This window comes from Novosphingobium fluoreni, assembly GCF_014196615.1.
GTDB classification, from domain to species: Bacteria; Pseudomonadota; Alphaproteobacteria; order Sphingomonadales; family Sphingomonadaceae; genus Novosphingobium; species Novosphingobium fluoreni.
Window position 1 is genome coordinate 1 of record NZ_JACIDY010000001.1, and the last position, 57,671, is coordinate 57,671.

47 protein-coding genes and 1 pseudogene (1 of these 48 running past the window's edge) are annotated in these 57,671 nt (G+C 64.5%); 20 read left to right on the forward strand and 28 right to left on the reverse strand.

Annotation, left to right across the window (positions count from 1 at the left end):
- Window positions 1-127 precede the first annotated feature (127 nt).
- The 4 genes and pseudogenes from GGR39_RS00005 to GGR39_RS00020 all read right to left on the reverse strand — a co-directional run.
- A pseudogene (locus GGR39_RS00005) lies at window positions 128-466 on the reverse strand (SOS response-associated peptidase family protein); the annotation flags it as partial.
- 292 nt (window positions 467-758) lie between these two features.
- Complete coding sequence (locus GGR39_RS00010) at window positions 759-911, reverse strand: hypothetical protein (RefSeq protein WP_183615357.1); 153 nt, start codon at window positions 909-911, stop codon at window positions 759-761.
- 2 nt (window positions 912-913) lie between these two features.
- Window positions 914-1,684, reverse strand: a complete 771-nt coding sequence (locus GGR39_RS00015) for a hypothetical protein (protein ID WP_183615358.1) — start codon at window positions 1,682-1,684, stop codon at window positions 914-916.
- A gap of 216 nt (window positions 1,685-1,900) precedes the next feature.
- The gene (locus GGR39_RS00020; protein ID WP_183615359.1) at window positions 1,901-2,266 is read right to left on the reverse strand and encodes a hypothetical protein; all 366 of its coding nucleotides are present in this window, start codon (window positions 2,264-2,266) and stop codon (window positions 1,901-1,903) included.
- A gap of 246 nt (window positions 2,267-2,512) precedes the next feature.
- Between GGR39_RS00020 and GGR39_RS00025 the strand changes: the two genes are divergently transcribed.
- The 10 genes from GGR39_RS00025 (at window position 2,513) to GGR39_RS00070 (ending at window position 14,811) form a co-directional block, all read left to right on the forward strand.
- Window positions 2,513-3,094 carry an ANTAR domain-containing response regulator gene (locus GGR39_RS00025; protein ID WP_058735086.1) on the forward strand — a complete coding sequence of 194 codons (582 nt, stop codon included), beginning with the start codon at window positions 2,513-2,515 and terminating at the stop codon, window positions 3,092-3,094.
- Window positions 3,091-4,305 carry an ABC transporter substrate-binding protein gene (locus GGR39_RS00030; protein WP_183615360.1) on the forward strand — a complete coding sequence of 405 codons (1,215 nt, stop codon included), beginning with the start codon at window positions 3,091-3,093 and terminating at the stop codon, window positions 4,303-4,305. The genes GGR39_RS00025 and GGR39_RS00030 overlap by 4 nt, the downstream gene beginning before the upstream one ends.
- Window positions 4,306-4,518: 213 nt before the next feature.
- Window positions 4,519-5,763: a nitrate/nitrite transporter gene (locus GGR39_RS00035; RefSeq protein WP_183615361.1), complete on the forward strand. Its 1,245-nt coding sequence runs from the start codon at window positions 4,519-4,521 to the stop codon at window positions 5,761-5,763.
- Between the two features lie 86 nt (window positions 5,764-5,849).
- On the forward strand, window positions 5,850-7,058 hold the full coding sequence (locus tag GGR39_RS00040; protein ID WP_183615362.1) for an alginate export family protein: 1,209 nt from the start codon (window positions 5,850-5,852) through the stop codon (window positions 7,056-7,058).
- Window positions 7,059-7,255: 197 nt separating this feature from the next.
- Window positions 7,256-9,763 carry a nitrite reductase large subunit NirB gene (nirB, locus tag GGR39_RS00045; RefSeq protein ID WP_183615363.1) on the forward strand — a complete coding sequence of 836 codons (2,508 nt, stop codon included), beginning with the start codon at window positions 7,256-7,258 and terminating at the stop codon, window positions 9,761-9,763.
- 5 nt (window positions 9,764-9,768) lie between these two features.
- A complete protein-coding gene (gene nirD / locus GGR39_RS00050) occupies window positions 9,769-10,104 on the forward strand; it encodes a nitrite reductase small subunit NirD (protein ID WP_058735084.1) in 336 nt (111 codons plus the stop codon).
- Window positions 10,104-12,716 carry a nitrate reductase gene (locus tag GGR39_RS00055; protein WP_183615364.1) on the forward strand — a complete coding sequence of 871 codons (2,613 nt, stop codon included), beginning with the start codon at window positions 10,104-10,106 and terminating at the stop codon, window positions 12,714-12,716. Before nirD ends, GGR39_RS00055 begins: the two co-directional genes overlap by 1 nt.
- Entirely contained in the window at window positions 12,703-13,530 is an 828-nt protein-coding gene (gene cobA / locus GGR39_RS00060) for a uroporphyrinogen-III C-methyltransferase (RefSeq protein ID WP_183615365.1), read from the forward strand. The genes GGR39_RS00055 and cobA overlap by 14 nt, the downstream gene beginning before the upstream one ends.
- A 22-nt stretch (window positions 13,531-13,552) precedes the next feature.
- Window positions 13,553-13,894 carry a DUF2322 family protein gene (locus GGR39_RS00065; protein ID WP_183615366.1) on the forward strand — a complete coding sequence of 114 codons (342 nt, stop codon included), beginning with the start codon at window positions 13,553-13,555 and terminating at the stop codon, window positions 13,892-13,894.
- 125 nt (window positions 13,895-14,019) lie between these two features.
- Window positions 14,020-14,811, forward strand: coding sequence for an SDR family NAD(P)-dependent oxidoreductase (locus GGR39_RS00070; RefSeq protein ID WP_183615367.1), 792 nt, complete (start codon window positions 14,020-14,022; stop codon window positions 14,809-14,811).
- A gap of 50 nt (window positions 14,812-14,861) precedes the next feature.
- Here GGR39_RS00070 and GGR39_RS00075 read toward each other — a convergent pair whose 3' ends face one another.
- From GGR39_RS00075 to GGR39_RS00085, 3 genes are all read right to left on the reverse strand, one after another.
- A complete protein-coding gene (locus GGR39_RS00075; RefSeq protein WP_058735057.1) occupies window positions 14,862-15,734 on the reverse strand; it encodes an OmpA family protein in 873 nt (290 codons plus the stop codon).
- Window positions 15,735-16,087: 353 nt separating this feature from the next.
- A complete protein-coding gene (locus GGR39_RS00080) occupies window positions 16,088-18,583 on the reverse strand; it encodes a GAF domain-containing hybrid sensor histidine kinase/response regulator (RefSeq protein ID WP_246388172.1) in 2,496 nt (831 codons plus the stop codon).
- Between the two features lie 153 nt (window positions 18,584-18,736).
- Window positions 18,737-19,090, reverse strand: a complete 354-nt coding sequence (locus GGR39_RS00085) for a PRC-barrel domain-containing protein (RefSeq protein ID WP_183615368.1) — start codon at window positions 19,088-19,090, stop codon at window positions 18,737-18,739.
- Window positions 19,091-19,260: 170 nt separating this feature from the next.
- Between GGR39_RS00085 and GGR39_RS00090 the strand changes: the two genes are divergently transcribed.
- From GGR39_RS00090 to GGR39_RS00115, 6 genes are read left to right on the forward strand one after another with little or no spacing between them, the layout of a single operon-like run.
- On the forward strand, window positions 19,261-20,862 hold the full coding sequence (locus tag GGR39_RS00090) for a carboxyl transferase domain-containing protein (RefSeq protein WP_183615369.1): 1,602 nt from the start codon (window positions 19,261-19,263) through the stop codon (window positions 20,860-20,862).
- Window positions 20,859-21,347: an endonuclease domain-containing protein gene (locus GGR39_RS00095; protein WP_343055734.1), complete on the forward strand. Its 489-nt coding sequence runs from the start codon at window positions 20,859-20,861 to the stop codon at window positions 21,345-21,347. The genes GGR39_RS00090 and GGR39_RS00095 overlap by 4 nt, the downstream gene beginning before the upstream one ends.
- A complete protein-coding gene (locus tag GGR39_RS00100) occupies window positions 21,344-23,200 on the forward strand; it encodes an acetyl/propionyl/methylcrotonyl-CoA carboxylase subunit alpha (RefSeq protein ID WP_183615370.1) in 1,857 nt (618 codons plus the stop codon). Before GGR39_RS00095 ends, GGR39_RS00100 begins: the two co-directional genes overlap by 4 nt.
- Window positions 23,197-23,577, forward strand: a complete 381-nt coding sequence (locus GGR39_RS00105) for a TfoX/Sxy family protein (RefSeq protein WP_183615371.1) — start codon at window positions 23,197-23,199, stop codon at window positions 23,575-23,577. The genes GGR39_RS00100 and GGR39_RS00105 overlap by 4 nt, the downstream gene beginning before the upstream one ends.
- Window positions 23,577-24,029 (forward strand): MaoC family dehydratase, encoded by a 453-nt coding sequence (locus GGR39_RS00110; RefSeq protein WP_058735051.1) that lies wholly within the window; start codon window positions 23,577-23,579, stop codon window positions 24,027-24,029. Before GGR39_RS00105 ends, GGR39_RS00110 begins: the two co-directional genes overlap by 1 nt.
- A 31-nt stretch (window positions 24,030-24,060) precedes the next feature.
- Entirely contained in the window at window positions 24,061-24,576 is a 516-nt protein-coding gene (locus GGR39_RS00115; RefSeq protein WP_183615372.1) for a GNAT family N-acetyltransferase, read from the forward strand.
- Here the strand turns inward: GGR39_RS00115 and GGR39_RS00120 are convergent.
- Window positions 24,571-25,590, reverse strand: coding sequence for a zinc transporter ZntB (locus tag GGR39_RS00120; protein ID WP_343055735.1), 1,020 nt, complete (start codon window positions 25,588-25,590; stop codon window positions 24,571-24,573). The genes GGR39_RS00115 and GGR39_RS00120 overlap by 6 nt on opposite strands.
- A gap of 98 nt (window positions 25,591-25,688) precedes the next feature.
- Here GGR39_RS00120 and ispG point away from each other — a divergent pair, with 98 nt between their 5' ends.
- A complete protein-coding gene (gene ispG / locus GGR39_RS00125) occupies window positions 25,689-26,825 on the forward strand; it encodes a flavodoxin-dependent (E)-4-hydroxy-3-methylbut-2-enyl-diphosphate synthase (protein WP_058735049.1) in 1,137 nt (378 codons plus the stop codon).
- Window positions 26,826-26,880: 55 nt separating this feature from the next.
- Here the strand turns inward: ispG and GGR39_RS00130 are convergent, their stop codons facing one another.
- Window positions 26,881-27,309 (reverse strand): hypothetical protein, encoded by a 429-nt coding sequence (locus GGR39_RS00130; RefSeq protein WP_183615373.1) that lies wholly within the window; start codon window positions 27,307-27,309, stop codon window positions 26,881-26,883.
- Window positions 27,310-27,427: 118 nt separating this feature from the next.
- Between GGR39_RS00130 and GGR39_RS00135 the strand changes: the two genes are divergently transcribed.
- Window positions 27,428-27,643: a hypothetical protein gene (locus GGR39_RS00135; RefSeq protein WP_183615374.1), complete on the forward strand. Its 216-nt coding sequence runs from the start codon at window positions 27,428-27,430 to the stop codon at window positions 27,641-27,643.
- Window positions 27,644-27,940: 297 nt separating this feature from the next.
- On the opposite strand, the gene rpoC is transcribed toward GGR39_RS00135, so the two are convergent.
- The 5 genes from rpoC to GGR39_RS00160 all read right to left on the reverse strand — a co-directional run bounded on the left by rpoC (window position 27,941) and on the right by GGR39_RS00160 (window position 40,565).
- Window positions 27,941-32,224: a DNA-directed RNA polymerase subunit beta' gene (gene rpoC / locus GGR39_RS00140; RefSeq protein WP_183615375.1), complete on the reverse strand. Its 4,284-nt coding sequence runs from the start codon at window positions 32,222-32,224 to the stop codon at window positions 27,941-27,943.
- 175 nt (window positions 32,225-32,399) lie between these two features.
- A complete protein-coding gene (gene rpoB / locus GGR39_RS00145; RefSeq protein ID WP_183615376.1) occupies window positions 32,400-36,596 on the reverse strand; it encodes a DNA-directed RNA polymerase subunit beta in 4,197 nt (1,398 codons plus the stop codon).
- Between the two features lie 441 nt (window positions 36,597-37,037).
- Window positions 37,038-38,684, reverse strand: a complete 1,647-nt coding sequence (gene groL / locus GGR39_RS00150; protein ID WP_183615377.1) for a chaperonin GroEL — start codon at window positions 38,682-38,684, stop codon at window positions 37,038-37,040.
- A gap of 47 nt (window positions 38,685-38,731) precedes the next feature.
- Window positions 38,732-39,019, reverse strand: coding sequence for a co-chaperone GroES (gene groES / locus GGR39_RS00155; RefSeq protein ID WP_058735044.1), 288 nt, complete (start codon window positions 39,017-39,019; stop codon window positions 38,732-38,734).
- Window positions 39,020-39,158: 139 nt separating this feature from the next.
- Window positions 39,159-40,565 carry an MATE family efflux transporter gene (locus GGR39_RS00160; protein WP_183615378.1) on the reverse strand — a complete coding sequence of 469 codons (1,407 nt, stop codon included), beginning with the start codon at window positions 40,563-40,565 and terminating at the stop codon, window positions 39,159-39,161.
- A gap of 181 nt (window positions 40,566-40,746) precedes the next feature.
- On the opposite strand from GGR39_RS00160, the gene GGR39_RS00165 reads away from it, so the two are divergent.
- Window positions 40,747-41,136: a c-type cytochrome gene (locus GGR39_RS00165; RefSeq protein ID WP_183615379.1), complete on the forward strand. Its 390-nt coding sequence runs from the start codon at window positions 40,747-40,749 to the stop codon at window positions 41,134-41,136.
- A gap of 78 nt (window positions 41,137-41,214) precedes the next feature.
- Here GGR39_RS00165 and GGR39_RS00170 read toward each other — a convergent pair whose 3' ends face one another.
- From GGR39_RS00170 to rplJ, 3 genes are all read right to left on the reverse strand, one after another.
- Complete coding sequence (locus tag GGR39_RS00170) at window positions 41,215-41,793, reverse strand: hypothetical protein (RefSeq protein ID WP_183615380.1); 579 nt, start codon at window positions 41,791-41,793, stop codon at window positions 41,215-41,217.
- Between the two features lie 323 nt (window positions 41,794-42,116).
- The gene (gene rplL, locus GGR39_RS00175; protein WP_058735041.1) at window positions 42,117-42,494 is read right to left on the reverse strand and encodes a 50S ribosomal protein L7/L12; all 378 of its coding nucleotides are present in this window, start codon (window positions 42,492-42,494) and stop codon (window positions 42,117-42,119) included.
- 81 nt (window positions 42,495-42,575) lie between these two features.
- Window positions 42,576-43,091: a 50S ribosomal protein L10 gene (gene rplJ, locus GGR39_RS00180; protein WP_058735040.1), complete on the reverse strand. Its 516-nt coding sequence runs from the start codon at window positions 43,089-43,091 to the stop codon at window positions 42,576-42,578.
- A gap of 416 nt (window positions 43,092-43,507) precedes the next feature.
- On the opposite strand from rplJ, the gene GGR39_RS17440 reads away from it, so the two are divergent.
- Window positions 43,508-44,581: a diguanylate cyclase gene (locus GGR39_RS17440; RefSeq protein WP_183615381.1), complete on the forward strand. Its 1,074-nt coding sequence runs from the start codon at window positions 43,508-43,510 to the stop codon at window positions 44,579-44,581.
- 35 nt (window positions 44,582-44,616) lie between these two features.
- Here the strand turns inward: GGR39_RS17440 and GGR39_RS00190 are convergent, their stop codons facing one another.
- The 11 genes from GGR39_RS00190 to GGR39_RS00235 all read right to left on the reverse strand — a co-directional run.
- Window positions 44,617-45,249 carry an Ntn hydrolase family protein gene (locus GGR39_RS00190; RefSeq protein ID WP_183615382.1) on the reverse strand — a complete coding sequence of 211 codons (633 nt, stop codon included), beginning with the start codon at window positions 45,247-45,249 and terminating at the stop codon, window positions 44,617-44,619.
- Window positions 45,250-45,388: 139 nt separating this feature from the next.
- Window positions 45,389-45,652, reverse strand: a complete 264-nt coding sequence (locus GGR39_RS00195) for a helix-turn-helix domain-containing protein (protein WP_058735038.1) — start codon at window positions 45,650-45,652, stop codon at window positions 45,389-45,391.
- Window positions 45,652-46,203: a DUF2975 domain-containing protein gene (locus GGR39_RS00200; protein WP_183615383.1), complete on the reverse strand. Its 552-nt coding sequence runs from the start codon at window positions 46,201-46,203 to the stop codon at window positions 45,652-45,654. The genes GGR39_RS00195 and GGR39_RS00200 overlap by 1 nt, the downstream gene beginning before the upstream one ends.
- Before the next feature lie 24 nt (window positions 46,204-46,227).
- The gene (locus GGR39_RS17360; protein ID WP_281374408.1) at window positions 46,228-46,359 is read right to left on the reverse strand and encodes a hypothetical protein; all 132 of its coding nucleotides are present in this window, start codon (window positions 46,357-46,359) and stop codon (window positions 46,228-46,230) included.
- 193 nt (window positions 46,360-46,552) lie between these two features.
- A complete protein-coding gene (locus GGR39_RS00205; protein ID WP_183615384.1) occupies window positions 46,553-47,623 on the reverse strand; it encodes a hypothetical protein in 1,071 nt (356 codons plus the stop codon).
- A gap of 226 nt (window positions 47,624-47,849) precedes the next feature.
- On the reverse strand, window positions 47,850-49,643 hold the full coding sequence (gene glgX, locus GGR39_RS00210) for a glycogen debranching protein GlgX (protein WP_343055738.1): 1,794 nt from the start codon (window positions 49,641-49,643) through the stop codon (window positions 47,850-47,852).
- Window positions 49,640-51,115 (reverse strand): glycogen synthase GlgA, encoded by a 1,476-nt coding sequence (gene glgA / locus GGR39_RS00215; protein WP_183615386.1) that lies wholly within the window; start codon window positions 51,113-51,115, stop codon window positions 49,640-49,642. Before glgA ends, glgX begins: the two co-directional genes overlap by 4 nt.
- Window positions 51,116-51,141: 26 nt before the next feature.
- On the reverse strand, window positions 51,142-52,419 hold the full coding sequence (glgC, locus tag GGR39_RS00220) for a glucose-1-phosphate adenylyltransferase (RefSeq protein ID WP_183615387.1): 1,278 nt from the start codon (window positions 52,417-52,419) through the stop codon (window positions 51,142-51,144).
- A 191-nt stretch (window positions 52,420-52,610) separates the two neighbouring features.
- Window positions 52,611-54,791 (reverse strand): 1,4-alpha-glucan branching protein GlgB, encoded by a 2,181-nt coding sequence (glgB, locus tag GGR39_RS00225; protein ID WP_183615388.1) that lies wholly within the window; start codon window positions 54,789-54,791, stop codon window positions 52,611-52,613.
- A complete protein-coding gene (locus GGR39_RS00230; RefSeq protein ID WP_183615389.1) occupies window positions 54,788-57,199 on the reverse strand; it encodes a glycogen/starch/alpha-glucan family phosphorylase in 2,412 nt (803 codons plus the stop codon). Before GGR39_RS00230 ends, glgB begins: the two co-directional genes overlap by 4 nt.
- Before the next feature lie 196 nt (window positions 57,200-57,395).
- Window positions 57,396-57,671, reverse strand: the end of a protein-coding gene (locus GGR39_RS00235) for a TetR/AcrR family transcriptional regulator (RefSeq protein WP_183615390.1). It continues 378 nt past the right edge of the window; the window shows 276 of its 654 coding nt (coding positions 379-654); its start codon lies beyond the right edge, outside the window; it ends in the stop codon at window positions 57,396-57,398.

Below are 57,671 nucleotides of genomic sequence, written 5' to 3' on the forward strand. Positions count from 1 at the left end.
CCACTCTCCTTCGGCAGTGCCAAAGGACACTCCTTACGAGAGCCTCATCGCGGCAGGGCATCGCCCGCGCAACACGTCGGAGCCCGGACGCTTACAGGTGACCGGCGCAAAACCGTTACAAGTCCAGCTTGCCATCGCCAAGATTGTGCTTCTCGGCTGTGAACTCGCAGAACTCGGTCAGCGGCACCAGGCAGCGGTTCTCCGGCCGCTCGGCGAGCTTGCGCCATTGCGGCAGCCCGAGCTGGCGCACGTTGGTCATCTTTCACTTGCCCTGGCCGCCCAGCACATCCCAACTCATGACGTCCAAGGCTCGCGTGCTGTCCTGCTCGCGCACCACGTAGTTGCGACTGCCGGGCCTGAGTTCGCGTGGATCGAAGCGGTTATCGCGTGGGCGCTCGGTGAAGAGCTCGCCGGCCGAGTTCCAGAGGGTCTCTGGCTCGCCAGCCATGCGGGCGCGGTTACACATCGCGGAATACTATTCGGAACTTATGCTAGCTCCAACCAATCTCGAAGCGACCGAGCGGAGGTCACCCGGCCTGATCGGCTCTAGCAGCTGAAAGGACGACCGTGCTAGTTCGCCAGCGATCACCGGAGAACATACATCAAAAACTTAGGCCAACTTTAGGCTTCCGCGCAATCGAAACGACAATATCTCTAAATATCAACTATTATTGCATCCCGGCGTCTCCGCCAGCGGCGCTTCCAATCAGTTGATTTGCAACGATAAAAAGGGAGCGCCGCGCGAGTTACCGCAACGCTTACCGCAATGGGTTTTGACCGCTCTGACGGTGTTCGTTGCCCTTTGCCCAGGATTTCGGCGCGGCGTCGGCGTCGATGTTATTGACAGAGGCTTTCGCGCTCATCAAGCTTTCTCGCTCGCAACCGCTGCCGACGGTATCTGCCGGCGTCATTCCTACTCTTCGGCGTCACTGCCGCCAACCTGTTCCTTCGGAGATGACCGCGTTATGCCGATCGTTCGAAAGCAATGTTTTATCGTATGATCGATGCAAGCTTGTTCGATATCAGTAAGCCCATCATAGCCTTTTTCGTCTCGAAATTCGGGTGGAAGCTCTTCTTTTATCAGCTTAGATCGCGCCAAAGTGGAGCCGACTACGTACATCGATGCGCAGTATAAACGCATCCTGTATCTCGTTTCCTGAGATGCAGCAGATAAAGCGTGCACATAGTTTGACATTTGACTTTGGTTCCAAGCTTCCTCTCTCGCTGGTATGGCCGATATCCAACTTCGAACTGGCTCCTGATCCAAGGAATGTATTCGGTGATTATGAGCGAACTCGTTTCTAATCTTACGCAGCAGCGCAGTTTCTGCGGCGCTCTCCTTAGATATCCAACCACAACCGGCAGCAACTAAAGACCTTTGTGAAAAGGTATTAAGCGGACCGTTGCTCCCAAAAAATTCATCTCTTTTTTCTTTAACTTGTATATTCCAATAATGCTCGAAAGTTTTTCTTAGACTATCTTCAACAAATGATACGGAGATTATGCAGAATGTTCGCGTGTCTCGATCGATCAGAAAATCTCTTACATCTTCCGCATCTCGCATGATTTCCTCTTCAAATTCAGCTTTCTTCCGAGCACGCTGGAACCGATCTTGGAATATTTCTATTACTAGTTCGCGAGCAGTTTTTATATCTTGCTCGTTATGTTCGACCTTTTCGGACATGCTCGATCCCAACTTGTAGAAGTCACCGCTTCTACGCTGTAACGACGCCTAGACGCAAAAAGCCCCCGATCCCCATGGCAAGGGATCAGGGGCTAGGTGACGCGTCGAAGGAAGGTACGACGCGCTAGCGCTTCCGGCACGCTAGGTGTAAGGGATCGCAGGAGGGCCGCAGGTATGCCCACAGTGGGCAGGGATGCCCTGGCGTCCCCATGAGCATCACGCTTCGATCCTGCTGCCCCATTTGGCCGCGATACCCTTGTTGAAGCTGGCTGCGCCCAGGCCTCGCACAAAGCCGGAATAGCGCGCGGCAATTTTCTTCAGGTCGATCGCCTTGTTCAGCTTGGCGTCCGCTTCCGGCTTCCACTTTTTGACGCAGCTTTCGACCATGCTTTCGCGAACGTCACCGGCCAAGCCGAGCAAGAATGGTTGCGAGTGGCAGATGACGGCGGCGATTTCGCGATCTTGCAGCATCCATTTGCGAATTTTAGCAACGCCGCCTTTCCCGGCAAGCTCGCAAACCCAGGCACGAAGTTCGGTATGGATCGCCGCGCGCCGTTCGTCGGTTTCGAAGCCCTCGTTCATTTCGGCTATGGCCGCCCCGCTCCCCACGGCATCTTCAAGCGCGCAGCGCTGATCGAGTAGGAAAGCTGATCTTACGCGAGTATTCGGCAAAGCCCGCATTTTCGACGATCTTCGCGGTGACATTCATAAGGATCGCCGGGCCAAAGATCCCGCCTTATCCTGGCCACTTGGGCCTAACCCTGCCCAGGCATCCCGTATTGACGCAGTGCAGCATTCTTCTGCTATGGCGTGGGTGAAGGGGCACCGATGCGGATTGTCATTATCGATGATAGCGGTCTGCGGGCGACGGTCCTGGATGAGGGCCTGCGCGAGGCGGGGTACGATGACATTCATATTGTCCCCCCGCACGGCGCCTTCGTCGCGCGGCTGGAGCGGATGGCGCCCGATGTCGTGCTGATGGACCTGGGCAGTCCCAGTCGCGATACGCTGGAGGAAATGCTGAGCGTCAGCCGTGCCCTTGCGCGGCCGATCGCGATGTTCGTGGACCAGTCCGACGAGGCGATGATCGGCGCGGCGATCGATGCGGGGGTTTCCGCCTACGTCGTGGATGGCTTGCGCAAGGAGCGGGTAAAGCCGGTGCTGGAACTGGCGGTGCGGCGCTTCAACGCCTTTGCCCGCATCCAGGCCGAATTGGACGAGGCGCGCACCGCCCTGTCGGATCGCAAGGTGATTGATCGCGCCAAGTCCATCCTGATGAACCAGCGCAGCTTGTCCGAGCAGGAGGCCTACGCCCTGCTTCGCAGCAGCGCGATGAACCAGGGCAAGAAAATCGTCGACGTGGCGCAGGCGCTGATCACCGCCAGTGACCTGCTGGGAGGGGGACTATGACGACGCACCTCAAGATCGCCTTCCTGGCGCTTAACGATGCCGCGGTGCTGGTGGCCGCGCACGAGTGCGGGTTCGCCGAAGCGGAAGGCCTGTCGCTGGAGTTGATCCGCACCACCAGTTGGGCGACATTGCGCGACCGGCTGGTGTTCGGCCAGGTCCACGCGGCGCAGATGCTGGCCCCGCTGGCTCTGGCGGTGACGTTGGGATTGAGCCAGCAGCCCGCTGCTCTGGCCGCGCCTTACAAGCTTGGCGTGAACGGCAACATGCTGGTCATGGCAACGGACTTCGCCAAGGCGCTGGATCAGGATCTGCCGGCCCGCCTGGCCGATCCGCTGGGCACCGCGCACGATTTTGCCGCCGCGATCGGGCTGTGGCGGCGCAAGCCGGTGATCGGCGTGGTCCACCGCTTTTCCAGCCATGCGCTGATGCTGCGCTATTGGCTGGCGAGCGCTGGCATCGATCCCGATCGGGACGTGGTGCTGCGCGTATTGCCGCCCTCGCTGACGGTGGAGGCGCTGGGCGCGGGGGAGATCGACGGGTTCATCGCCGGCGAACCCTGGGGCAGCGCGGCGGTGGAGGCAGGGCTTGCCGAAGCGGTCGCCATCGGTGAGCGCATCTGGCGGCGCGGCGTGGAAAAGGTCCTGGCCTTTCGCGAGGCCTGGCTGGAGGAGAACCCCGACACTACGGATCGCCTTTTGCGCGCCCTGGCGCAGGCTGCGGCCTGGTGTGACGATCCGGAAAACCATACCGCGCTGGCCGATCTGCTGTCCGATCCGCGCTATGTCGATCAACCGGCCGACCTGATCCGCCGCGCGCTGAGCGGACAAATCGTGGCGCGGCCTGGGGAACCTGCGATCGCGAATCCGGACTTCGTGCTGTTCAGCCGCGAGGCCACGCCGTTCCCATGGCGCAGCCAGGCGTTGTGGATCTATTCGCAGCTGGTGCGCTGGGGCATGGTCGAGCGCGATGGCGCCTCGGCTGCCAAGGCGGGATCAGTCTTCAGGCCGGACATCTACCGCCGCGCGCTGGCGGATAGCGACGTGCCGATGCCCGGCGCGAGCATGAAGGTGGAAGGCGCGGTGACGACGCCGCTGTCCGTGGGTTCACGCCAGCGCGAATTGACGCTGGGCCCGGATCGTTTCTTCGACGGGCGAGTCTTCGATCCCGAGCGGATCGACGACTACCTGGCCGATTTTGCACCGCAGCGTTGAGTCGGCGCGAAATTTTGTGCCTTGCAGCATGACACGAATCGCGAGATAACGATGGCAGCCGCGCGATGAAGCGCGCTGAACTGGATGTGCCGTCCCAATGGCGGGGCCGTTCATCCTCCACTGATCGCAGCAAAGCCGCTGACCGGACACGCTATAGGGCGCCGTCCGGGCTGCGGCTTTTTTCGTGTCCATCGTCTTTTTGGGGGACGTTTCATGGCAACTGCTTATTGGGATCGGGACGCGCAGGCCGAGAAGGCCGCGCCGACCAACAGCTTCTGGAAGGCCGGCCACACGCCGACCCTGATCGCGGCGTTTCTTTACTTCGACCTGGCCTTCATGGTCTGGGTCCTGCTGGGGCCGCTGGCGCCCGCGATCTCAACCGCATTGGCACTGACCCCGGCACAGAAGGGCCTGATGGTGGCGACACCGACGCTGGCCGGCGCGTTCCTGCGTGTCGTCAACGGGCTGTTGGTGGATCGGATCGGCCCCAAGCTATCCGGCGCGATCAGCCAGGTCATCGTGATCGTAGGCCTGTTCGTGGCCTGGAGCATGGGCGTCAGCAGCTTTGCCGGTACGCTGGCGCTGGGCGTGATCCTGGGCTTTGCGGGTGCGAGCTTTGCCATTGCCCTGCCGCTGGCCAGCCGGTGGTATCCGCCCGAGCATCAAGGCAAGGCGATGGGCCTGGCCGGGATGGGCAATTCGGGCACCGTGCTCGCCTCGCTGTTCGCGCCGGTTCTGGCCAAGCTGTTCGGCTGGAACGCGGTGCTGGGCCTGGCCTGCATCCCGCTCAGCATCGTCTTCGTCGCCTACATGATCATGGCCAAGGACGCGCCTAACGCCCCGGCCCCCAAGCGCATGGTCGATTACTTTCAGCCGCTGAGGCAGGCGGATGCCTGGTGGCTGATGGCGTTCTACGCCGTGACGTTCGGTGGCTTCGTGGGGCTGGCGGCCAGCTTGCCGATCTATTTCACCGACCAGTTCGGCCTGACGCCGATCACGGCAGGATACTGCACCGCCGCCTGCGTCTTCGCCGGATCGCTGGTGCGGCCGATGGGCGGTGCGCTGGCGGACAAGATCGGCGGGTCCAGCGCATTGATGGTGGTCTATGCCGTGGCGGCAGCGGCCCTGGCTGGGGTGGGTTTTGCCACCACCCTGCCCGCAGCGCTGGGTCTGTTCGTGCTGGCGATGCTGGCGCTGGGCGTCGGCAACGGCTCCGTCTTTCAGCTGGTGCCGCAGCGCTTCCAGGCGGAGATCGGGGTGATGACCGGCCTGGTCGGCATGGCGGGCGGTATCGGCGGGTTCTACCTTGCCAGCTCGCTCGGCTTTGCCAAGCAGCTGACCGGCAGCTTCGCCCCCGGCTTCCTCATCTTCGCCGCGCTGGCCGTCGCCGCCCTGCTGGGGCTTGGCATGGTGCGCGGCAAGTGGCGCACCCGCTGGAGCACCGACGCACGCATCTGAGCTGACGTAACGAAAGCGGCGGGATACAGGGACCGCCGCTTTCGAGTCTTGAACGCCTGTTCGTCCTGAGGGGGGGCGTTTCCATCATGAAGATACTGATCGTTCCGGCGGCCGCGCTGGCTGTTGCCGGGCCCGCTTGTGCCCAGCAGATCGCGTTGAAGCCCATTGCCGAAGCGCGCCTGCGCTATGAACATGCCGAGCAGGACGGGCTGCCGATCGACACCAGCGACGCCGTGACCGCCCGCATCCGCGCCGGGGTGAGCGCCAGCAGCGGCGCGATCTCCGCCACCGTGGTGGGACAAGGCAATCTGGCGATCGTGGGCAAATACTATGACGGCCTCAACGGCCCCACCAACCGCCCGCTGGTAGCCGATCCGCAGAATATCGCGCTTTATCTCGCGCAAGCGCAATACAAGTCCAAGGCGCTGACCCTCACCGGAGGCCGCCAAAAGATCGCGCTGGATGATGAGCGCTTTGTCGGCAATGTCGCCTTTCGCGATAACGCCCAGACGTTTGACGCGGTGCGCGCAGATCTGACTCCGGTGAAAGGATTGAAGCTGGATGTCGCCTACGCATGGAGCGTGCGGACCATCTGGGGTTTCGAAGGGCGCGGCGTTCGCCAGCAGGCGGTCAGCGGCGACAACGTGTTCGCCAACGTGTCCTACGTTACGCCGGTGGGCACGCTGACCGGCTTTGCCTATCTGGTCGATCAGGACGAGGCGGCAGTGCAAGGCTATCGCTTGTCCAGCCAGACTTACGGCCTGCGCCTTGCGGGAACGCAGCCACTGTCAAAGGCGGTGAAGCTTTCCTACCAGCTGAGCCACGCCCGCCAGTCCGACTATCACCGCAACCCCAACGATTACCGCGCCGACTATTGGCTGGCAGACGCGCTGCTGGACATTCGCGGCTGGAAGCTGAACGCCGGCTACGAAGTGCTGGGCGCGGACAGAGGCCGGGCGCTCACCAGCTTTCAGACGCCGCTGGGGACCAATTTCAAGTTCCAGGGCTGGGCCGACAAGCTGCTGACCACGCCTGCCAACGGCGTGCGCGATCTGTATTTCGGCGGGGGCTACGGCATGGCCAAGTGGGGTGCGCTTTCGGCGGTGACGCTACAGGCCACTTGGCATCGCTTCGACAGCGACCGGCTGAACCAGCGTTACGGCACGGAGTGGAACCTGCTGGCTTCGGCCAAAGTCCACAAGACCACGCTGTCCGTCCGCTACGCCGATTACAAGGCGAAGGCATTGGCCACGAACACCCGGAAAGTGTGGCTGCAGGCCGATTGGGCGCTTTGATATTTCATGCTTGAGCGATGGTGCGAATCACCATATGCTGCACTGCAAGAGGACAGAGTTGTCCTTCCAACCATAGCCGATGCGGCCCAATGACGGGCCGCTGACGCGCAAATGATGGCAAGGCCGCCATCCAGACTTTCGGGCTCCACGCCCGAGGGTCCGGATGGCGGCCTTTTTTTGTTCCGAAAGGGCCGGGAATGGATTTTCAGCTAAGGGATGAGAGGCAGGCAGAGGGTCTGGAAGAGACCCCCGCCACCTTCGCGGACAGCAGGGAACACCTTGTTGTGGTAGGCAACGGCATGGCCGGCTGCCGCGCGGTGGAGGAACTGCTGGCCCGCGACGGCGGGCGTTATCGCGTCACCATTTTCGGTGCCGAACCGCACGTGAACTACAATCGGATCATGCTCTCCCCGGTGCTGGCGGGCGAGAAGACCTTTGACGAAATCGTTATCAACCCGCGCGCCTGGTATGACGACAACGCCATCGACCTGATCGTCTCCGATCCGGTCACCGCCATCGATCGCGTCAGCCAGAGCGTCACCGCCCAGAGCGGGCGCAAGGTGCGCTACGACCGGCTGCTGATCGCCACCGGCTCCGATCCCTTCATCATCCCCGTCCCCGGCAAGGACCTGCCCGGCGTCATCACCTTTCGCGACATGAAGGATGTCGACACCATGCTGGCGGTAGCCGGCGCGGGCGGCGATGCCGTGGTGATCGGCGGTGGCCTGCTGGGCCTGGAGGCGGCGCACGGCCTGACCCTGCGCGGCATGAAGGTCACCGTGATCCACCTGATGGACACGCTGATGGAGCGCCAGCTGGACGAGGCGGCGGGCTGGCTGCTCAAGTCCGCATTGGAAGCGCGCGGCCAGACGATCCTGACCGGCGCCAACACCGCCGAAATCTATGGCGACGGCAAAGTCGAAGGCGTTCGCCTGAAGGACGGTCGCGAAATCCCGGCCAGCCTTGTGGTCATGGCCGTCGGCATCCGCCCCGCCACGGCCCTGGCGCTTGAGGCCGGGCTAACGGTCAACCGGGGCATCGTGGTGGACGATCACATGGTCACCAGCGACCCGCGCGTGCTGGCGGTGGGCGAATGCGTGGAGCATGACGGCAACGTCTATGGCCTGGTCGCGCCGCTGTGGGACATGTGCCGCAGCCTGGCCGATGGCCTGACTGAGCGGCACACGGGCTACAAGGGCTCGGTCACTTCCACCAAGCTGAAGGTCGCGGGGCTGGACGTCTTCTCCGCCGGGGACTTTTCGGGCGGCGATGGCTGCGAGGATATCGTGCTGCGGGATGCCTCGCGCGGGATCTACAAGCGCGTCGTGATCAAAGACGATCGCGTGATCGGCGCGGTGCTTTACGGCGATACGGCCGATGGCGGCTGGTACTTCGACCTGCTGAAGAAAGGCGAGAGCATCGCCGACATTCGCGACCTGCTGATCTTCGGCCAAGCCTTCGCCTCCGGAGGAGGCGCGCTGGACCCTAAGGCGGCCGTTGCGGCGCTCTCGGACGATGCCGAGATTTGCGGCTGCAACGGCGTTACCAAGGGCCAGGTGGTTGCCTCGATCAATGGCGGCGCCTGCAGCCTGGATACGGTGCGGGCCACCTGCAAGGCGTCCGCCAGCTGCGGCAGCTGCACCGGGCTGGTCGAAAGCTTGCTGGCCCTGACGCTGGGCGAGGAGGTGAAGTCCGGCCCCAAGACGATGTGCAAATGCACCAGCTTCACCCACGACGATGTGCGGCGCGAGATCGTGGCGCAAGGCATGCGTTCGATTCCTGATGTCATGCAGCGGCTGCACTGGTCCACCCCGGACGGCTGCTCGTCCTGCCGCCCGGCGCTGAATTACTATCTGCTGTGTGCGCTGCCAGGTGAGTACGTGGACGATCAGCAGAGCCGCTTCGTGAACGAACGCATGCACGCCAACATCCAGAAGGATGGCACCTATTCCGTGGTCCCGCGCATGTGGGGCGGCCTGACCAACCCGCGCGAATTGCGCGCCATCGCCGACGTGGTGGAGAAGTACAACGCGCCGATGGTGAAGGTGACGGGCGGCCAGCGCCTCGACATCTTCGGAATCAAGGGTGAAGACCTGCCCGCCGTGTGGGCAGACCTCAACGCCGCGGGAATGGTCTCGGGCCATGCTTACGGAAAGTCGCTGCGCACCGTGAAGACTTGCGTGGGATCGGACTGGTGCCGCTTCGGCACGCAGGATTCCACCGGCCTTGGCGTCAAAATCGAGCGGATGACCTGGGGCTCGTGGATGCCGCACAAGTTCAAGATCGCCGCTTCGGGCTGCCCACGCAATTGCGCCGAGGCGACGATCAAGGACTTCGGCGTCGTCTGCGTCGACAGCGGTTACGAACTGCACATCGGCGGCAACGGCGGCATCCATGTGCGCGTCACCGATCTGCTGTGCAAGGTGGCGACGGAACAGGAAGCGCTGGATTACTGCGCGGCCTTCACCCAGCTCTATCGCGAGGAAGCCCGCTATCTGGAACGCACCGCGCCCTGGGTGGAGCGGGTCGGCCTGGACTATGTGAAAAGCCGGATCGTAGAGGATGACGTCGGCCGCGAGGCGCTGCGCGGTCGCTTCCTCTATTCGCAAAGCTTTTCGCAGGACGATCCCTGGGCCGAACGGGCCGCCGGATCACACGCCCAGCTGCACCAGCCGCTCGCCCCCCTCGCTATCGCTGCGGAGTGATCATCATGATTGACTGGATCGACATCGGCACCCTGGCCGACATTCCCCAGCGGGGCGCGCGCACGGTGAAGCTGGAAGGGGAGAAGGAAATCGCCGTGTTCCGCACCGGCGACGATCAGATCTTCGCGCTGATCAACGAATGCCCGCACAAGAAGGGCCCGCTCAGCCAGGGCATCGTCCATGGCCACGCCGTCGCCTGTCCGCTGCACAACTGGAACATCGCGCTCAAGACCGGCGAGGCGCAGGGAGAGGACAAGGGCTGCACGCCGACGATCGCGGTGAAGCAGGAGCACGGCCGCATCCTGATCGCGCGGCCTGAAACGCTGCAGGCCGCTGCCTGATGCGCCAGCCGATCCGCACCACCTGCGCCTACTGCGGCGTCGGCTGCGGCATCTCCGCCACGCCGACCGGCCCGCGCACGGTGGAGATCAAAGGGGACGAGGCCCACCCCGCCAATCGCGGGCGCCTGTGCTCCAAGGGCACGCACCTGGGCGAAACCGTCGAGTTGACCGGCCGCCTGCTCCACCCGATGATCGGCACCAAGCGGGTCGGCTGGGACAAGGCCCTGGATCTTGTCGCCAAGCGCTTTGCCGACACCATCGCGCGCCACGGACCCGATAGCGTGGCCTTCTACGTCTCGGGCCAATTGCTGACCGAGGACTACTTTGTCGCCAACAAGCTGATGAAGGGCTTCATCGGCTCGGCCAACATCGACACCAATTCACGCCTCTGCATGTCGAGCGCGGTAGCCGGGCATAACCGCGCTTTCGGTGAAGACATCGTTCCCGCCAGCTACGACGATCTGGACGCTGCGGACCTGATCGTGCTGGTCGGCTCCAACACCGCGTGGTGCCACCCGATCGTCTATCAGCGCATCCAGGCCGCCCGCGCCGAGCGCGGCACGAAGCTGGTGGTGATCGATCCGCGTCGCACGGAAACCTGCGAAGGCGCAGACCTGCATCTGCCGTTGAAGCCCGGTACCGACGTCGCCTTGATGAACGGCCTGCTCGCCTGGATGGATGCGCAAGGCCTGACAGATCGCGGCTACCTGGATGCGCATGTACAAACGCCGGACGGGTTCTGGGAAAAGTTGGCGCAGGGCCACGATCTGTGGACCACGGCGAAGACTTGCGACGTATCGCCCGCCCAGTTCCAGCAGTTCTTCGAACTGTTCGCCGCCACCCCGCGCACCGTCACGCTGTTCAGCCAGGGCGTCAACCAGTCGATCCGCGGCACCGATCAGGTCAACGCGATCATCAACCTCCATCTCGCCACCGGCCGGATCGGCAAGCCCGGCGCCGCGCCCTTCTCCATCACCGGCCAGCCCAATGCTATGGGTGGACGCGAAGTGGGCGGCTTGGCCTCCACCCTTGCGGCGCACATGGATTTCGCGTCGGAGAACGTGGCGCGCGTCGGCCGGTTCTGGGCCGCCCCCACCATGGCGAGCAAGCCTGGGCTCAAGGCGGTCGACTTGTTTCGCGCCATCGGCGAAGGCCGGATCAAGGCGCTGTGGGTGATGGCGACCAACCCCGCCGTCTCGCTACCGGACGCCGCCCGCGTGCGCGAGGCGCTGGAGCGTTGCCCCTTCGTTGTGGTCTCCGACGTGATGGCCGCAACCGATACCGGCGCCTATGCTCATGTCCGCCTGCCCGCCGCCGCCTGGGGTGAGAAGGACGGCACCGTTACCAACTCAGACCGCACGATCAGCCGCCAGCGCCCCTTCATGGCTCTGCCGGAACAGGCGAAGCCGGACTGGTGGATCATCAAGGAAGTGGCGCAGCGCATGGGCTGGCGCAGCGCTTTTGCATATCAGCGCCCCGCCGATATCTGGCGCGAGCATGCCCGCCTTACCGCCTATCAGAACGGTGGGCAGCGCCTGCTCGATCTGGCCGATCACGCCACCATCGGCAACGATGCCTATGAAGCGATGGAGCCGTTCCGCTGGGGCGGGCAGCACCCCTTCGCCGATGGTCGCTTCAGCACGCCAGACCGCAGGGCCCGGCTGGTCCCCGTTACCCAGATGGAGGTTCAGGCCCCGCTCGGCGCGTGGCCGCTGACGCTCAACACCGGGCGCTATCGCGATCAGTGGCACACGATGACGCGCACCGGCTTGTCCGCCAAGCTGGCCCGCCACCGCGAAGAGCCACTGGTGGAAGTCCACCCCGCCGATGCCCTGACCCTGGGCTTGGCGGCAGGCGATCTGGCCCGCGTAACCACCGCGCAAGGCGACAGCGTGTTCCGCGTGGCGCTGAGTGACGGCCAGCGGCCCGGTGACATCTTCACTCCCATCCACTGGACGGACCAGACCTCCACCGGCGGGCGCACCGGCATGCTCCCTCGTCCGCTGGTCGATCCCCACTCTGGCCAGCCCGGTTTCAAGTCCACGCCTGCGCGGCTGAGCAAGGTCGCGACCGAGTGGCAGGGCTTCCTGATCCTGCGCGAACCGGTTCAGGCCAAGCCCGCGTGCCTGTGGGCCACACGGGTCACGGTGCCGGGCGGGGCGCTGTTCGAAGTAGCGGGCAACGGTGATCCGGCGCATCTCGAAGCGTGCCTGCCCAAGGGTGAGCGGGTGGAGGCGGTTGACCCCGCGCGCGGGACTCGCCGCGTGGCGATCATAGTCGAGGGGCGGCTCGCGGGCGTTCTCATCGTGACGCGCACGGGGTTGCTCCCGTCTCGCGACTGGCTGATCGGGCAATTGGCGGCCAGCGACGTCGGCCCCGCCGTTCTCGCCGCGCGCGGCCCCGGCAACCAGCCCGACAAGGGCGCGACGATATGCGCCTGCTTCGATATCGGCCTAAACCAGATCGTCGCCGCCATCCGCCAGCAGCACCTGATGGACGTGCCCGCGATCGGCCAGGCGCTGGGCGCGGGCACCAATTGCGGTTCGTGCCGCCCCGCGCTGGCCGCCATCCTCATGCAGACACCCCAGGAGGTTCTCGATGCAGCCGAATGAACCGGCGAATGAACTCATCGCACCGGGCGAAGTCTGGCTGGTCGGAGCTGGGCCAGGCGATCCCGACCTGCTGACCCGAAAGGCGGAAAAGCTGATCGCAGCGGCGGAGGTGGTGTTCACCGATGCATTGGTCGGCCCCGGCGTCCTCGCGCTGATCCCAGATCATGCCGAGCAGGTCAGCGTCGGCAAGCGCTCCGGCCGCCACTCCAAGGATCAGCGCACGATCGACCAGTTGCTGGTGGAAGCCGCGCTGGCAGGCCGCCGTGTCGTGCGGCTGAAAGGGGGCGATCCGGCGATGTTCGCCCGCGCCGCCGAAGAGATCGCAGCGCTCCAGGCCGTCGGCGTGCGGGTGCGGATCTGCCCCGGCATCACCGCCGCCAGCGCCGCTGCGGCCTCTGCCGGGATCTCGCTTTCGCTGCGAGGGGTCGCGGCACGCGTGCAGTTCATCACCGCGCATAGCCGCCGGGGGCAAGCGCTCGATCTGGACTGGACCGCCCTTGCCGACCCTGCCTGCACCCTCGCCGTCTACATGGGCCGGGACGCCGCGCCGGAACTAAGCCGCCAGTTGATGGCCGCCGGGCTGCCGGGTGCCACGCCGGTGCTAATCACGTGCGACGCCTCGCTTCCGCAGGAGCAGCGCCTGCGCACCCGGCTGGACCTGTTGCCGATCGTCGTGCGCGGTTTTGCAGGCGACCGGCCGACCCTGATCCTGATCGGAGAAGCCATCGCCGCAGCCGATCATGCCATAGCGGCGCAGGCCATGGAGCCAATGCGTGGCCAGACGGCGGCAGCGGTGCTAGGCGGCGGGGCCTAAACGTCCGCCCGGAGACACCAGGATGCCCCAGAAGATCGAACCTGCCGCCACGCTGAAGGAAAACGTCCAGCAACTGCCTTCCGTCGAAGGTGTGGAGCGGATCGAGCTTGCCGATGGCGCCGGGCAGATCATCGGCACGATCGCGCATGTTCCCGGCAAGACCGCGTCGCTGGCCGTCTATCAGTATCTTGCCCAGCTGTTCCCGGCGCTGGACCGCGACGCGGCGGAATATGGCCTGGCCCTATACGCCCAGTTCGTCGCCGAAGCGCGCGAGACGCCCGGGGCTCATCCCAATATCGACCACTTGCTGGCCGTCGTGGACGGCGCACCAACGCTGACGATACGTGTGGTTCGGTCCAGTTAAGGGCGCGCGCGCCTGAACTATCAGGCCTGTGATCGATACTTCCGGCGGGTTGCCGCAATTAGCTACTCCTTTCACCACTTCCGAAGAAACCGGGTGAAACCCGACCGTGGGAATAGGAGAGGTTTATGCGCGCACTTGAAGGCATGGTTGCCGTCGTCGTTGGGGCAGCGAACGGGATCGGCCGAGCCACCGCGCTCATGCTGGCCGAACGGGGCGCCGATCTAGTTCTGGGTGATCTGGCGGTTGACGGCAGCCTGGAGGAATGTGCCGCCGCCATTCAAGCCATTGGCGGGACTGCCATCACCGTCGCGGTCGACCATACCGATGAGGCGCAAGTCAAAAACCTGATGACCGAAGCCGTCGCCCGGTTCGGAAAGATCAATATCCTGGTCAATAACGCTGCGGGCACAAGCCCGGCGTTCCAGTCCCACGATCGCGATGTGGCCACCATGGATGTCGCCCACTGGGACAAGTCCATGGCGGTCAACCTGCGCGGCCCGATGTTGACGTGCAAGCATGCGATCCCGCACATGATCGCAGCGGGCTACGGTGCGATCGTCAACACCGGCTCTGGCGTGGTGTTTCGCGGAGATTCGGTCCGCGCGGCCTATTCGGCATCGAAGATCGGACTGCACAGCCTGACGATGGATGTGGCAACCGCCTACGGGAAGCAGAACGTGCGCTGCAATCTCGTGTCACCCGGGCTGATCCTGACGGAAGGGCTGAAGAAAGTGCTTACGCCCGACCAGATCGATGTTTTGGCAGGCCAGAATCTGACGCCGTTCGTCGGCGCTGCAGAGGATATCGCGGAAGTGACCTGCTTCCTGGTTTCGCCCGCGGCACGCTACCTTACCGGCCAGATCATCCCCGTGGACGGTGGCCTGCATGTCCACCAGTGCGTCATTGGCCAGGGCTAAGCCCCGCCTAAACTAACGAGGGGCGGGCCTTGGCCCACCCCTCGCTGGCATCAGATCCCGTCGAGGCCCTTGCTGACCAGGACGTTCACCGCGACGCGGCGGTTCTGCGCCTTGCCCTCAGGCGTATCGTTGCTGGCCGCAGGGTCCGCCTTGGCCATCCCGGTGGGGGTCAGCATGCGGTAGGGCTTCCAGTGGCAGGCCTGCTGGAGATAGTTGACCACGCGGGACGCGCGCTTCTCGCTCAGCTCCTGGTTGTAATCGTCATCGCCCGTGGAGTCGGTGTAGCCGACCACCAGCAGCAAAGCGTTGTCCATTGCCTCGGCCTGAGCGGCGATCTTGCACAGGTCCGCCTTGCCCTGCTCGGACAAGTTGGACTTGGCGACGTCGAAGTTGACGTTGGTGGTGCTCTTGATGTTGTACTTGTCGATATCGGCCATGCGCCCGCGCAGCGCCTCGGTGGCGGCGGCCTGTTCGCCAAAGCGCTGGTCGGTGCCGTTATAGATCATCTGCGCGGTCTTCAGGTCCTTGCTCTTCAGCTCGACCTGGCTGGCGATCAGATCGCCACCGCCCTGCATCGTCTTGACGCTGACTGGCAGGCCGTTGAGCAGAGAGGTGGCGGCCAGGCGATCGCGATTGAGGCTGAGGAAGCCGCCGCTGGAAGTGATCTTGGTGCCATCGTTGATGGTCACCACGGTCTTGGCGCCATCCTTGGTGGTCACCTGCATGCGATCCCCGCTGCGGCCCGAGATGATACCATCGATCTCCGGGCCCTTCGTCATCTGCACGGGCGCGCTGGTATCGCTGACGCTGCCGGTCAGCGAACCGTCAGACTGGTCCTGCTGAGCATAGACGCTGGCGGGCGCGCCGCCGAGCAGCATGGCGGCAAGCACTAGCGAAGTGGAACTCTTGGATATGACAGTCATGGCGTTACTCCCTTGAAACGCGAACGGTCGGGGTTCTGCAACGACGCAGCAGCTTCCAAGTGCCGCGCCATCATGACGTATTCGGCGATCAGAACCCTCTCCATTCGTCAATAGGCAGGCGGCAAGGCGCCGCCGTTTGAACACGTGGAAGGCAACGCGTGTTCAGAATCACATTTCGGGCGGATGAACGCCTGTTACAATTGCGACATTTGTGCCGCTCATCTGAGTTCGCTCTGCGACGAGCTGAGTATGCTCTACAGGGTATGGCTACACGGCAGACACGAAGAGAACCAGAGCCAAGCGCTCGGCTCCGCGTTTGCGGGCACCGAAATCCGGATTCTTCCGAAGAGCCTCTACCCCAGGATGTCGCGGATCTTGGTCGCCAGCGCATCGACGGCGAAGGGCTTGGTCATCATGTCCATGCCATCCGCCAGAAAGCCTGCGCGCACCGCTGCATTTTGCGCATAGCCGGTGATGAACAGGATCTTGAGGTCGGGGCGGGACTGGCGCGCGACCTCGGCCAGCTGCCGGCCGTTCATGCCGGGCAGGCCGACGTCGGACACAAGCAGGTCGATCCGCTGGTCCGATTGCAGGATGGGTATGGCGCTGTCGGCGTCGGTAGCTTCCAGCACGCCGTAGCCGACTTCGCTCAGCAGCTCGGTCACGATCATGCGGACGGAGGGGTCGTCCTCCACCACCATCACCGTCTCACCGCTGCCGCGCGGGGTTTCCGGGCTGGGCATGGCCGCCACCAGGGCTTCCCCACCCAGTGAGCGGGTGAGGAACAGCTTAACGGTAGTGCCCTGCCCCACTTCGCTGTAGATGCGCACGTGCCCGCCGGACTGGCGCGCGAAGCCATAGACCATGGACAGGCCAAGCCCGGTCCCCTGCCCCACTGGCTTGGTGGTGAAGAACGGCTCGAACACTTTATCCATCATGTTCGGCGCCATCCCGCTGCCGGTGTCGGTAACGCTCAGCACGACATAGTCGCCCGGCGTCACGTCCGGATGGTCACGCGTGTACCGCTCATCGAGACGGGTGTTGGTCGTCTCGATGATCAGCTTGCCGCCATTCGGCATCGCATCGCGCGCATTGATGCACAAGTTCAGCAGTGCGCTTTCCAGCTGGTTCTCGTCACTGGAAGCGGCCCAGAGTTCGGGGGCCAGATCCGTGCCCAATTCGATCTGTTCGCCCAGAGTGCGGAACAGCAGTTCTTCCATGCCGGCCACCAACGCGTTGACATCCATGGCCTTCATGTCGAGCGACTGCCTGCGCCCGAACGCCAGCAAGCGCGAGGTCAGCGCGGCGGCGCGCTGGGCCGAAACGGTGGCGGCATCGATGTACCGGTCCACCCGGTCCATCCGACCGGACGCGATATTGCGGCGCATCAGGTCCAAGCTGCCGATCACGCCGGTCAGCATATTGTTGAAATCGTGGGCGATGCCCCCGGTCAGCTGGCCGATCGCTTCCATCTTCTGGCTTTGGCGCAGCGCTTCCTGCGCCGACTCCAACTCAGCGCGCCGCGCGTTCGCTTCGGTGAGATCACGCCCCACCGCGATGAAGTTCAAGCCGTCTGCTTCGGGAGACAACGTCCATTCGATGTGTTTCCAATCCCCATCACGCGTGGCGATGCGGTTTTCGAAGCGAATGGGCTGCCGGGTCTGCGCCATCTCCTTGATGGCCGCCAATGTCTGGGAATTGTCCTCGGGGTGGTTCAGCGTCTCATACGTGCGCGTGAGCAATTCGCTCTCGGTCCAGCCCAAGATGCGCGTCCACGCCGGGCTGACCGCGGAGAGCATGCCTTCGTAGTCGCCCCGCGCCAGCATATCCTGAGACAGGTCCCACAACCGATCCCGCTCCGCCCGCGCGCGCTCGATCGCGACTTTCACCCGCTCGCCCACTTGCTGGACCAGCATGACCTCGTCGTCGGTCCAGGTGCGCGCAGTCGCGCTCTGCACCGCGAGCAGACTGATAAAATCTGCCTCCTGGAACAGGACGACATCGACATATCCGCCGACTTCGCGCTCCGACAGCCCCGCACGCGCCTCCTTGCCCAGTCGGGGATCGGTCATCACATCGTGCACCACGACCGGCGCTCCCGACGTGTAGGCCGCCAGGATCGCGGGCCCGAACGATTCCAGCGAATGTTGGCCCACGATCGGACCGACGCCGGAATGGTAGTCCCGCTCCACGCTCATCAGGCCGGCGTTGACCTCAGCGTAGAATACGCGGCTGGCGTTCATCTGCTCGCCCAGGCGAACCGCCGTCATGCTCATGATGTCCGCCGGGGTGGAGAGCGCGCGCAGATCGTCCGACAGGGATAGCAGGAATGCCGCCTTGCGCCCCGCCAACACGCGATCGGTCGTTTCCGCCAGGAAGCAGATCACGCCAGCAGGTACGCCGTCCTCTTCCAGCACCGGGGAGTAATCGAGGTTGAGCCACATCTGCTCTGTCGTGACGTCGCGAGTTATCGTGACCTCGTGATCGCGATACTGCAGCGCATCGCCCGCCAGGCCCACTTTCAGGACGTTATCGATGAAATCCTGATTGTCGCCCCATGCCTCACGCGCAGTGCAGCCCATCCGGGTCTGATTCTGCGGCCCGACGACGGCGGCGTAGGCATCGTTGTAGAACATGACGCCGTCAGTGCCCCACAACAGCACCATCGGCGTGCGCGCTTGCAGGATCAGGGAAACGGCACTGCGCAAGGCGTGGGGCCAGTTCGCGATCGACCCCAATGCCGTGGTCGACCAGTCGGCCGCCGCGATGCGTTGCCCCAGCATGCCACCCTTCGCCAGGAAGGGGGGCGTTTCCGGCACCTCAGACAAACGCACCGGAGCGGTGGACATGATTTGGAATTCTCTGCGTCGAATGTCCGAAGAAGCCTTCAGACCAGAAATGCTCTCTTAGCCCAACTCAGGCCGCGCTGGAACCGTTAGGTATAGAATGCAGATCATTAGGTGCAAATATCACCGCACCAAGAGCCCCACCGGGATAACGCATCACCAGATCTGCATCTCGGCATCCTCGGCGGACATGCGGCCCTGATCGCTCATCATGTCCTTGCTGATATGGCAGATGTAGCCGCCAAGATCGGCATCGAAGGTCAGGTCGCTCCAGGGCACCAGCAGGAACCGCGTCGCGCCCAGGCCGAACAGTCCGCTGTCCGAAACGATTACGTGCGCCACTTGTCCCGTCCGCTTGTTGACCATGAAATTGTGGACGTGGCCCACCTTCTTGTGATCGAGGCCATAGACGGCGGTGCCTTCCACGCGGTCTGACGCGATCAGATCGTGGTTGCCCACCGTCTCGATCGGCGCTTCAGGCCCGTTGGTATCGATTTCGCGCTCCGGCATGATGATCTCCTTCGATCCGCTGAAACGCACACCGGCATGGATGGTTCTTGGCTGGACCGATCCCGATCAATTCCACGAGCCATGAAAATATTGCGCAGTCCTGAAATTTTATAATTCCTCCGAAGGAGGACACTTGTTAGACTGAGGGCCAGATAGAAGAGGAGAGAGCCATGAGCGCGCCGGTGCTCGCCACGAAGCTGGATCTGGCCACCCCGGAAGCGCAAGCGCGCGCCGCGCATAACCGCATGCTGGCCCAAGAATTGCGGGATAAGGTGGTGCAAGCCGCGCAAGGCGGCGATGAACGCTCTCGCCAACGCCATGTCAGCCGGGGCAAGCTCTTGCCGCGTGACCGGGTGGAGCGGCTGCTCGATCCCGGCTCGCCATTCCTGGAGATCGGCCAACTCGCCGCGAACGGGCTTTATGACGATGAGGTGCCCGGCGCCGGGATCATCACCGGCATCGGCCGCGTATCGGGCCGCCAGTGCATGGTCTTCGCCAACGACGCCACGGTTAAGGGCGGCACCTATTTCCCGATGACGGTGAAGAAGCACATCCGCGCGCAGGAGATCGCGCAGGCCAACCACCTGCCGTGCGTCTATCTGGTGGACAGCGGCGGCGCGAACCTGCCGAACCAGGCGGAAGTCTTCCCCGATCGCGATCACTTCGGCCGGTTCTTCTTCAACCAGGCCAACATGAGCGCCAAGGGCATCCCGCAGATCGCCAGCGTCATGGGCAGTTGCACCGCCGGCGGGGCCTACGTCCCGGCGATGAGCGACGAGACGGTGATCGTGAAGGAACAGGGCACGATCTTCCTGGCCGGTCCGCCGCTGGTGCAAGCCGCCACCGGCGAAGTCATCTCGGCGGAGGACCTGGGCGGTGGCGAGTTGCACAGCCGCAAGTCCGGCGTCACCGACCACCTCGCCGACAGCGACGAGCATGCGCTGACCATCGTGCGCGACATCGTCAGCCACATGGGCGGGCCCCACCCGCACCGCGTGGCCCTGCGCGATCCCCGCCCGCCGAAGTATGCCGCCGAAGACCTTTATGCGATCATCCCGGAGGACGTGCGCGCGCCCTACGACGTGCACGAAGTGATCGCGCGGCTGGTGGACGCTTCCGAATTCCACGAGTTCAAGGCGCTTTACGGCACCACGCTGGTCTGCGGGTTCGCGCATATCTGGGGCGTGCCGGTGGCGATCCTGGCCAACAACGGCGTGCTGTTTTCCGAAAGCGCACAGAAAGGCGCGCACTTCATCGAACTGGCCTGCCAGCGCGGGATACCGCTGTTGTTCCTGCAGAACATCTCGGGCTTCATGGTCGGCGGCAAGTACGAGGCCGAAGGCATCGCCAAGCACGGGGCCAAGCTGGTGACGGCGGTGGCGACCGCGCAAGTCCCCAAGCTGACCGTGCTGATCGGCGGCAGCTTCGGCGCGGGCAACTACGGTATGTGCGGCAGAGCCTACGACCCGCGCTTCCTGTTCACCTGGCCCAACGCCCGCATCAGCGTGATGGGCGGCGAGCAGGCAGCTTCGGTGCTGGCCACCGTCCACCGCGACGCAGCCAGCTGGACGCCCGAGGATGCGGAGGCGTTCAAAGCCCCGATCCGCCAGAAGTACGAGGATGAAGGCAATCCCTATTACGCCACCGCGCGGCTGTGGGACGATGGCGTGATCGACCCGGCGCAGACGCGTGACGTGCTGGGCCTGGCGCTGGCGGCCTGCCTAGAAGCCCCGATCGCGGAGGCACCCCGCTTCGGGGTGTTCCGGATGTGATAGACGCGCAGGCAGTTCCTCCCCGGCACGGGGAGGGGGACCATCCGCAGGATGGTGGAGGGGGCCCCCCTCTCCTCCGCCAGCCGATCAAGCAGATCAAACGCGCCCGTGTTCTGCGCAAGACGTTGAGCTTGCCCGAAGGCCTACTTTGGCGTGAGCTTCAAAAGCGCCCGGCAGGCTACCGCTTCCGCAGGCAAATGCCCCAGGCGCCTTATACTATCGACTTTGCCTGCCTTTCCGCCCGCCTCGCGATTGAGGTCGACGGCGAAGCTCACAACCGAGGCGATCAGCCGGCAAAGGACATCACGCGCGACGCGGTACTGGCCGAACGCGGCTTCAAAACCCTCCGCCTGTCCGCATACGAGGTGCTCAAGAACATGGATGCTTGCATCACCGCCATCGTCGCTGCCTGCCAAGAGTCAGGGCCCCCTCCACCATCGCTTCGCGACGGTCCCCCTCCCCGTTCCGGGGAGGAACCTCAATGATCCAATCCCTCCTCATCGCCAATCGAGGCGAGATCGCCTGCCGTATCATCCGCACGGCCCGACGGCTCGGTATCCGCACCATCGCAGTCTATTCCGATGCCGACGCCGATGCGCTCCATATGCGCCAAGCGGATGAGGCCGTGCATATCGGCCCCTCGCCCGCGCGCGAAAGCTATCTTGTGGGCGAACGCATCCTGGCCGCCGCGCGGCAGACCGGGGCGCAGGCGATCCACCCCGGTTATGGCTTCCTCTCAGAAAATTCCGCCTTCGCGCAAAGCGTGATCGACGCAGGGCTTATCTGGGTGGGCCCGAACCCCGCCTCGATCGATGCGATGGGCCTCAAAGATGCCGCCAAGACGCTGATGGCCGCCGCTGGCGTGCCGGTCACCCCAGGTTATATGGGTGCGGACCAGAACCCCGACCATCTCGCCGCCGAAGCCGCCAAGATCGGCTATCCGGTGCTGATCAAGGCGGTCGCGGGCGGTGGCGGCAAGGGCATGCGGCTGGTGGAGAGCGCCGAGGCGTTCCACGATGCGCTGGCCTCCTGCCAGCGAGAGGCGGCGGCCTCGTTCGGCAACGATCATGTGCTGATCGAAAAGTACATCCTCTCCCCCCGCCATATCGAAGTGCAGGTCTTCGGCGACAGCCACGGCAACGTCGTCCACTTGTCCGAACGCGATTGCTCGCTCCAGCGCCGTCACCAGAAAGTGATCGAGGAAGCGCCCGCCCCCGGCATGGACGAAGCCACGCGCGCCGCACTGTGCGCCTCGGCCGTGCGCGCGGCGAAAGCGGTGGACTATGTCGGCGCGGGCACGATCGAGTTCATCGCCGATGGGTCGGGTGCGTTACGCGCCGATCGCATCTGGTTCATGGAGATGAACACCCGCCTGCAAGTCGAACATCCCGTCACCGAAGAGATCACCGGCGTCGATCTCGTCGAATGGCAGCTGCGCGTGGCGAGCGGCGAACCGCTGCCGCTGGCGCAGGAGGATCTGGCGATCCATGGCTGGGCGATGGAAGCGCGGCTCTATGCCGAAGATCCGGCGAAGGGCTTCCTGCCCTCGATCGGCAAGCTGGAACTGCTGCAATTCGGCGAGAGCGAGGGTGCCGGTGGACGAGGCCGGGTCGACACCGGCGTGTTCGAAGGTGCGGAAGTCTCGCCTTTCTACGACCCGATGATCGCGAAAGTGATCGCCTGGGGCGAGGACCGCGACGAAGCGCGTGAGCGATTGTCCGACATGCTCAGCGACAGCGCGGTGTGGCCGGTGAAGACCAACGCCTCGTTCCTGGTCAAGGCGCTGGACCATCCCGACTTCGTGGCGGGCACTGTCGACACCGGCCTGATCGGCCGTAGCAGCGCCGCGCTGGCGCAAACGCCGCAGCCCTCGTGCGAGGTGTTGGAGGCGGCGGCGGCGGCGCTGGTCCCCGACGTGCCGGTATCGGGCTTCCGCCTGAATGCCGCGCCGACCCGCACGGCGTGGTTCCTCCTCGACGATCAGGAGATCGAGGTCGCCCTTCATCCCGGTGGCGGTGGCGAAGCCGTGGAGGCCGTCATGATCGCCGAGCAGGGGCAGGCCTGGCGGCTTTCGCCCTGGCGGCGCGAGGGTGTTCACGGCGCGGCGGCAGGGTCCGGCGCGATCGTCTCTCCCATGCCGGGCAAGGTGATCGCGGTGGATGTCGAAGCGGGGCAGACCGTTACCGCCGGGCAGAAGCTGCTGACGCTGGAAGCCATGAAGATGGAGCACACCCTCACCGCGCCATTTGCAGGCATCGTCGCCGAACTCAAAGTCAGCGCCGGTCAGCAAGTGCAGGTGGAGGCGCTGCTGGCCCGGATCGAAGCGGAGGCCGAATGAACAAGGCGCGCGAGAAGGAAGGGCACACCGAAATCGTCGATTGGGTGAGCGAATGCCTGGAGCCGATCGGCACCGTCACCGCCCGCGCGATGATGGGCGGACAGACGCTTTACTGCGACGGCGTGGTCTTCGCGATCGCCGCTGCCGGGCAATTGTGGTTCAAGGCCGACGCCGAAACCGATCACGAGTGGGACGCAGCCGAGCGTGAGCGCTTCGCCTACGATCGCGACGGCCAGACGGCGACGATGAATTACCGCCTCGCGCCAGACGACTGCTACGATTATCCCGATGAGATGCGCCGCTGGGCCGAACTCGGCCTCGTGGCGGGGCGACGCGCCGCCGCCAAGAAAAAGCCCTGCAAGGCCAAGGAACTCTGATGCCCGGCAAATTCTTCGACGAGTGGACCATGGGCGAGCGCATCACCCACCAGCCCAGCCGCACCGTGACCGAAACCGACAACCTGCTGTTCAGCGCCATGACGCACAACATGCAGCCTCTGCACCTCGATGCCGAGACGGCCAAGGCCAGCGAGTTCGGCCAGATCCTGGTGAACTCCACCTTCACCTTCAGCCTGGCGGTCGGGCTCTCCATCGCCGACACGACCGTGGGCACGCTCGTCGCCAACCTGGGGTTCGACAAGGTGGTGACGCCCAAGCCCACCTTTCTCGGCGATACGCTGACGTGCCATAGCGAAGTGGTGGAGCTGCGCGAAAGCCGCTCTCGCCCGACGCAGGGGATCGTCGTCTTTCGGCACGAGCTCACCAACCAGCGGGGCGAGACGGCGCTCTCCATGTTGCGCACGGTGTTGCTGAAAAAGCGCGAAGGTTGACGCACCTGGCGCGAGAGGCAATCTCGCGATCATGAAGCTGCGTTCCGCCACACCCGCCGATGCCGCCGCCCTCGCCCGGTTGGGACGCGATGCCTTCTGCGCGTCGTTCGCGCACCTCTATCGCGACGAGGACTTGCAGGCGTTCCTGGCCGCCGCGCATTCGCCGGAAAAGGTCGCCGCCGAGATCGCCGATCCGGCCATGGCGATCGTGCTGGCGGTGGCGGACGAAGGTGCGCTGCTGGGTTACTGTAAGCTGGTGCTGGCATGCGGCTGGCCCGAACATGCCCGCGCGCAGCCCGTGGTTGAGATCAAGCAGTTCTACACCCAGCCCCACGCCACCGGGCGCGGAATCGGCGCGGCGATGATGGATTGGACGCTGGCGGATGCGCAGCGCCAGGGGGCAAAGGAAATCCAGCTATCGGTCTGGAGCGAAAACCACGGCGGCCAGCGCTTCTACGCGCGCTATGGCTTCATCAAGATCGCCGATATCCATTTTATCGTCGGGGAGCAGCGGGACGAAGAGTTCCTGTTCGCCAAGCTGCTATGATCCGGACCATCGCAGCTTTCTGAAGATCAGCAATTGCACGGCGGTGATCGCGGCGCAGATGGCCAGCACTTCCCAGAACGCCGCCGGGTCCTTGGCATCCGGCAGCCCTTCCACGTTCATCCCCAACAGCCCGGCAATGAAGTTCAGCGGCAGGAAGATCGTGGCGACGATCGCCAACTGAGACTGCGTGCGCGCATTGCGCTCCAGCAGGCGCGCCCGCACATCATCCTGCAGCACCAGCGCGCTTTGGGTGGTGATGTCCAGATCATCGAGATAGCGGCGCAGGCGGTCGATCGTCTCGGCGATCTCGCGCCGGTCATGCGGCTCGAACCATTCCGGCGCATCGCGCGAGATGTTCTCCAACGCCTCGTGCTGGGGCGACATATAGCGCTTCAACTGCAGGCACTCACGCCGAATGCGCGAGATTTCTGCCAGCATGGCCTTGTCCGCACAGTCGATCTCCCGCTCTTCCAGCGCGTCGATCGCATCGTCCAGATCGAGGATGACGTTGCCCATCCGCCCGACCAGGTGCTTGGTCAGCGACGTGATCAGCGATCCCGCGTCGACCGGCCCTTGGCCCGCGTCCAGCTCATCGCGCGTATCCCGAGGCGTCTGCAGCGGAGCCCGGCGCAAAGTGACGAGGCGGGTGCCATCGCACCACACCTGCATCGAAACCATGTCCTCAGGCTCGGCGCCGGGGTTGAAGTTGATGCCGCGCAAAGTCGCCACCAGTGCGCCGTCTTCACGAAACGCGCGGGGGCGGGTGGCGTCGCTGGTCAGCAACTGCGCGGTCGGCGCGGAGATGGCGCAGTGCTCCATCAACCAGTCGCGGGCGCCCGGCTCTGTCCGGCACAAATGCACCCACAACATCTCACCGGGAACGGAGGGCTTCCACGCCCGGGCCGCCTCCCACCCGATTTCGCGCGCGCCGCCCCGCCCGTCCAGCACCCGGCCGAACAGCAGGGGCCCATCCAGCTCGCAATCATCGTTGTGCGTCAGATCATGCATCATCATGGCTGCATGCCCCAACGCGGCAAACGGCAAAAGGTGCATGGCCGCATTTACCGAGAGTATGCCTTTCACCCGTCACGCGAAGCGCCTATACACGTCGCATGTCCGCAATCCGTCCCTGGCGCACGATAGAGCGCCGCAAGAGCCGTCAGATCATGGTCGGCAAGGTCCCCGTCGGCGGCGATGCCCCGATCACGGTCCAGACCATGACCAACACCCTCACCAGCGATGCCGGGGCCACGATCGACCAGATCCGCCGGTGCGAGGATGCCGGGGCGGACCTGATCCGCGTCTCCTGCCCCGATGTGGAAAGCACCGCCGCCTTCCATGAGATCGTCCGCGCCGCCAAGGTGCCGCTGATCGCCGACATCCACTTTCACTACAAGCGCGCCCTGGAGGCGGCGGATGCCGGTGCGGCGTGCCTGCGCATCAACCCCGGCAACATCGGCTCGGCAGAGCGCGTGGCCGAAGTCGTCCGCGCCGCCAAGGCCAACGGCTGCGCCATCCGCATCGGCGTCAATGCCGGCAGCCTGGAAAAGGACCTGCTGGAAAAGTACGGCGAGCCCTGCCCCGAGGCGCTGGTGGAATCCGCGCTCGATCACATCAAGCTGCTGCAGGACCACGATTTCCACGAATACAAGGTTGCGGTGAAAGCCAGCGACGTGTTCCTGGCCGTCGCCGCCTATCAGGGCCTGGCCGAAGCGGTGGACTGCCCGCTGCACCTGGGGATCACCGAGGCCGGTGGCCTGATCGGCGGCACGGTGAAATCATCGATCGGCATCGGCAACCTGCTGTGGGCGGGCATCGGCGACACCTTGCGCGTCTCGCTCTCGGCCGAGCCGGAAGAGGAAGTGCGCGTCGGGTTCGAAATCCTCAAGGGTCTGGGCCTTCGCACGCGCGGCGTCCGGGTCGTCTCATGCCCATCCTGCGCGCGCCAGGGCTTCGATGTCATCCGCACTGTGGAGGCGCTGGAAACCCGGCTCTCGCACATCAAGACACCGATCTCGCTTTCCGTGCTGGGCTGTGTCGTCAACGGCCCCGGTGAGGCGCGTGAAACCGACATCGGCCTGACCGGCGGCGGCAACGGCAAGCATATGGTCTACCTCTCCGGCGTGACCGATCACCACGTCCAGTCCGAGGATATGCTGGACCACATCGTCTCGCTGGTGGAAGCCAAGGCCGCACAGATCGAAGCGGAGATGACCGACGCCGACAAGGTCAGCGAAGCCGCGGAGTAGGTCAATCAGCATTGCGCTGACGGGCTTACGCCCGCGTTCGTAGCTGGCCGCTGCGTCAGAAATGGATGTCGATGTAGTCGGTCAGGCCATCGCACCATTCGAATTCGCGCAGCCGGTAGTATCGCCGGTTCTGGGTAATGGCGAAATGCCAGTCCTTCGTGGCTTCGCACCGGCGGCCGACGTCAGGCGTATCGGTCATCCGGATCGTGCCGCGCAAGGTGAAGAAGCCTTTGCCGATCTCCGTCACGGTGCCATCCACGAACAGCCGACCGCTGCCGCCCGCCTGGGCCTGCGTGGCGGTCAGCCGCCAGCTCGATCCGCGAACCACCCGGACAGAGCCACGCGTGTTCCAGTCGATCCATTGCAGCGTTACGCCTTTGTTTTCGGCCAGGCGGCGGGCATCGCGGGGGCTGGTGATCGTCGTGCGGTCGGCCGGAGCGGCGGCGGTCAGCAAGGCGAGCGGCAGGAGCAGGGCATGGCGCATGCGCTGATCGTAGCAGCCCGTCCTGGTTTTGTCCCGCCACGGCACTCATGCCATCCTGGCTTCTTGCCAAGTGGGCCGATTTGGCAGACAGTAAACATCCATTTCGGATGTGGCGCGCATGCTGAAGATGCTGTTCCTTCTGGGCCTGATCATCGCAGTCTGCGTCGGGCTGGGCGTCCTCGTGATGTCCATTCGCAACCGCCGCCGCCGCCACCTCAGCCGCGCCCACCGCATCAGCGACTACGCCGAGCGGCAATCGCAATGGCGGACCTATCTGTCGCTCAACAAATCACGCAGCGTGCGCCGAATCACCGATCAGCGCGAACCTGACTGACGCGAGCGAGGCGGCCATTGCCTAGCGTAAGGCACGCCGGCTCCTTTTTCCCGTTCATGTCGAGCGTAGTCGAGACACGTTAGCACCACGCCCACGTGCCTCGACTACGCTCGACACGAACGGTGGGGGAAAATCCGCCTTTCAATCCACACCGCCACCAGAGACGCGCCCGCCCCCTTCCGCTCGGACTCACATATCCGAACGATCGGCTTCCGATCCCACAACCCGCAAAGAAAAACCCCGCCGGATCGCTCCAGCGGGGTCTTCCTGTTGTAGCCCTGAAGGCCGGCGCGAGGCTTACGCTTCGTCGTCGCCCTTGATCAGGTAGTCGCCGGCATCGGCGTCGGTGCCGTGGGTCTCGCCTTCGAAGCGAGCCAGCGGATCGTTGCCGATCGCCGCTTCCGGACCTTGCTTCAGTTCGGCCGCATGCTCTTCGGCGGCGCTGTTCGGCAGAACCAGCGCTTCCTGCAGCTTGCGATACGAAGCGCGCAGTGCGGCATCGCGGCTGGAGGCGGCGACGCGCATGCGGTTCATGCCCGCGCCGGTACCCGCCGGGATCAGACGCCCGACGATCACGTTCTCCTTCAAGCCGATCAGCGAGTCGCGCTTGCCTTCGACCGCCGCCTGCGTGAGCACGCGGGTGGTTTCCTGGAACGACGCGGCCGAGATGAACGAGCGCGTCTGCAGCGAGGCCTTGGTGATGCCCAGCAGCACCGGCTTGCCCTCAGCAGGACGCTGGTCCTTGTCGAGCTTGCCGTTGATCTCCAGCATTTCCTCCAGGTCGACCTGCTCGCCCGGCAGCAAGGTGGTGTCTCCGCTAGCCGTGATCTCAACCTTCTGCAGCATCTGGCGAACGATCACCTCGATGTGCTTGTCGTTGATCTTCACGCCCTGGAGACGATAGACCTCCTGGATTTCCGCGCAGAGATATTCGGCCAACGCTTCCACGCCCAGCACTTCGAGGATGTCGTGCGGATCAGGCGAACCGGAGATCAGGTTGTCGCCCTTCTTCACGAAGTCGCCTTCCTGAACGTCGATCACCTTGGACTTGGGGATCAGATACTCGACCGGCTCGCCCTCTTCCGGGATGATCGCGATCTTGCGCTTGGCCTTGTAGTCACGCACGAACTCGATGCGGCCCGAGGTCTTGGCGATGATCGCGTTGTCCTTGGGCTTGCGCGCCTCGAACAGCTCGGCCACGCGCGGCAGACCGCCGGTGATGTCGCGGGTCTTGGCGGCTTCGCGGCTGGCACGGGCGATGATGTCACCCGCTTCGACCGCTTGTCCGTCCTCGACCGAAAGCGTCGCGCCCGGCGCCAGCATGTAGCGCGCCGCTTCGCCCGAGTCCTCGTCGAGGAGGGTGATGCGCGGGCGCAGATCCTCCTTCTTCTTGGCGCGGGTGGAACGGTCCTCGGTCACCACGCGGCTGGTCATGCCGGTGGCTTCGTCAGCCTGCTCGCTGAGGGTACGACCGTCGATCAGGTCCTGATAACGGATGATGCCGCTGGTTTCGGTGATGATCGGCAGCGAGAATGGATCCCACTCTGCCAGACGCTCGCCTTCCTTCACCGCGCCGCCATTTTCATGGAGCAGCACGGTGCCGTATGGCACGCGGTGCATGGCGCGCTCGCGACCCTCGGAGTCCATCACCACGATCTCGCCGTTGCGGGCAAGGCTGAGGCGACGGCCGCGCTTGTCGGTGATCGTCGGGATATCGCGATAGACCACGGTACCGTCGGAAATCGATTCCAGGTGGCTGGTTTCGTTCAGCTGCGCCGCACCACCGATGTGGAAGGTACGCATAGTCAGCTGCGTGCCCGGCTCACCGATCGACTGCGCGGCGATAACGCCGACCGCCTCACCGATGTTCACCGGCGTACCGCGAGCGAGGTCACGCCCGTAGCACTTGCCGCAGACGCCCATCGTCGCTTCGCAGACCAGCGGCGAACGAATGCGCGCAGCCTGCAGGCCGGTCGCCTCGATCTTGGCCACCGCCGCTTCGTCGAGCAACTGCCCGTGCTTGGCGACGACGTTGCCGGCCTTGTCGACGATGTCCTGCGCCAGGGTACGGCCCAGGATACGCTCCCCCAGCGAAGCGATGGTCGAACCGCCCTGCACGATTGAGCGCATTTCCAGCGCCCGCTCGGTACCGCAATCGTCGACGACGACCACGCAGTCCTGCGACACGTCGACCAGACGGCGGGTCAGGTAGCCCGAGTTCGCCGTCTTGAGCGCCGTATCCGCCAGGCCCTTGCGAGCGCCGTGGGTCGAGTTGAAGTACTCAAGGACGGTCAGACCTTCCTTGAAGTTCGAGATGATCGGCGTCTCGATGATCTCGCCCGAAGGCTTGGCCATCAGGCCGCGCATACCCGCCAGCTGCTTCATCTGCGCTGGCGAACCACGCGCGCCGGAGTGGCTCATCATGTAGATCGAGTTGATCTGCTTCTGACGGCCGGTTTCCGGATCGATCGGCATTGCGCGGATTTCGTCCATCATGGCGTTCGCCACCTGGTCACCGCAACGGCTCCAGGCGTCGATCACCTTGTTATACTTCTCCTGCTGAGTGATCAGGCCGTCCTGGTACTGCTGCTCATAGTCCGCGACCAGTTCCTTGGTCTCGGCCACCAGCGCCACCTTGCTGTCCGGGATGATCATGTCGTCCTTGCCGAACGAGATGCCCGCCTTGAACGCGTTGCGGAAGCCGAGCGACATGATCGCGTCGGCGAACAGCACCGTGTCCTTCTGGCCGGTGTGACGATAGACCTGATCGATCACGTCACCCAGTTCCTTCTTGGTGAGAAGGCGGTTGACGACGTCAAAGGGCACCGTGTGGCTCTTGGGCAGGCATTCGCCGATGAGCATGCGGCCCGGCGTGGTCTCGACGCGGAGCATGTACTCCTTGCCGGCCTCGTCGGTCTGCGGGATCCGGGTGTGGATTTTGGAGTGCAGCGTCACCGCGCCGACATGCAGCGCCTGGTGCACTTCGGCGATGTCGGACAGCATCATGCCCTCGCCCGGCTCGCCTTCGCGGTCCATCGAGAGATAATACAGACCCAGCACCATGTCCTGCGACGGCACGATGATCGGCTTGCCGTTCGCAGGCGACAGGATGTTGTTGGTCGACATCATCAGCACGCGTGCTTCCAGCTGGGCTTCCAGCGAAAGCGGCACGTGGACGGCCATCTGGTCACCGTCGAAGTCGGCGTTGAAGGCCGAGCAGACCAGCGGGTGCAGCTGGATCGCCTTGCCTTCGATCAGCACGGGCTCGAACGCCTGGATGCCCAGACGGTGCAGCGTGGGCGCGCGGTTCAGCATGACCGGGTGCTCGCGGATCACCTCGTCCAGGATGTCCCAGACTTCCTTGCGCTCCTTCTCGACCCACTTCTTGGCCTGCTTCAGGGTCATGGACAGACCCTTGGCATCGAGGCGGGCGTAGATGAACGGCTTGAACAGTTCGAGCGCCATCTTCTTGGGCAGGCCGCACTGGTGCAGCTTCAGCTCGGGCCCGGTCACGATGACCGAACGGCCCGAATAGTCGACGCGCTTGCCCAGAAGGTTCTGGCGGAAGCGGCCCTGCTTGCCCTTGAGCATGTCGGACAGCGACTTGAGCGGACGCTTGTTCGCGCCGGTGATCACGCGGCCGCGGCGGCCGTTGTCGAACAGCGCATCGACCGCTTCTTGCAACATGCGCTTTTCGTTGCGCACGATGATGTCAGGCGCGCGCAGTTCGATCAGGCGCTTGAGGCGGTTGTTGCGGTTGATGACGCGACGATAGAGGTCGTTGAGGTCAGAGGTCGCGAAGCGGCCGCCGTCCAGGGGCACCAGCGGGCGCAGCTCGGGCGGGATGACCGGTACGACGTCCAGGATCATCCACTCGGGCTTGTTGCCCGAATCGATGAACGATTCCACGACCTTGAGGCGCTTGATGATCTTCTTGGGCTTGAGCTCGGACTTGGTGGTCCGCAGCTCCTCCAGAAGATCGTCACGCTCCTGCTCAAGATCGAGGCTCATGAGCATCATCTTGACCGCCTCGGCGCCGATGCCGGCCGAGAACGCGTCCTCGCCATACTCGTCCTGCGCGTCCAGCATCTCGTCTTCGGTGAGCAGCTGGAACTTCTCGAGCGGGGTCAGGCCCGGCTCGATCACCAGGTAGCTTTCGAAGTACAGCACGCGCTCCAGCTGCTTGAGCTGCATGTCGAGCAGCAAGCCGATGCGCGACGGCAACGACTTCAGGAACCAGATGTGCGCGACCGGCGCGGCCAGTTCGATGTGGCCCATGCGCTCGCGGCGCACCTTGGTCACGGTCACTTCAACGCCGCACTTCTCGCAGACGACGCCCTTGTACTTCATGCGCTTGTACTTGCCGCACAGGCACTCGTAGTCCTTCACGGGACCGAAGATGCGCGCGCAGAACAGGCCGTCACGCTCCGGCTTGAACGTACGGTAGTTGATGGTTTCCGGCTTCTTGATCTCACCGAAGGACCAGGAGCGGATACGCTCGGGCGAGGCGAGGCCGATCTGGATCTGATCGAAGGTCTCGGGCTTCGCAATCTGGTTCGTGAACTTGGTCAGGTCGTTCATATTTCGCTCCAGTTCCCCTCCCGCTGGCGGGAGGGGCTAGGGGAGGGCCTGTTTTTTCTTTTCCGAGTGAGAGTCCGGCCAAACAGGCCCTCCCCCGGCCCCTCCCCAAGCCTCAACGAGTAAGGCCTGGGAGGGGAGATTTCAGACGCCCGCGCCTTGCGGCGGGGCGGTATTCCTATTCAGCCGCCAACCGGCCGTTGTTGATCGCCTCGTCGTCGGCCTCATCGTGATCGATGACCGAGTTCAACTCGACGTTCAGGCCCAGCGAGCGCATTTCCTTGACGAGCACGTTGAAGCTCTCCGGAATGCCGGCCTCGAAGGTGTCGTCACCCTTGACGATCGCTTCGTAGACCTTGGTGCGGCCGACCACGTCGTCGGACTTCACCGTCAGCATTTCCTGCAAGGTGTAGGCGGCGCCGTAAGCCTGCAAGGCCCAGACCTCCATCTCACCAAAGCGCTGGCCACCGAACTGCGCCTTACCGCCCAGCGGCTGCTGGGTGACGAGCGAGTACGGCCCGATCGAACGTGCGTGGATCTTGTCGTCGACCAAGTGGTGCAGCTTGAGCATGTAGATGATGCCCACGGTCACCTTACGGTCGAACTTGTCCCCCGTGCGCCCGTCGAACAGGTCGGACTGGCCCGACTTGTCGAGACCGGCAAGCTCCAGCATGTCGGCGACGTCGGCTTCCACCGCACCGTCGAACACCGGCGTACCCATCGGCACGCCGCCGGTGAGGTTGCCGGCCAGTTCCAGGATCGAAGCGTCGTCGCGACCGGCGATGTCTTCCTCGTACTTGGGACCGTAGATCGTCTTCAGACGCTCCCGCACGGCATCGGGCGGAGAGCCCGCTTCCGGGTTCGGATTGGCGTGGCGCCAATCCTCCAGAGCCGACTTGACCTGCTGGCCCAGGCCGCGCGCGGCCCAGCCCAGGTGGGTCTCGAAGATCTGCCCGACGTTCATGCGCGAGGGCACACCCAGCGGGTTCAGCACGAGATCGACCGGCGTACCGTCCGCCAGGAACGGCATGTCTTCCTGCGGCAGGATGCGGCTGATCACACCCTTGTTGCCGTGGCGGCCGGCCATCTTGTCACCCGGCTGCAGCTTGCGCTTCACCGCGACGAAGACCTTGACCATCTTGAGCACGCCCGGAGCCAGCTCATCGCCGCGCTCCAGCTTCTCCTTGCGATCCTCGAACTTCTCCTGGATCGCCTTAACGGTCAGGTCGTACTGACCCTTCACGGCTTCCAGCTGCGACTGGACGTGATCGTCCTCGACGGAGAACTTCCACCAGTCGTGGCGCTCGGCCTCGGCCAGCAGATCCTCGTCGATCACGCCGCCCTTCTTCACGCCCTTGGGCGCTGCCGTGGCGGTCTGGCCCAGCAGCATGTCACGCAGACGGTTGTAGGTGGCGCGGTTGAGGATCGCGCGCTCGTCCTCACGGTCCTTGGCGAGGCGCTCGATTTCCTCGTTCTGGATCGCGCGGGTACGGTCGTCGATCTCGATACCGTGGCGGTTGAACACGCGCACGTCGACGATCGTGCCCGAGACGCCCGGCGGCAGACGCAGGGACGTGTCACGCACGTCGCTGGCCTTTTCACCGAAGATCGCGCGCAGCAGCTTCTCTTCCGGCGTCATCGGCGATTCGCCCTTCGGCGTGATCTTGCCGACCAGGATGTCACCCGGGTGCACTTCGGCGCCGATGTAGACGATGCCCGCTTCGTCGAGGTTGCGCAGGGCTTCCTCGCCGACGTTGGGAATGTCGCGCGTGATATCCTCAGGCCCCAGCTTGGTATCGCGGGCCATCACTTCGAACTCGTCAATGTGGATCGACGTGAACACGTCGTCCTTCACGATCCGCTCGGAGATCAGGATCGAGTCCTCGTAGTTGTAGCCGTTCCAGGGCATGAACGCGACGAGGCTGTTGCGGCCCAGCGCCAGTTCGCCCAGCTCGGTCGAGGGCCCGTCGGCCAGGATATCGCCCTTGCCCACGATATCGCCCACCTTCACCAGCGGACGCTGATTGATGCAGGTCGACTGGTTGGAACGCTCGAACTTCTGCAGGCGGTAGATATCGACGCCGGACTTGCCGGCCTCGATATCGCCCGAAGCGCGGATGACGATACGCGTCGCGTCGACCTGGTCAACCACCCCGGCGCGCAGGGCCGAGATCGCCGCGCCCGAATCGCGCGCCACGGTCTCTTCCATGCCGGTGCCCACGAACGGCGCATCGGCCTTGACCAGCGGCACCGCCTGGCGCTGCATGTTCGAGCCCATCAGTGCGCGGTTGGCGTCATCGTTTTCAAGGAACGGGATCAGCGATGCGGCGACCGAAACCAGCTGCTTGGGCGACACGTCCATCAGCGTGATCTGGTCACGCGGGCTCATCACGAACTCGCCGTTCTGGCGGGCCGAGACGAGTTCCTCGGCGAAGCTGCCGTCCTCGTTGGTATCGGCCGATGCCTGCGCGACGGTGTGCTTCTGCTCTTCCATGGCGGAAAGATAGACCACGTCGCCGGTCACCTTGCCGTCGATCACCTTGCGGTACGGCGTCTCGATGAAGCCGTACTTGTTGACGCGGGCGAAAGTCGACAGCGAGTTGATCAGACCGATGTTCGGGCCTTCCGGCGTTTCGATCGGGCAGATGCGGCCATAGTGCGTCGGGTGAACGTCGCGGACTTCGAAGCCCGCGCGCTCACGCGTAAGACCGCCCGGCCCGAGCGCCGAAACGCGACGCTTGTGCGTCACTTCGGAAAGCGGGTTGGTCTGGTCCATGAACTGCGACAGCTGCGAGGAGCCGAAGAACTCACGCACCGCGGCCACGGCGGGCTTGGCGTTGATGAGATCGTTGGGCATCACGGTCGACACGTCGACCGAGGACATGCGCTCCTTCACGGCGCGCTCCATACGCAGCAGGCCGACGCGGTACTGGTTTTCCAGCAGCTCGCCCACCGAACGCACGCGGCGATTGCCGAGATTGTCGATGTCGTCGATCTCGCCCTTGCCGTCCTTCAGGTTCACCAGTTCCTTGACCACCGCCAGGATATCGTCGGTGCGCAGCGTGGTGACGGTGTCCTCGACCTCAAGGCCCAGGCGCATGTTCAGCTTGACGCGGCCCACGGCCGAAAGGTCGTAGCGGTCGGCATCGAAGAACAGGCCGTCGAACAGCGCTTCTGCAGTTTCCTTCGTCGGCGGTTCGCCCGGACGCATTACCTTGTAGATGGCTTCCAGGCCCATCTCGCGGTTCTCGGCCTTGTCGGCCTTCAGCGTGTTGCGGATCCAGGGACCGGTGTTGACATCATCGATGTCCAGCAGCTCGATCGCATCGAAACCGGCAGCGTCCAGCGCCTCCAGGTTCTCCGGCGAAACTTCGTCGCCCGATTCGATGTAGATTCGGCCCGTGGTCTCGTCGATCAGATCCTTGGCGGAATAGCGGCCGAAGATTTCCTCGGTCGGGATCAGCAGCTCGGCAAGGCCGTCCTTCTGCGCCTTGTTGGCGGCGCGCGGAGAAATCTTGTGACCCGCGCCGAACACGACTTCGCCCGACTTCGCATCGACGATGTCGAACGCCGGCTTCAGGCCGCGCCATGCCTCGGGCACGTAAGGCAGGCGCCAGCCGCCTTCGCCACGCTGCCACGTGACGGTCTCGTAGAAGTGATCGAGAATGCTCTCGTCATCCAGGCCCAGCGCATAGAGCAGCGCGGTGACCGGCAGCTTGCGCTTGCGGTCGATGCGGACGTTGACGATGTCCTTGGCGTCGAACTCGAAATCCAGCCACGAACCGCGATACGGGATCACGCGCGCAGCGAACAGGAACTTGCCCGAAGAGTGGGTCTTGCCGCGATCGTGATCGAACAGCACGCCCGGCGAACGGTGCATCTGCGAAACGATCACGCGCTCGGTGCCATTGACGACGAACGTGCCGTTCTCGGTCATGAGCGGCATGTCGCCCATGTAGACGTCCTGCTCCTTGATATCGAGCACGGAGCGGGTCTCGGTCTCGGCATCCACCTCGAACACGATCAGGCGCAGCGTCACCTTCATCGGAGCGGCATAGGTGATGCCGCGCTGGCGGCACTCGGTCACGTCGTACTTGGGGTCTTCCAGCTCATAGTGGACGAAGTCCAGCTCGCTGGTGCCGGCAAAGTCGCGGACCGGAAATACCGAGCGCAGCGTCTTTTCCAGGCCGGAAACGTAGCCCGTCGCCGGATCGGAGCGCAGGAACTGCTCGTAGCTCTCGCGCTGAACCTCGATCAGGTTCGGCATCTGCACCACTTCGTGCGCGTCGCCGAAGATCTTGCGGATGCGCTTGCGGTTGGCCTTGGGCGAACTGCTGTTCGCCGAGACGTCCGGATTGACGGGATTGGTCGCCATGAGGGATCTATCGCCTTCTCGCTCTTGGCCGATCACGAAGACCGGCCACCATCGTTATCTCTCGCGAAATCACCGCCCAAAAGGCGGACCATCCAAACGCGACAAAGGCCGCGCATGCATGCCTGCCCAATAAGGCAGACCAGCAATTCGCAGCCTGTTGCGTCAGATGAATACCCAGACCGCTTCCTGTTCGTGACGTATCCCCGCGCTGGATCCGTCTTGCTCGAAGCGGTGAGTGAGGTCGGCATATAGGAGCACGACCTCGCAGAGTCAATCACAGCCCGCGCACCCTAGCCCATGCACCACGCGTGGAGCCGATCCGCGCGGTCTCGTGCTTTGAAGCCGATCTTTCTAGTCCGACGTCCTGGAAGCGCTTAGCAAAGCAAAAGGCCGGGGGATCGCTCCCCCGGCCTTCGGTATGCTTGGACTGAATGACTGGCCTTAGAAGCCCATGTCACCCATGCCGCCCATGCCGCCGCCGCCCATGGGGGGCATGGCGGGCTTGTCTTCGGGCTTGTCGCTGATCGCCGCTTCGGTGGTGATCAGCAGGCCGGCGACCGAGGCCGCGTCCTGCAGCGCGGTGCGAACGACCTTGGTGGGGTCGATCACGCCGGCGGCCACGAGGTTCTCGTAGACGTCGGTCGCGGCGTTGAAGCCCTTGGTCTCGTCGTTCTCGCGCAGGAGGTTGCCCGAAACGACGGCGCCGTCATGACCCGCGTTGGTGGCGATCTGCTTCACCGGAGCAGTGATCGCACGGCGGATGATGTCGATGCCCTTGGTCTGGTCGTCGTTCGCGCCCTTCAGGCCTTCGAGAGCCTTGGTCGCGTACAGCAGAGCCGTGCCGCCACCGGGGACGATGCCTTCTTCGACCGCGGCGCGGGTGGCGTGCAGCGCGTCGTCGACGCGATCCTTGCGCTCCTTCACCTCGACTTCGGACGCACCGCCGACCTTGATCACGGCGACGCCACCGGCCAGCTTGGCGAGCCGCTCCTGCAGCTTCTCACGATCGTAATCGCTGCTGGTGGTCTCGATCTGCGAGCGGATCTGCTCAACGCGGGCCTTGATCTCGTCAGCCGAACCGTTGCCATCGACGATGGTCGTGTTGTCCTTGTCGATCGTGACCTTCTTGGCTTCACCCAGCATGCCGAGCGTGACGCTCTCCAGCTTGATGCCCAGGTCTTCCGAGATCATCTCGCCAGCGGTCAGCGTGGCGATATCGCCCAGCATCGCCTTGCGACGATCGCCGAAGCCCGGTGCCTTGACGGCCGCGATCTTCAGGCCGCCACGCAGCTTGTTGACGACGAGCGTGGCCAGAGCCTCACCCTCGATGTCCTCGGCGATGATGAGGAGCGGACGGCCCGACTGCACCACGGCTTCCAGGATCGGCAGCAGCGCCTGGAGCGACGACAGCTTCTTCTCGTGGATGAGGATGTAGGGGTTGTCCAACTCGACGGTCATCTTGTCGGGGTTGGTGACGAAGTAGGGCGACAGGTAGCCGCGATCGAACTGCATGCCTTCGACGACGTCCAGCTCGAACTCGAGACCCTTGGCCTCTTCGACGGTGATGACGCCTTCCTTGCCGACCTTTTCCATGGCCTCGGCGATCTTCTCGCCGACTTCGGTGTCACCATTGGCCGAGATGATGCCGACCTGGGCGATTTCCGACGAGCCGGAGACGTTCTTCGACCGGCTCTTCAGGTTCTCGACGACCTTGGTGACGGCGATATCGATGCCGCGCTTCAGGTCCATCGGGTTCATGCCGGCGGCGACGGCGGTCATGCCTTCGCGCACGATGGCCTGGGCCAGCACGGTCGCGGTGGTGGTGCCGTCACCGGCCTTGTCGTTGGCCTTCGAGGCCACTTCGCGCAGCATCTGCGCGCCCATGTTCTCGAACTTGTCCTTGAGTTCGATTTCCTTGGCGACGGTGACGCCGTCCTTGGTGATGCGGGGGGCGCCGAAGCTCTTGTCGATCACGACGTTGCGGCCCTTGGGGCCCAGCGTGACCTTCACGGCGTTGGCGAGGATATCCACACCAGCGAGAATGCGCTCACGAGCGTCGCGCGAAAAGCGTACGTCCTTGGCTGCCATTGTCAAAATTCCTTATTTATAAAAGAGATACGAAGAAGCGATCAATCTCAGGCGATGACGCCGAGGATGTCCGATTCCTTCATGATCAGCAGGTCTTCACCGTCGACCTTCACCTCGGTGCCCGACCACTTGCCGAACAGTACGCGATCGCCGACCTTGACGTCGAGCGGGGTGATCGTGCCGTTTTCGGCGCGAGCGCCGGTGCCGGCGGAGACGATCTCGCCCTCGGCGGGCTTTTCCTTGGCGCTATCAGGGATGATGATGCCGCCGGCCGTCTTTTCTTCAGCCTCTACGCGGCGCACGAGAACACGGTCGTGCAGCGGACGAAAACCCATGGGATTCTCCCTATCCAGTAAACATGAAAGATCTTGGCACTCCCAGGTCGAGAGTGCCAGCGGGCGGGATATGGTTCGATGCCGTGCCCGCGTCAAGCACACTGGGAACAAAAATTGATATTTGAATTACAGGTTCGGCTCAGCCGAAGGTCGCGCTCGGCAGAAGGTTGAAACGGGCCCGGCCGACCCAGCGGATCAGCAGCAGGATCGCCGCGACGGTAAGGCCCACGGCCAATCCGATCCACACGCCGATGCCTTCCAGTCGGGTGTTGAAGCCCAGCCAATAGGCGGTGGTGAAACCGGCGAGCCAGTAGCTGACCACGGCGATCACCATCGGCATGCGCGTATCCTGAAGTCCGCGCAGCACGCCCGCGATCACCGCCTGCGCGCCGTCGACCAATTGGAATGCAGCGGCCACGGCAAGGTACTGGATGGCGAACACGATCATCGCCGCATTCTCAGGCGCATTGATATCGATATAGGCGGCGACGATCAGGCGCGGCACCAGCAGCATGGCGGCGGCGGACACGCCGACGAAGGCCATGCACACCAGGAACGCGGCCCAACCGGCGCGGCCCACCGCCTCGCGATCGCGGGCGCCGAAGTGATAGCCGACGCGGATCGTCGCGGCCTGGCCGATGCCGAACGGCACCTGGAAGAAGATCGAGGCGATCTGCAACGCCACCGTGTGCGCCGCCAGTTGCGCCTCACCGATGCGGCCCATCAGGAACGCGGCGGAGCTGAACAGGCCGCCCTCCGCCATCAGGGTCAGCGCGATCGGCAGGCCCAGCGCGACGATCTGGCGCATCCGCGACCATTCCGGCCGCCACCAGCGACCGAAGATATGCATGCGCCGCAGCCTCCGGTCCGAGCGGATGGCGAGGCAGTAGGCCAGCACCGTCAGACACGCGGTGATGAAGCTGGCGAGCGGTGAGCCCAGCAGCCCCAGCGGCGGCATGCCCAGATGGCCGAACACCAGCGCCCAGTTGCCCAGTGCGTTCACGCCGATCGCTATGGCGGTGATCACGGTGGCGAAGATCGGGCGGCCCATGGCAGATACGAATGTGCGCAGGACGTTGACCACCAGCATCGGGATCACGCTGAGCGCGCAGACACGCAGGAAATCGCCCGCCAGCTTGGCCAGCACCGGCGTCTGGCCGGTGGCGCGCACCATCGCCTCGCCGTTGAAGCACACCGCGATGCCGCCGATTCCCAGGAAGACGCAGAGCCACAAGGCCATGCGCACCGAGCGGCGCACTTCGCGCACCGCATGGCGGCGGCGGCCCAGCTCCGCCGCGATCAGCGCGGCGACGGCCCCGGTCAGGCCGTAGAACGCCATCAGCATTACCGCGAAGATCGCCACGGCCAGGCTGGACGCCGCCAGAGGCTCCTGCCCCAGGCGCGAAACGAACATGACGTCGGTGGCGAACACCGCCATCTGCAGGATGTTGGCCGCCGCCAGTGGCCCTGCCAGACGCAGCGTCGCGATCAGTTCCGTGCGGAACTGGCCGGGTGCGGGGCGGGTGAGGATCGGGGCGGCAGTCATCGTCCGGTCATGCGTTGCGGGCCGCCAGGCTCGGCGGAACGGTTCGATAGGCGCAGGGGCGGCAAGGGGAAAGGAAAATCGGCCTGTCCTGCCGCTTTCATGCCCTTGCGCCGTGACTTCGCTCGACATGATCGGGCGGTTGTGCTGGGGGCATGCAGGCTTGCCAGCCACGAGGATCACGATGCGCCGAACCTGTCTTGTCGCCCTAGCTCTTTTGGCGCTGGCCGCCTGCGCTCCGCGCAAGCCGGACGCCGGGGGCGAGGGGCAGACGAGCGGCGCAAGCAAGGCCCCGCCCGCTTTCGCCATTTGCGCAGGCTGCCATTCGATCAGGCCAGGCGGCGGCGGTTCGGGACCCAGCCTGGCAGGCGTCTGGGGGCGCAAGGCGGGTACCTTGCCTGGCTACCCCTATAGCGAGGCGCTGGCGAAGTCCGGCATCGTGTGGGACGACAAATCGTTAGACCGCTGGCTGGCGGGACCGATCCAGATGGTGCCCGGCACCAAGATGGTCTTCGGCATTCCCGACCAAGGCGCGCGCAAGGACGTGGTCGATTATCTGAAGACGCTGAAATAGCAAAAGCAGCGACGCTCCCCCGAGGTGTGTCGGGGAGGGGAAGGCGCCGCTGCTCGCGGGGGGACTAGAAGAGCCGGATCAGACCTTCTGCCCAGGCTCGGCTTTCGGCGGACTTGCGGGAACCACGGCCTTGACCGGGGTGGGTGCGCTGCTGGTCGCCGTCTGGCACCCGTCGGAGGCGGCTTGCGTTACCTTGGGCTGCGCGCTGCTGCCGTCAGAGCTGTAGGACACCGTGCGCGTGCAACCGTTGGTGTCCGTACTGGACGAGAAGTAGCTGACTTGCGCGCCTTGCGGCAGCGTCCCGGTCATGGTGAAGCCGGGCTGGACGATGCCGCCACTCTGTTGCGCCAATGCCGCCTGCTGCAAGGCGATCTGCTGCGTCACGGCGGCGCGCTGCATCATCGCGTGCATCTGCGCGTCCATCATGGCCGAGATGCGCTCCATCTCGGCAAAAGGATCGGCCTTGCTGACCTGCTGCATCGGCGGCACGAACTGGACTTGCGGCGCGACATCGCCGGTATAGCGCACCTCCACCACTTGCCCGTCCGGCGTAGCGACGTTCATGGCGTGGATCTTTTGGGTGGCGGCTTGGGCGACGCCAGCCCCGAGCAGCGCGACGGCGGCTCCGGCGAAACAATACTTGGCAATCTTGCGCATCGGCGGATCACTCCTTCGACTCTTCGAATGCGAGACGGGGAAGCTGCGACCGCGAAGCTGAACGGCGGATGACGAAGGGGGCGCGATAGCCCGCTTGAAGGTTACCATGCTCCGTCGCCCCGGACTTGATCCGGGGCCCCGCTGTCTCGTGGGGTCACGGAAGAAAAGCGGGATCCCGGGTCAGGCCCGGGATGACGATGCCGTTGGTTGTAAGGAAGGTGGTCGCAAGGAAGGCTGTGCCAGGTCGCCTGCCCCATACGAAAAAGGGCGGCCCCGAAGGACCGCCCTTTCCTGTTCCAATCCGAAGGATCGGAAGAAGTCGATTACTTGACCTCGACGGTGCCGCCGGCTTCCTCGATCTTCTTCTTGATTTCCTCGGCCTCGGCCTTGTTCACGCCTTCCTTGATCGCCTTGGGGGCGCCCTCGACCAGAGCCTTGGCTTCGGCGAGACCCAGCGACGTGATGGCGCGGACTTCCTTGATGACCTGGATCTTCTTGCCGCCGTCACCGGTCAGGATGACGTCGAATTCGGTCTTCTCTTCAACCGCTTCGGCAGCAGCGCCACCGCCGGCAGGGCCAGCAACGGCAACGGCGGCAGCGGCGGAAACGCCCCATGCCTCTTCCAGAGCCTTGGCGAGGTCAGCGGCCTCGAGAACGGTCAGCTTCGAGAGTTCTTCAACGAGATTGGCGATATCGGCCATGGTATTTCACTCCTAATTGTGGACCCGGCGCCGAGCGGCGGCCGGGCAAATCGCTTGAAAACTTTGCCTGAGCTTGAAAGCTTAAGCGGCGTCCTTCTCGGCGTAGGCGTTGAAGACGCGCGCCAGCTTGGACGCCGGAGCGACCGTGAGCTGGGCGATCTTGGTCGCCGGTGCCTGGATGAGGCCGATAAGCGTGCCACGCATCTCGTCGAGCGAGGGCATCGAGGCGAGCGCCTTGATGCCGTCCGCGTTCAGAACATGCGTGCCCATCGAACCGCCGACGATCTCGATCTTGTCGGTCGTCTTGGCGAAGTCCACGACTGCCTTGGCGGCAGCGACGGGATCGACCGAAGTGGCAATCGCCGTCGGACCCGAAAACATCGTGTCGATGCCTTCATAGTCCGTGTTCTTGATGGCAAGCTGGGCAAGTTTGTTCTTCGCCACCTTGTAGGTCGCGCCCGCATCGCGGATCTTTAAGCGCAGGGCGGTGGACTGGGCCACCGACATGCCGAGATTGCGGGTGATGACCACCACGCCGACCTCGTTGAAGACCGCGTTGAGCGAAGCAACCGAATCGGCTTTCTGCGAACGATCCATGCCTTACTCCTTCACAATGGCCGCCGCGCTTGACGCGTGACGACCGGCTACGTTTTTCACTCACCGCGAATGCGGCAAGCTCTCCGTGGCCGCGGACGCGACCAGGAGAAGTTCCGTTCGATGGGGAAGGAGCCGTGCCGAAGCACGATGCGGCACCGCGCCAGGAGCGAAGGGCCGAAAGAATTCTCTGTCCCCGTCTAGGCTGGAAATTAAGGGGAAGCCCCCACCAACTGTCTCGGACGGCTGACACGGCCATGGCTTTCGCCGGACCGGTCAACGCGGGCCTTTGGCGAAAAAGCCTTTCAGAGTCAAGTCGCTCTAACGACTTGGTCATACCTGTGGCCGTATGGTCCGCCATCCGAATCCGCTATTGCGGCTATTCCGGGGGGTTTTGGGTGGACTTATCGACGCTGCATGTGACCGATGCATTGGTCAACCTTACGTGTGGCCTGATGTGCCTTTCGATCTGGAGCCACGACCGCCGCGATCAGTGTCTGGCGCTGTGGGGCGTCGGACTGCTGATCTACGGCGTCGTCGCCTCTGTGCTGCCCTTCGCACCGCCCACCTGGATCTGGAGCAGCGCCAGTTACTCCGCCCTCGAAGTGGGCATCCTGTTGTTCTGGGGCGGTTTCCGTTCGTTCGACGGCAAGCCCCCCTTCACCCGCCCGCTGCTGTTCCTGCCCTTCGCCCCGCTGTCCGTCTGTCTGTTGCTGGGCAGCCTGGGATGGGATTGGTCGGAGGCGGACCGCGCGGCCTTGCTGGCGCACTGCACCATCGCTGCGGCGCTGGCGACATATACGATACGTTCGCGCATGAGTTGGCGCTGCCCGCGCGCGATCTCGGCCTATTCGATGTATATCATCGCTGCCAGCGTCGCGATCCCGGCGCTGCTGCGCGGCACCTGGCTGACCCCGACCTCGGCCGAGATCATGATCGCCCTGGTCGATCACGTCATGACGATCGTGTTCACCTTGTCGGTCATCGCGATGGTGGGCGAGCGTGATTTCCAGAAGGCCGCCCACGCCGCGCGCGTCGATCCGCTGACCGGCGTGCTGAACCGCAAGGGTCTGGCAGAAGCGATGATCAGCCGCACCTCTCCGCAAACCTTGATGCTGGTGGACCTCGATCATTTCAAGGTGATCAACGATCAGTTCGGGCATGATTGCGGCGATGAAGTGCTGCGCGATTTCACCGGCCGCGCCAGCGCGACGATCGGCGGTGCCGCGCTGCTGGCGCGCCTGGGCGGCGAGGAGTTCCTGATCGTCTCGGAAGACAAGTGCATCGACGAGGCGGAGCGCCTGGCCGAAGCCGTGCGTCTGGCCGCCCGCCGCGAACCGGTGCGTGCGGGGCAGGCTTCGATTCCCTTCACCGTCAGCATCGGGGTCACCATGTGCAACAGCACCGACGATTTCCAACGCGCGGTAAAGCGGGCCGACGATGCGCTGTACCAGGCCAAGGCGAGTGGCCGGGACCGCGTGGTGACCTGCTGATCGGGTAGCATGGCCCGCATCATCGAATCAGAGAATCACTGGGCCGTTATGGCCGACTTTGCTTTTGTCGCGGCGATCTTCGTGTCCCACGTAGCCCAGGGAATCGTGCGACCGGGATAAGCGACGTTCCTGAACGGCCAGTCCTGGCGCACCCATTCCATCACCCAGGACTGCAGCCGCGCGTCGAACCCCGCGTCGTATTCCGCCTGGGTCACCCACATCCGCACCACCGCATCGTATCCGGGCACCGGGCTGGGAGAGACGTAGACGCAGCCCCTCTCTCGCTTGCCGTCCGGCGTCAGCACGGCGTAGGCGAAGGATTCGCTAGCAATGAAGCGGGCCTGTTCGGCCTTCATGTCCGCCATGGCCTCGGCTGCGGAGATGCCGGGATGCGGCCAGTTCTTGCTGCGCGTGAATGTGGCCTGCAAGTGCGGGATCGAAGACATGTAGGCGGCATGGTCGATCATCGCGAGATCAGGCCCGAGCGGGACAAGCTTGAAGCCCGGGCCGGTCGATCGCGTCGGTACCTTGAAGCTCGCCGGGACCAGTTCCGGCGATCGCGTGGCCGAAGACGGCAGCGGCGCAACCTCCTCGGCCCGCGCCACGCCGCTCGCCATCACCATGATCGAACCGACAAGGGCGGCAAGCTTGAAGATATGGCCAGTCATTGCAGCGCCTCGGTCGGGATCGATAGGGGGTGGCCGGTTGAACCCCGAAATGCGTGGCGAGCCTAGATACCCACGCGGGATGAGCGGCATAGAGCGCATCTATGGCCAAGCCGACGCGCTCGATGACGACGCGCCGGGTTCAACTGCCCTCCTGCGCTTCGTACCCCAGCAGGTCCCCCGGCTGGCAGCCGAGTTCGCGGCAGATCGCCTCCAGCGTGGAGAAGCGGATCGCCTTGGCCTTGCCGGTCTTCAGGATCGAGAGGTTGGCCAGCGTGATGCCGATCCGCTCAGCCAGCTCGGTCAAGGTCATGCGGCGTTCGTACAACAGATCGTCCAGCTTCACCACGATGCGGGTTCCTTCCGTGTCTTCGGTCTCGGTATCTGCTTTGGGCTTGGCCGCCATCACACGGTGCCTTCCAGTTCGGCGCGCATTTCCGCGCCCTTGCGGAACACCCGGGCCAGGATGAACAGGATCAGCATCAACAGCAGGCCATTGCCCGACACACCGCTGTCCACCTGGATCTCGCCTCGGATGTGCGGCGCATCTCCCGCCACGCGATCCAGCAGGGTGGCGATCCCGCCGATCAGCGCGGAGGCCAACTGCACGCCCAGGGTCAGCCATGCCATCTGCGTCAGGCGCGTGGCGTTGATCGGTACGAACGGATCGCCGGCCCCCACCGTGTCCACGATCCGCTTCAGCAGCTGAAATATGCGGAACAGGATCAGCACAAGCACGGTGGCGACGGCGAGCAGGCCGATGACGATGGGCACGAATTCGCGCGGGGAGAAGTGATGGGCTTCCTTCGCCAGCTCGATGGAAATCTCACTCTGGAAGATGAAGAGCAGCGGCACGGCGGCCACGCAAGCGGCGGCGGCCACCAGCATGCAGGCCATGAGGAACCACAGCAGCCCCTTGGCAACGGCGAGCAGCGGATCGCGGGTGATGGCGTTCATCGGTTTTCCCTCCAACTTCGCGGATTACATCAGGACCGGGGTGGTGGCGGCGGGCCGCACCACATGGTTCATCGGCGCAGCAGTCTGGCTCCACAGCATGGCGGCCAGGCCGAGTGCGAGGAATGGGGCGAAGGCGCGGGGTGTAGCGTGTGTCATTGTCTGTTCTCCGATACGGCTAATATCGATATTCAATAATGCCATTCCGCCGCATCGTCAAACGATAATATCGAAAAACGATATTCCCCTTATCGAAGATCGGTTGGCCACGTTTTGCCGTCGGCTTTCAACATAAAAAAAGGGCGGCTTCCGCGTGGGAAGCCGCCCGATTGCGTCAGGAAGGAAGGACCCGTTAGGCCGTGACGAGCGGCGACTTAACGGGGGCAGGCGTTGAGGGCTTGGCCGTCGACGACTGATAAGAGCGGAAATCGAACGGAGCCTCGCGATGGCCCTCCGCCTCCAGGCGCTGCAGGATCAGACGGGCGCGCTTGCGGCGGGCCTGGCGCGAGGTGAAGGGGTTTGCTTCATCCGGCGCCGCATCCACCATACGCTCCAGCATAGCCGCGCGCTCCTCTGCGTTCGCCGGCGCTCTGGTCATTGCCGAAGCGGCGGTCGGAGTGGCGAAAGTGCGGTTGGGTCGCGCAGTGACCACGGGGGCGGCGACATAGGCCGGAGTGGACTCCTCACGCGGGGCCTCAGCCCTTTCGGTGGCGACGAAGGCCGGTTCGGCAGCAACCTGCTCGTCCGTTTCCACGCGGCGGCGGCGCGAACGCGTAGCAGCGAACCCGGCAGCGCCGATGCCCAGCAAGCCCAGCAGGCCGGCGATCGCGACGCCGGGGATGCCGTCCTGCGCCGGGGTGGCGGGATCAGCCTGGGGTGCCGGGGCCGGCTCCACGGCACGCGTCGGCGTGTCGTTGAGGATGTTGGCGCTCGAAGCCTTTGCGGGGAGCGCAGGGGCGGTATCAGCCGCCGCCGCAGGCGCGGCAGCCGCCGCAACGGCAGGCGTGGCGGTGGAGGTGCGAGCGGTTTCACGCGCATCAGCCTGCGGGGTCGCCGAACGCGTGCTGCGTGCCGAACCAGCCGTCGCTGCCGGTTCCGACGAGGCGGCGGTGGTGTTGGTCGCCGCCGGAGCCGCAGCCGTGTCGGTCGCAGTCACCGGATCAACCGAGATCGCGGGGGCGCCGGTCGTGGCAGACGCTGTTGCCGGGGCCGGAACCGAGGCCGGTGCCGCCTGAATCGGCGACGCCATCGGCGTAGTTGCCGGCTGTGCAGGGGCCGAAGCGGCAGGCGGCGCAATATCAATGACCGGCGCGGCTTCCTGAGCCGAGGCGGAAGTGGAACCAAGCGCGAGAACAGCGGCAATCGCTGCAGTGGCGCTGAACGAACGAGTGAATGTCTGTGCCATGCCAAGCAGAATGCGCATTCTACTGATCGGTTACAGCATAAATATCAAAATACGGGATAGAATGACTTAAAACAGACGATGAGCTGAGTTGATAACCTACGCAAGTATGCTGTTTTCCGCGCAATCCATCCTAACTTTTGGCATTCAACTGACATTATATTCGCATTAATCTCAAGTTCATTTAAAAGAAAACAATTTTCTCCTCGCTTTTCTCGGGAAGATTTAAAACCCGTGATCAGCCATTCTATCGTAGCTGTAACGAAGAAGCCTCACGATCAACCTCAAAGCCATAAGGCCGGGCAGGATCATCCGATCGGTAGGCCACATAGCCCGCCCCCGCTGCCTCCCAGTCCGCCACCGTCATTGGGCCGTGCCGCGACAGCCACTGCCCGGCTTGCGGAAATTGCGTGAACCACTTGCGCCGCTCGGCCCGCCATCGCGCCAAGCCGGCGACATAGTCCTCCAACGCCAGATCGCGGCCCGCCCAGTCGACCCAGGTCACCGGGTTATCCTGCGCGTAGGCGTTGTTGTTGCCTTGTTGCGAGCGGCCGAACTCGTCCCCCGCCGTCAGCATCACGGTACCGGTGGACGCGAACAGCGTGCCCAGCAGGGCCCGCGCGGCTGCTTGCCGCCTTGCCAGCAGGGCGGGGTCATCGCTGGGCCCTTCGACGCCGTTGTTCCACGAGAAGTTCTCACCGTGGCCGTCCCGGTTGTCCTCGCCGTTGGCGTGGTTGTGCCGCTCGGCATAGGCGAGCATGTCGGCCAGGGTGAAACCATCGTGCGCGGCGAGGAAGTTTATCGAGCGGCAGTCTGCACCGAAGACATCCGATGATCCCGCCAGCCGCGTGGCCAGCGCGCCGATGCTGCCGTCGCCCCGCCAGAAGCGGCGTACATCGTCCCGGAAACGGTCGTTCCATTCCAGCCAGTGGGGCGGGAACGCTCCCAGTTGGTAACCTCCCGGCCCCACGTCCCACGGTTCGGCGATCAGGATGCGGTTGGCCAGCAGCGGATCGGCGGCGATCTGGGCGAAGATCGGCGCTTGCGGGGAAAAGCCGGGGCCGCGCGCCAGCACGGTGGCAAGGTCGAAGCGGAAGCCGTCCACCCCGCAAGCCGACACGAAGTGCCGCATGGCATCCAGCGTCAGCCGCCGGACCCACGGGTTCGCGAAGTCCAACGTGTTGCCGGTGCCGGCATCGTTGATCAGCGCGCCGTCGGGGCCCTTGGCATAAGCCGCGTCATCCAGCCCGCGCAGGGACAGGACGCCGCCCTGCGTATCGCTTTCACCGGTGTGGTTGAACACCAGGTCGAGGATCACGGCGATCCCTTCGGCGTGCAACGCCGCCACCGTTTCGCGCAGTTCCTCCACGCCGCCGGGGCACAAGCCCGGGTCCAGCGCCATCAGCGCCACCGGATTGTAGCCCCAGGCGTTGCACAGGCCGAGCGGCGGCAAGTGCCGCTCATCGATCCAGGCGACGATCGGCATCAGTTCCACCGCCGTGACATGCAGCTTCCTGAGGTGCGCCAGCACCGCAGGCTGCGCCAAGGCCGCCACCGTGCCACGCTGCGCCTCGGGCACATCAGGGTGAAGCATGGTGAACCCGCGCACGTTGATTTCATAGACGAGGCCGCCACGGATGTCGGGCGGGGCGGTGTCGACCGGGCGATGCGGCCCAGGCACGATTCCCTTGGGGACGATACCCGCCGTGTCCGCGCCATACTGCGCCAGCGACGGGTGCTGCACGAAGCGGCGGTCCAGTTCCTGTGCGTAAGGATCCACCAGCAGCTTCGCCGGATCGAACCAGAGACCATGCTCCGGCACCCACTCACCGGCCGCGCGCAAACCGTAGCGGCTGCCGGTCAGGTCAACCGGCAGTTCCAGCCGCCATACCTCGCCATCGCGGCGCATCGCGTGGCGCGTTTCCGCTCCGCCCCCATTCTCATCGGCGAACAGGCACAGCCACACTTGCGACGCGAGCGGACTGCGCACGGCGAAGTGGGTCTCGCCTGCCTCCACCCATGCGCCGAGGCGGTCGCTCACCGGCTGAGCGAGCGGTACAACTCGACGTAAGCCTGCCCGCTGGCGTTCCACGAAAAGTCCGCCGCCATGCCATTGCGCTGCAGCCGAACCCATTCCTCCGGGCGACCATAGAGCGTTGCAGTGCGCGATAGCGCGGCGACGAGGCTTTCGTAAGAGACCGCCCCGTGCTGCACGCCGGTCGCCACTCCGGCAGCGAGAGCGGCGGGGTTCGCGTCGATCACCGTGTCCGCCAGGCCCCCCGTGCGCGCCACCACCGGCACGCAACCGTAAGCGAGGCCATAAAGCTGCGTCAGCCCGCAAGGCTCGAACCGCGAGGGCACCAGGATCGCATCGCCGCCCGCCTGCATCCGGTGGGATAGCCCCTCGTCATAGCCGATCTTCACCGCGACCCGACCCGGATGGCGCGCCGCCGCTTCATGAAAGCGCGCCTCCATATCGGCATCGCCCGAACCCAGCAGCGCCAGCCGCCCGCCCAGGCCAACGAGATGGTCGATCGCCTCCAGCAGCACGTCTACGCCCTTCTGCCAGGTCAGCCGCGTGATCACGACGAACAGCGGGCCGCCCGCACGCGGCCCCTTGCCCGGCTCCAGCCCGAATTCGGCCTCCAGCGCGCGCTTGTTCGCCACTTTGCGCGACAGGGTGCGCGCGGTGTAGTTCTTGGCAATCAGTGGATCGCTTTCCGGGTTCCAGGTGGCGGCGTCGATCCCATTGAGAATGCCGGAAAGATCGCGACTGCGTGCGACCATCAGGCCCTGCAAACCCATGCCGAACTCTTCCGTGCGAATTTCCTGCGCGTAGGTCGGGCTGACCGTTGTGATCGCGCTGGCGGTGACGAGGCCCGCCTTCAACATGCTGATGCCGCCGTGATATTCCACGCCGTCGACCGACCACGCCTCACGCGGCAGGCCCAGCCGGGGGAATATCTCCGCACCCTGCCAGCCCTGGAAGGCGATGTTGTGGATCGTCATCACCGAAGGAACCAGCGGCGCTTCGGGAGGCATGCCCCAGTGGAGGTAGGCAGGGGCCATCGCCGCCTGCCAGTCATGCGCGTGCAGCACATCGAACTGGCGCCGCTTGCCGCGCACCACCATCGCACCGGCGGCGAGATCGGCGGCGGCGCGGCCCAGCGCGGCGAAGCGCAGCCAGTTATCGCTCCAGTCCCGCCCGGCCGGGTCGAGATAGGGGCTGCCATCGCGCACGAACAAGCTGGGCGCATCCAGCACCACCAGCGGGGAATCGCCCAGCATTCCGCCCAGCAGTCGCGCCGGTTCGCCCAGCAAGCTATCCCAGGTGTGGACCACGCGCTTGCGGCCTAGCCTTGCCAGCACTTGCGGATAGCCGGGCAGCAGCGTCGTCACCTCCACGCCATGCGGCGCGACGGCGGCAGGCAGCGCACCTGCGACATCGGCGAGCCCACCCGTCTTCACGAGCGGCACCGCCTCGGACGTGACCGAAAGGACTCTCAATGGCATGGACAGCGGCCTGGGCAGCGGCATCGTCAGGTGGTCAACCGTTCGATCATCGGCTTGGTGATCAGGCACACGCCGTTCGCGCTGCGGCGAAAGCGGCGCGCGTCCAGTTCGGGATCTTCGCCCACAACCAAACCTTCGGGAATGCGCACGCCGGAATCGATGATCACCCGGCTGAGCTGCGCGCCCCGCCCAATATTGCTGTAGGGCAGGATCACACCTTCCCTGACGCTGGAAAAGCTGCCCATCTTCACCCCGGTCATCAACAGCGAGCGCTGCGCGGTTGCGCCCGAGACGATGCAGTCGTTGGAGACCAGCGAGCAGATCGCGCTGCCGCGCCGCCCTTCCTCGTCATGGACGAACTTGGCCGGGGCGGCGACCACGGCGTCGGACCAGATCGGCCAGTCGCGGTCATAGAGATCGAGCTGGGGCACGGTGTCCGTCAGGTCGAGGTTGGCATCGAAGTAGGCATCGACGGTGCCGACATCGCGCCAATATTCCTCCAGCTCGTCCGCCGCGCGGATGCAGCTGTCGGTGAAGCGATGCGCCTGCGCCTTGCCGTTGCGCACCAGCCAAGGGATGATGTCGCCACCGAAATCGCGCTTGGATTCCGGGTCTGCCGCGTCGCGGCGCAGCTGATCGAACAGCAGCTGCGTGTCGAACACGTAGATGCCCATGGAGGCCAAAGCCATATCCGGCTGGCCGGGGATGCCGGGGGGATCGGCGGGCTTCTCCACGAAATCCGTGATGCGGTCCGTCTCGTCCACGTGCATCACGCCGAAGGCCACGGCATCCATGCGCGGCACCACCAGGCACCCCACGGTGACATCGGCGCCGGAATCGACGTGCTGGCGCAGCATCAGTTCGTAATCCATCTTGTAGATGTGATCGCCCGCCAGGATGACCATGTACTTGGGCGCATGTGCGGCGATAATGTCGATGTTCTGATACACCGCGTCCGCCGTGCCTTCGTACCACTGCGTCTCGGAGACGCGCTGGCTGGCGGGCAGGATATCGAAGCTTTCGTTACGCTCGGGCCGCATGAAGTTCCATGCGCGCTGCATGTGGCGGATCAGCGAATGCGCCTTGTACTGCGTGGCGACGCCGATGCGCCGAATGCCGGAATTGATCGCGTTCGACAGGGCAAAATCGATGATGCGCGCCTTGCCGCCGAAATAGACCGCGGGCTTGGCGCGGTTGTCGGTCAGCTCATGCAGGCGGCTGCCGCGACCGCCGGCCAGCACATAGGCCATGGCATCACGGGCGAGCGGCTGACCAGATGATCGGCTGCGCAAGGGTAAGGTCATCGGCGGCACTCTCCTGCGAATTCGTATGTTGGTTCCTCCCCGGGACGGGAAGGTGGCGCGCGCGCAGCGCGGGACGGAGGGGACGGGGCGCTTCCGGATAAGCCAGGAACCGCTCAGAGGCATCGGCCCCTCCACCACCAGCTGCGCCGGCGGTCCCCCTTCCCGTTTTAGGGAGGGAAGGAGTCGGCAATTCAACCGGCATATTCGAACATCACCGTAGCGAGCGGCGGCAAGGTGACTTCGGCAAAGCCGCCCTTTGCTTCCACGCGGCCCAGGTTGCCGGTGCCGGATCCGCCGTAATACGGCGAATCGCTGTTCAACACTTCGCGCCAGAAGCCGTCGTGCGGCAGGGGCAGGCGGTATTTGCTGCAGGCCCTGGGCGTCATGTTGCTGACCACGGCGATCGGCGCGCCCGGCGCGGCTTTGCGCAGCCAGGCGAAAACCGAGTTTTCCGTATCGTCCGCGATAAGCCACTCGAACCCCTCGGGCTCGCAATCACGGCCATGCAGCGCGGGCTTTTCGCGATAAAGGCGGTTGAGATCGCGCACCAGGTTGCGCACGCCTTCATGGGCGGGGGCGGCACGCAGGTCCCAATCAAGCGCACGATCCTCGCTCCATTCGCGGCGCTGGGCAAACTCCTGCCCCATGAACAGCAGCTTCTTACCCGGATACCCCCACATGAACGCGTAATAGGCGCGAAGGTTCGCGAATTTTTGCCAGTCGTCACCGGCCATCTTGTTGAGAAGCGAGCCTTTTCCGTGAACCACCTCATCATGGCTCAGCGGCAGGACGTAATTCTCGCCAAAGGCGTAGACCAGGCCGAAGGTGATATCGTCATGGTGGTAGCGGCGATGCACCGGGTCACGCCCCATGTACCGCAACGTGTCGTTCATGAAGCCCATGTTCCACTTGAACCCGAAGCCCAGGCTCTCACGCGGGCCGTCCTCGTGCGCGGGGCTGGTGACGCCCGGCCAGGCCGTCGACTCCTCGGCGATGGTGACGAAACCGGGATGCGTGCCATAGACCGCGCGGTTGAGGGCGCGCAGGAAGTCCACCGCCTCCCAGTTCTCGCGCCCACCCTCGGTATTGGGAATCCATTCGCCCGCCTTGCGCGAATAGTCGCGATACAGCATCGAGGCGACGGCATCCACGCGCAGTCCATCGACATGATAGCGCTCGGCCCAGAACAGCGCATTGTTGACCAGGATGCTGGACACTTCCTGCCGGCCGAAATTGTAGATCAGCGTGTTCCAGTCCGGGTGGAAGCCCAGGCGCGGGTCTTCGTGTTCATACAGCGCGGTGCCGTCGAACCGGACGAGGCCATGCTTGTCGGTCGGGAAATGCGCGGGCACCCAGTCCACCAGCACGCCCAGCCCCGCCCGGTGTGCGCCATCGACGAAGCGCGCGAAGCCCGCCGGCTCGCCAAAGCGCGCGGACGGCGCGAACAGCCCGGTCGTCTGATAGCCCCATGACGGATCGTAGGGATGCTCGGCGATGGGCATGAATTCGATATGGGTGAACCCCATGTCCACCACATAGGGGATCAGTTGCTCAGCCATCTCGTCCCAGGTGAGGAACCAGTTGAACCGATCGCGCTGCCACGACCCGGCGTGCACTTCGTAGATCGAGATCGGCACCCGCCGGTGATCGACCGAAGCCCAGTGATCGCGATGCGCCTCATCGCCCCAGGTGACGCCGCCCGGCCCGGTCTTGGCGGCGACGGCGGTGATCGAGGCGGTGCTGGGCCGCACTTCGCTGCCGAAAGCGAAAGGGTCGGCCTTCAGCGGCTGCACCACGCCATCGGGCCCGACGACATGGAATTTGTACGCCCGGTATTCCCCGATATCGGGAATGAAGATTTCCCACACGCCGATGTCCTGGCGGTGGCGCATGGGATAGCGCGTGGGATCCCAATCGTTGAAATCGCCCACCAGGCTGACCAGCCGGGCATTGGGCGCCCACACCGCGAAATGCACGCCTTGCGTGCCTTCATGTTCGATCAGGTGCGCGCCCAGCTTGTCGAACAAGCGAAAGTGGGTGCCTTGCGCGAACAGCAGGTCGTCCACCGGGCCCAGCACCGGCCCGAAGCTGTAAGGATCGGTGACCAGCCAGTCCGCGCCTCCGGCCGAGCAGCGGTAACGGATCGGTTCGCGCTTTCCCAAGAAGCGCCCTTCAAACAGACCGCGATCATCCTTGCGCTCCATCGGGCCCAGGAAAACGCCGTCCAGCGTGAACGCCTCCGCCTCGTGCGCTCCGGGAAGGATGGCACGCAGCTGGGTGCCGCCAGGACCTTCGTGAACGCCTAGAAGAGAGAAGGGATCGCCATGCGTCCCGTCGAGCAGCGCATCGAGGGCGCTTTGCGGCGGCTTCACGTCAAGTTCCAGATATCTTTCGCATATTCGGCGATGGTTCGATCTGATGAGAACCAACCGACGTTGGCGATGTTCCGCAGCGCCATCGCGCGCCACCGGGCCTGATCGTTCCAACAGGCGTCCACGGCGCGCTGGCCCTGCGCATAAGCGTCGAAGTCGGCCGCGACCATGAACCAGTCGTGGTCCGTGATGCCGGCCATCAGATCGCGGTAGCGGTTGGGATCGTCGGGAGAAAACACCCCGGTTGCGATGGCGGAGATCGCCTGGCCCAATTCGCGCGATCCTTCGATCACGGCGCGCGGATCGTAGCCACCGCTGCGCTTTTGGGCCACTTCCTCCGCGGTCAGGCCGAAGATGAAGATGTTGTCATCGCCCACACGGTCCTTGATCTCGATATTGGCGCCATCGAGCGTGCCGATCGTCAGCGCCCCGTTCAGCGCGAACTTCATGTTGCCCGTGCCAGACGCTTCCATGCCCGCGGTGGAGATCTGTTCGGACAAGTCGGCGGCGGGGATGATCCGCTCCGCCAGGCTGACATTGTAATTGGGCACGAACACCACCTTCAGCAGCCCGCCCACCGACGGGTCGGCATTGATACGTCTGGCGATGTCGTTGGTCAGTTTTATGATCAGCTTGGCGTTGTGATAGCTGGGCGCGGCCTTCCCGCCGAAAATCTTGACGCGCGGCACCCAGTCCCGCTCCGGATGGCTGCGGATCTGGTCATAGAGCGCCACCGTCTCCACCAAGTTGAGCAACTGGCGCTTGTATTCATGGATGCGCTTGATCTGCACGTCGAACAGGGCGTCAGGGTCCAGCCGCAGGCCCATCGTGTGGCGGATATGATCGGCCAGCGCCACTTTGTTGGCGTGCTTCACCGCTGCCAGCTTCTCACCCAGCGCGGCGTCTCCCGCCATGGCGTTGAGGTCTGCCAGCCTGGTCGTATCGTCCAGGAAAGCCGGCCCGATCGCCTCGGTGATGAGGCCGGTCAGCCCCGGATTGCATTGCTGCAGCCAGCGGCGCGGGGTGACGCCGTTGGTCTTGTTGTTGATCCGCGTGGGGTAGAGCTTGTGCAGATCGGCAAAGACCGTCTGCTTCATCAGCTCGGTATGCAGCGCGGCCACGCCGTTCACCGAATGGCCGCCGGTGAACGCCAGGTTCGCCATGCGCACGCGCCGCTCGCCGTTCTCGTCGATCAGCGAGATCGCCGCGATCGCCGCATCGTCCAGCCCGGCCTTGCGCGCCTCGCGCAGGACGCGGCTGTTGATGGCGTAGACGATCTGCATGTGGCGCGGCAGCAGCCGTTCGAACAGCGGCAGCGGCCAACTCTCCAGCGCTTCGGGCAGCAGGGTGTGATTGGTATAGCTGACGGTCGCCTGCGTGATCGCCCAGGCCTCGTTGAATTCCAGCCCGTGGCTGTCGACCAACAGGCGCATCAGCTCTGCCACGGCCACGGCGGGATGGGTGTCGTTCAGCTGGATCGCCGCCTTGTCGGGCAGAGTGCGGATATCGCCTTCGTACTGCACGTGGCGGCGCACGATGTCCTGCACCGATGCGGCGGAGAAGAAGTACTCCTGCCGCAGCCGCAGTTCCTGCCCAGCCTGATGCGCGTCCGCCGGATAGAGCACGCGCACCAGCGAATCCGCGCGCACCTGATCGGCCAGCGCGCCGGCGTGATCGCCCGCATTGAAAGCGTCCAGCTTCAGCGGATCGAGCGCGTTCGCATCCCATAACCGCAGGGTGTTCACCCGCTTGCCGCGCCAGCCGACCACCGGGGTATCGACCGCGGTGGCCTCCACCTCCTCAGCCGGATGCCAGATCACCGCGTCGCCATCGGCCACCACTTCGCCGCCGAAGCCGATGCGATAGCTGCTTTCCAGCCGCTCGAACTCCCACGGGTTGCCGTGCGCAAGCCAGGTCTCGGGCAATTCCACTTGCCAGCCATCGTCGATCCGCTGGCGGAACATGCCGTTGATGTAGCGGATGCCATAGCCGTAGGCGGGGATGTCCAGCGTCGCCAGGCTTTCCATGAAGCAGGCCGCCAGCCGCCCCAGGCCGCCGTTGCCCAGCGCCGCATCGGGCTCCAGCTCCTCCAGCGTCGCCAGGTCCAGCCCGTGCGCGGCCAGCGCCTGCTGGGTCTGTTCGGTCACACCCATGTTGGACAGCGCATCACGCAGCAGCCGCCCGATCAGAAATTCCATCGAGAGGTAATAGACCCGCTTGCCACCTTGCTGGTACGTGCGGCGGGTGGAATCGATCCACCGGTCGATCACCTCGTCGCGGATGGCCAGGATCGCGGCCTTGTACCAGTCATGCAGCTTCGCCGCCCGCTCGTCCTTGCCGACGCGGTGGCGCAGCACGTCGACGATCAGCGCGTCGGTCTTCTGGATGGCGGAGTTGAGATCGGGCACGGGCGAACATCCTTCCGTGATGGCCCGCCAAAGGCCAAAGGCCGGCGAACCCGGGTTGCACGCCCGTCAGGCGGCGATGGCCACCTGCATCCTCTCATCCGTATTTTTGCGTTGCCCTATCGCTATTCGGCAAGCCTGCACCCGGCAAGCGCGATCATGCGCGACTATCCAAAAAACTCACGCGCAGAACCTTCCGCTACCAATCGGCGCGAGAGCTGATGAGCGTGTCTACCAGATTGCGAAAGAACTCGGCGGCCTCTTCGTGCGTAGCGCGCTGGCCGTTTAACATCTGCCAGTTGTAGAACCCGCGCAGGGCATAAAGATACATCGCCGCCGGCTTTCGCGGATCGCGGCAGGCGATCCCCTCACGCGTGGCGCAGTGCATGATATATTCCGAGATCGCCTCCACGCCTTCGTCCATCCTGAGCGCGACGGCCTTATACAGTTCGGGAAAGTGCGGACCTTCCGCGAA

What these genes read in the sequence shown, in the direction of transcription:
- GGR39_RS00010 (WP_183615357.1), bottom strand. Translation starts at nt 911, where the DNA reads ATGACGCCGGCAGATACCGTCGGCAGCGGTTGCGAGCGAGAAAGCTTG.
- GGR39_RS00015 (WP_183615358.1), bottom strand. Translation starts at nt 1,684, where the DNA reads ATGTCCGAAAAGGTCGAACATAACGAGCAAGATATAAAAACTGCTCGC.
- GGR39_RS00020 (WP_183615359.1), bottom strand. Translation starts at nt 2,266, where the DNA reads ATGAACGAGGGCTTCGAAACCGACGAACGGCGCGCGGCGATCCATACC.
- GGR39_RS00025 (WP_058735086.1), top strand. Translation starts at nt 2,513, where the DNA reads ATGCGGATTGTCATTATCGATGATAGCGGTCTGCGGGCGACGGTCCTG.
- GGR39_RS00030 (WP_183615360.1), top strand. Translation starts at nt 3,091, where the DNA reads ATGACGACGCACCTCAAGATCGCCTTCCTGGCGCTTAACGATGCCGCG.
- GGR39_RS00035 (WP_183615361.1), top strand. Translation starts at nt 4,519, where the DNA reads ATGGCAACTGCTTATTGGGATCGGGACGCGCAGGCCGAGAAGGCCGCG.
- GGR39_RS00040 (WP_183615362.1), top strand. Translation starts at nt 5,850, where the DNA reads ATGAAGATACTGATCGTTCCGGCGGCCGCGCTGGCTGTTGCCGGGCCC.
- nirB (WP_183615363.1), top strand. Translation starts at nt 7,256, where the DNA reads ATGGATTTTCAGCTAAGGGATGAGAGGCAGGCAGAGGGTCTGGAAGAG.
- nirD (WP_058735084.1), top strand. Translation starts at nt 9,769, where the DNA reads ATGATTGACTGGATCGACATCGGCACCCTGGCCGACATTCCCCAGCGG.
- GGR39_RS00055 (WP_183615364.1), top strand. Translation starts at nt 10,104, where the DNA reads ATGCGCCAGCCGATCCGCACCACCTGCGCCTACTGCGGCGTCGGCTGC.
- cobA (WP_183615365.1), top strand. Translation starts at nt 12,703, where the DNA reads ATGCAGCCGAATGAACCGGCGAATGAACTCATCGCACCGGGCGAAGTC.
- GGR39_RS00065 (WP_183615366.1), top strand. Translation starts at nt 13,553, where the DNA reads ATGCCCCAGAAGATCGAACCTGCCGCCACGCTGAAGGAAAACGTCCAG.
- GGR39_RS00070 (WP_183615367.1), top strand. Translation starts at nt 14,020, where the DNA reads ATGCGCGCACTTGAAGGCATGGTTGCCGTCGTCGTTGGGGCAGCGAAC.
- GGR39_RS00075 (WP_058735057.1), bottom strand. Translation starts at nt 15,734, where the DNA reads ATGACTGTCATATCCAAGAGTTCCACTTCGCTAGTGCTTGCCGCCATG.
- GGR39_RS00080 (WP_246388172.1), bottom strand. Translation starts at nt 18,583, where the DNA reads ATGTCCACCGCTCCGGTGCGTTTGTCTGAGGTGCCGGAAACGCCCCCC.
- GGR39_RS00085 (WP_183615368.1), bottom strand. Translation starts at nt 19,090, where the DNA reads ATGCCGGAGCGCGAAATCGATACCAACGGGCCTGAAGCGCCGATCGAG.
- GGR39_RS00090 (WP_183615369.1), top strand. Translation starts at nt 19,261, where the DNA reads ATGAGCGCGCCGGTGCTCGCCACGAAGCTGGATCTGGCCACCCCGGAA.
- GGR39_RS00100 (WP_183615370.1), top strand. Translation starts at nt 21,344, where the DNA reads ATGATCCAATCCCTCCTCATCGCCAATCGAGGCGAGATCGCCTGCCGT.
- GGR39_RS00105 (WP_183615371.1), top strand. Translation starts at nt 23,197, where the DNA reads ATGAACAAGGCGCGCGAGAAGGAAGGGCACACCGAAATCGTCGATTGG.
- GGR39_RS00110 (WP_058735051.1), top strand. Translation starts at nt 23,577, where the DNA reads ATGCCCGGCAAATTCTTCGACGAGTGGACCATGGGCGAGCGCATCACC.
- GGR39_RS00115 (WP_183615372.1), top strand. Translation starts at nt 24,061, where the DNA reads ATGAAGCTGCGTTCCGCCACACCCGCCGATGCCGCCGCCCTCGCCCGG.
- GGR39_RS00120 (WP_343055735.1), bottom strand. Translation starts at nt 25,590, where the DNA reads ATGATGATGCATGATCTGACGCACAACGATGATTGCGAGCTGGATGGG.
- ispG (WP_058735049.1), top strand. Translation starts at nt 25,689, where the DNA reads ATGTCCGCAATCCGTCCCTGGCGCACGATAGAGCGCCGCAAGAGCCGT.
- GGR39_RS00130 (WP_183615373.1), bottom strand. Translation starts at nt 27,309, where the DNA reads ATGCGCCATGCCCTGCTCCTGCCGCTCGCCTTGCTGACCGCCGCCGCT.
- GGR39_RS00135 (WP_183615374.1), top strand. Translation starts at nt 27,428, where the DNA reads ATGCTGAAGATGCTGTTCCTTCTGGGCCTGATCATCGCAGTCTGCGTC.
- rpoC (WP_183615375.1), bottom strand. Translation starts at nt 32,224, where the DNA reads ATGAACGACCTGACCAAGTTCACGAACCAGATTGCGAAGCCCGAGACC.
- rpoB (WP_183615376.1), bottom strand. Translation starts at nt 36,596, where the DNA reads ATGGCGACCAATCCCGTCAATCCGGACGTCTCGGCGAACAGCAGTTCG.
- groL (WP_183615377.1), bottom strand. Translation starts at nt 38,684, where the DNA reads ATGGCAGCCAAGGACGTACGCTTTTCGCGCGACGCTCGTGAGCGCATT.
- groES (WP_058735044.1), bottom strand. Translation starts at nt 39,019, where the DNA reads ATGGGTTTTCGTCCGCTGCACGACCGTGTTCTCGTGCGCCGCGTAGAG.
- GGR39_RS00160 (WP_183615378.1), bottom strand. Translation starts at nt 40,565, where the DNA reads ATGACTGCCGCCCCGATCCTCACCCGCCCCGCACCCGGCCAGTTCCGC.
- GGR39_RS00165 (WP_183615379.1), top strand. Translation starts at nt 40,747, where the DNA reads ATGCGCCGAACCTGTCTTGTCGCCCTAGCTCTTTTGGCGCTGGCCGCC.
- GGR39_RS00170 (WP_183615380.1), bottom strand. Translation starts at nt 41,793, where the DNA reads ATGCGCAAGATTGCCAAGTATTGTTTCGCCGGAGCCGCCGTCGCGCTG.
- rplL (WP_058735041.1), bottom strand. Translation starts at nt 42,494, where the DNA reads ATGGCCGATATCGCCAATCTCGTTGAAGAACTCTCGAAGCTGACCGTT.
- rplJ (WP_058735040.1), bottom strand. Translation starts at nt 43,091, where the DNA reads ATGGATCGTTCGCAGAAAGCCGATTCGGTTGCTTCGCTCAACGCGGTC.
- GGR39_RS00190 (WP_183615382.1), bottom strand. Translation starts at nt 45,249, where the DNA reads ATGACTGGCCATATCTTCAAGCTTGCCGCCCTTGTCGGTTCGATCATG.
- GGR39_RS00195 (WP_058735038.1), bottom strand. Translation starts at nt 45,652, where the DNA reads ATGGCGGCCAAGCCCAAAGCAGATACCGAGACCGAAGACACGGAAGGA.
- GGR39_RS00200 (WP_183615383.1), bottom strand. Translation starts at nt 46,203, where the DNA reads ATGAACGCCATCACCCGCGATCCGCTGCTCGCCGTTGCCAAGGGGCTG.
- GGR39_RS17360 (WP_281374408.1), bottom strand. Translation starts at nt 46,359, where the DNA reads ATGACACACGCTACACCCCGCGCCTTCGCCCCATTCCTCGCACTCGGC.
- GGR39_RS00205 (WP_183615384.1), bottom strand. Translation starts at nt 47,623, where the DNA reads ATGCGCATTCTGCTTGGCATGGCACAGACATTCACTCGTTCGTTCAGC.
- glgA (WP_183615386.1), bottom strand. Translation starts at nt 51,115, where the DNA reads ATGCCATTGAGAGTCCTTTCGGTCACGTCCGAGGCGGTGCCGCTCGTG.
- glgC (WP_183615387.1), bottom strand. Translation starts at nt 52,419, where the DNA reads ATGACCTTACCCTTGCGCAGCCGATCATCTGGTCAGCCGCTCGCCCGT.